Below are 57,671 nucleotides of genomic sequence, written 5' to 3' on the forward strand. Positions count from 1 at the left end.
CGGCCCGGACCGGAACAGCAGCCGCAACCCACCCCCGGCAGGCCGGCCGGAAACTCCCGGACCAGGCGCGCCCGAGTCCCCGACCGCCACGGCGGGCGGACCGGCGACGGCCTGCCACGGCCCGGACCGGAACAGCAGCCGCAACCCACCCCCGGCAGGCCGGCCGGAAACTCCCGGACCAGGCGCGCCCGAGTCCCCGACCGCCACGGCGGACGGACCGGCCGGGGGCCGTACCGGCGCGGTGCCGGACGGGCGGCGGGAGAGGACGCCGGAGAGGGCGCCCGGGAGAGCCAGTGCGGGGAGGAGCTTCACCGCCGTTGCCGCGCCCAGGGCCGCGCCGGCCGACACCGGCCGGGTGCGGGCCGCCCAGGTCAGGCCGGCCACTGTCAGGAGGGCGCCCAGGGTGTCGACGTGGGCGTCGTTGACGGCCCAGACCGCGACGCCCGGGCACCAGGCCCAGAGCGCGGCCCGTCGCCGTCCGCCCGTCGCCGTGAGCAGCAGGGCGGTGGTCGCCACCGCCAGGGTCGCCCCGGCCGCCTGGGCGACCCGGACGCCGTCGCCGAAGGGGCGTTGGAGGAGGAACCACGCCTCGGCCAGCGGCGGGTAGACGGTGTGCACGGCGGGGCGGTTGATCCGGGTGCAGGCGCCGTCGGCGGTGCGCCGTTCGTCCCACTCCGCGCAGCCGTCGCCGACCGGGAACCGCCCGGGGTCGCGCAGCCGGGTCAGGGCCGGGTCCTCGGGGGTGTGCGCGTACGGGGAGACGCCCGCGGCCTGCACCTTGCCGTCCCAGCCGTAGCGGTAGGCGTCGTCGCTGGTCCGGGGCGGGGCGAGCAGGCCGGTCGCGGCGACCAGGACGCCGCCGGCCAGCACGAGCCGGGTCACCTGTCGGGCCGGTACCCGGCGCAGCAGGAGCAGTGCCGTCGCGAACAGGGCGGCGTCGGCGGCGTACCAGCCGTACAGCGGGGTCCGGTCGCCGAGGGTGCCGCCGGTGGTGAAGGTCAGCGCGAGGCAGCCGGCCAGGGCGGTGACGGCGAGGGCGCAGGGCAGGGCGGGGCGTGCGGTCACCGCTCCACCCTCGCAGTTCGGGGCGTCCGGGGGGCGGCGGCGCGGGGTGCCGTCCGGATTCCGTAAGCATCCGCCGAGCACCCGTCCCGAGCACCCGCCCCGAACACCCGTCCGGTCGCGCGCCGTCGGGCCGGGCCGTTCGGATTCCGTAAGCACGTCGCAGCGCCGTCGGGGCGGCCGGGCGCGCTTCGATGGGCCCGTGGACTCCGACCCCTCCCCCGCCCGGCGGCGCTTCGACCCGCCGCTGCCCGTCCCGCCCGCCGTGCTGCGGCGCGGCCCGTTCCGTCCGGGGGCGTTCCGCTCCGCCGCGCACGAGCCGCGTACCGCGGTGGTGCTCGGCCGGTGGCTGGGCGCGGCGCTGCTGCTGTGCTTCGCGACCGGTCTGGTCAGCCACCTGCTCCAGGACCCGCCGGGCTGGCTGGCACCGCGGCTGCCGTCCCGCCCGGTGAACGGCTACCGGGTCACCCAGGGGCTGCACGTGGTCTCCGGGCTGGCGGCGGTCCCGCTGACCGGCGCGAAGCTGTGGACGGTGTACCCGCGGCTGTTCGCCTGGCCGCCCGCCCGGAGCGTGCTGCACCTGCTGGAGCGGCTGTCGATCGCGCTGCTGGTCGCGGCGGTGCTGCTGGAGCTGTTCACCGGGCTGCTGAACACCCTCCAGTGGTACCCGTGGCCGTTCCCGTTCCGGCAGACCCACTACTGGACGGCGTGGACGGCGGTCGGCGCGCTGCTGGTCCACCTGGCGGTCAAGGCGCCGGTGATCGCCGCGCACTGGCGCCGGGCCGCCGCCGTCCCGCTGCCCGGGCGGCGGGCGGTGCTCGCGGCGACGGCCGCCGCCGTCGGCGCGGTCACCCTCACCACCGCGGGCCAGTCCGTGCCGTGGCTGCGCGCCCTGGACCTGTTCGCCCCGCGCCGCCCGGGCGCCGGGGGCCGGGGGCTGCCGGTGAACCGCACCGCCGCGCAGGCCGGTACGGGCGCCGTGCCGGCCGACTGGCGGCTGGCCGTCGACGGCCCGGCCGGCTACCGGATCGGCCTGGCCGAACTGCGCGCCCTGCCGCAGACCACCGCCGAGCTGCCGATCTCCTGCGTGGAGGGCTGGAGCGCGAACGCCCGCTGGACGGGCGTGCGGCTGACCGACCTGCTGCGCCGGGCCGGTGTCCCGGCCGGGTCGGCGGTGCGGATCACCTCCCTGGAGGAAGAGGGGCCGTACCGGGTCACCGAGATGCCCGCCGGGTACGCCGACGACCCGCTCACCCTGCTGGCCCTGGCCCTGGACGGCCGCCCGCTGACGCCCGACCACGGCTTCCCGGCGCGGATCGTCGCGCCGAACCGGCCCGGGGTGCTGCAGACCAAGTGGGTCGCCCGGATCGAGGTGGTCTGAGGTGCGGATCTTCCGCGGTGCCCTGCTGCTCGGCGGCCTCGCCCTGCTCGGCTGCGGGCTGACCGGCCTGCTGACCGACCCGTACGTGACCGGCCCGCTCGGCGTGCTGCTGTGGGCGGCCGGGCTGCTGGTGCTGCACGACGGGCTGTGGCTGCCGCTGGTGTGCGCGGTCGGCGTGGCCGCGGCGGGCCGGCCGGTGCTGCGCGGCTGGCTGGTGGTGGCGGCGGCGGTGGGCGCGGTGGCCGTCCCGACGGTGCTGCGGGCCGGGGACGACCACGGCAACCCGACCCTGCTGCCGCTGCCCTACCTGCGGAACTGGCTGCTGTTCCTGGCGGTGGGCGCGGCCGTGGCCGCGCTCACCGCCGTGGTCCGACGGGGGGTCAGGCGGGCACGCCGGGCAGGCCGGTGACCAGCCCGTCCAGGGCGTGCGAGCACGGGCAGTGCCGGACGGCGGGCAGCGCCTCCAGGGCCCCGAACAGGACGGTGCGCAGGCGCTCGACGTTGTGGGCGAAGACCTCCAGCACTTCGGCGTGGGTGACGCCCTCGCCGCTCTCGACGCCCGCGTCCAGGTCGGTCACCAGGGCCAACGAGGTGTAGCAGAGGCCGAGTTCGCGGGCCAGGACGGCTTCCGGGTGGCCGGTCATGCCGACCACGGACCAGCCGTTGGCGGTGAACCAGCGCGACTCCGCCCGGGTGGAGAAGCGCGGGCCCTCGATCACCACCAGGGTGCCGCCGTCGACGGGCTCCCAGGCGAGGTCGCGGGCGGCGGCCAGGGCGGCGGCGCGGCCGGCCGGGCAGTAGGGGTCGGCCATCGAGACGTGGACCACCTCGGGCACCGAACCGTCCGGCAGTATCCGGCCGTCGTAGTAGGTCTGCGCCCGCCCGGAGGTGCGGTCGACGAACTGGTCCGGCACCAGCAGCGTGCCCGGCCCGTACTCGGGGCGCAGGCCGCCCACCGCGCACGGCGCCACCACCTGCCGCACCCCCAGCGCGTGCAGCGCCCACAGGTTGGCCCGGTAGTTGATCCGGTGCGGCGGCAGCCGGTGGCCCCGGCCGTGCCGGGGCAGGAAGGCGACCCGCCGGCCGGCCGCCTCGCCGACGAACAGGGCGTCGGACGGCGGCCCGTACGGCGTCTCCACCCGCACCTCGACGGCGTCCCCGAGCAAGGCGTACAGCCCCGAACCCCCGATCACCCCGAGCTCGGCGCTCGGGACGCCGTCGGCGCGGGGCGGGTTTCCCTGTGCAGAAGCAGTGGTCATGCCCCCACCCTAAGGAGGGCGGGCGGCCGACCCGCCCAGGACGGCCTTACGGCTCGCTGACGGCTCCGGCCACGGGGGCCGGAGCCGGGACCCGGGGTGTTCCCGAAGGGCGCCCACCGGGTCTACTGTTCGGTAACATCCCGCACCGCCCGGACGACCAGGAGAACCGATGACCGCCGACCGTTCCGCCCGCCTGCTGGGCGGCCTCCTGCTGGCCGCCGGAGTCGCGCACTTCGCCGCGCCGAAGCCCTTCGACTCGATCGTGCCGCGCAGCCTGCCCGGCGACCCCCGCACCTGGACCAGGGCCAGCGGTCTGGCCGAGCTGGCCGTCGGCGCGGCGGTGCTGCACCCGCGCAGCCGCCGCGGCGGCGGGCTGGCGGCGGCCGGGCTGTTCGCCGCCGTCTTCCCGGCCAACGTGAAGATGGCCTACGACTGGCGCCACCGCCCGGCCCCGCTGCGCGCCGTCGCGTTCGCCCGGCTGCCGTTGCAGGCCCCGCTGATCGCCTGGGCGCTGCGGGTCTCGCGCGGCTGACGGCCCCTCAGCCGCCGTACCACCCGGCGGGCCTGACGGTCGTGTCCGGTCCGCCGGGGCGGCGGGCGAGGATCTGGTCGACCCCCATCCGCCCCTCGGAGAAGGCCAGCGAGCTGCCCGCCGTGTAGAGCTGCCACAGCCGCACCGCGGGCCGGCCGACCAGGGCGGTGAAGCGGTCCTGGTGGCGGGTCAGGGTGTCCCGCCAGGCGTCGATGGTGCGGGCGTAGTGCGGGCGCATCGCCTCGGTGTGCAGCACCTCCAGGCCCGCCGCCTCGATCAGGTCGACGGTCTGCCCGAGCGGGCGCATGTGCATGTCGGGGGCGATGTACGCCTCGATGAACGCGCCGCCGCCGGGCGCGGCGGCCCCGCGCGACATCTGCTGGACCAGCAGCCGGCCGCCGGGGCGGAGCAGTCCGTGCAGCCGGGCGGCGAAGTCGGGGTACTGGTCCCGGCCGACGTGCTCGCCCATCTCCACGCAGCTGACGGCGTCGTAGGCGTCCGCGGCGATCTCGCGGTAGTCGCACAGCCGGACGTCGACCAGGTCGGCGACGCCCGCCTCGGCCACCAGCGACCGGGCGTGGGCGTGCTGGCGGGCGGAGAGGGTGACGGCGGTGACCCGGGCGCCGTGGTGGACGGCGGCGTGCCGGGCCAGCGCGCCCCAGCCGCAGCCGACGTCGAGCAGGCGGGTGCCGGGGCGCAGGTCGAGCTTGCGGCAGATCAGGTCGAACTTGGCCTGCTGGGCGGCCTCCAGGGACTGGTCGTCGGAGGTGTAGTAGGCGCACGAGTAGGCCATCGCCGGTCCGAGCAGCAGGGCGTAGAACTCGTTCGACAGGTCGTAGTGGTGGCTGATCACCGCCCGGTCCCGGCCCCGGCTGTGCAGGGCGCCGCGGACCCGGGCCCGGCCGCCGGGTCGGGGCGGCGGCGGTCCGACGGCGCCGAGCCGGGCGGCGGCGGACAGCAGGGCGGGCCAGCTGCCCGGGGACGGCCGGCCGAGCCGCCGTCCGGCGAGTTCCCGGCGGACGGCGGACAGGGCCTCGGCGAGGTCGCCCTCGACGTCGAGCTCACCGCTGATCCACGCGTCGGCCAGCCCCAGCTCGCCCGGCTGCCACAGCAGCCGACGCAACGCCCGGCGGTGGCGCACCACCACCTGCGGCCCGGTCGCCGGGCCGGTGGTCGAACCGTCCCAGAGCCGCAAGCCGAAAGGTGGCGGCCCCCCGAGCAGCTCCTGGAGCACCGGGGCCAGCACCTCGGCGGCCCCGGTGCGCGCGCCCGCGCGCCGTTCGGGTGCCGGGCTGTTTCGGGTGGCAGGTACGGTCATGGGTCCCCTCCGCCGGACGGGCCGCCGGGCGGCCTCGCGCTGGTGTCTGCTCCCCGGGTTCGGAGCCGACCGCCCCGCGGATCGGTCACCCGCGCCACGAATCGGCCGCCCCTGCCTCCGGCCGCGGCCCCGGCGGCGGCTCGGGCCGACCGGACGGGCGGTCCGGCGGAGCAGCTCGGCGACCGTCGTCGTCCCGGTCCCGGGAGGTGCCGGTCGAACGGGAGTCCGGTCGGGCGAGGGGTCCGTGCGCGCCGGGGGCCCGGAGCCGGAGCGACGGCGGTCTCCGCTCCTGCGGCGTCACCCCCGGTGCCGACGGCGTGCCCGACCCGCCCCGCCCGCCGGGCGGTCGGCGCTGCTCAGCGCTGCTCGGCGCTGCCCGGCGAGCCCACTGCGGGGCTCCGAGCTGCGAAAACGCCTCCGCTCCCGCTCGGCCGTCCGCGCGCCCCAGGGGCGCCGCCGCGGTCCCACCCGCGGCGGTGTCAGGCCGTCGCGTCGAGCAGGTGGCGCATCAGGGCGACGGCGCGGTCGATCGCGGGCTCCTCGCCGATCACGATGGGCGCCCACTCCAGGGCGGTGGCCAGCTGCACCATGATCTCGATCTGCTCGGGCGCCGGGGTGGCGCCGTCGGCGGCGAGGGCCCGGGTGAAGCCGGTGCGCAGCGCCCGGCTGACGGCCTTGCCGTCGGCCATCAGCACCCGCAGGGCGGCGGCGGGTTCGGCCACGGCGAAGGTCCGCAGGGGCGGGAAGTCGGCGGTGACCTGCATGAAGCGGCGGATCGCCTCGAGTCCGCGCCGGTCGCCGGTGCCGCGGCCGTCGGCGACCAGCTGGTCCCAGGTCTGCTCGGCGAGGCCGGCGAGCACCTCGCCGACCAGGCCGTCGCGGTCGCCGAACCACCGGTACAGCGTGGTGCGGCCGACGCGCAGCGCGGCGGCGAGTTCGCGCATGTCGATGCGTTCGGCGCGCAGGAACCACGCGCGGGCCAGGCGCAGCGCGGCGTCCCGGGTCGCCCTGCCCGGGCCGTCCTGAGCGCGGGGGTGTTCCGACTCTGCCATGTGGAACATTATTGACGAGTGTTCCACCGGGGGGCTAGCGTCCCGTCGCAACTCGCCGGTAACGAAGCCGTGCGCATCCAGAGGAGCCCCTCACCATGCCTTCTCTCCGTGGAAAGATCACCGCGACGGGCGCGGCCGCAGCCCTCGCCCTCGGCGTGACCGTGCTGGCCCCGCCCGCCCTCGCCGCCGCCCACGGCGGCCGGACGGACCAGGGCCGGGCCGCGGCCGACTGCTTCTGGTTCGGCCCCACCCCCAGCCTCGCGAGCCGCGAGCAGAACTACGCCTACCCCGACAGCGGTGCGACGTACTGGGCGGCGATGTTCACCCTGCCGGTCGGCGCGACGCTGACCTTCGACGGCGAGTACGCGCACGCCCGCTACCAGTCGCTGAACAGCTACGACGTCACCACCCACGTCCCCACCGACGCCCTCAACGACGTCTCCACCGCCCCCGACCCGGGCTCCCGCAACCCGTACCTGCCCGGCGCCCTCCGCGCGGGCGGGACGCACCGCTCGTACACCGCGACCGTGCTGGGCGAGCAGCGCCCCGCCGACCCGGCCGCCCGGGCCGCCAACACGCTCTACGCCGGGGTGCCGGGCCAGCGCGACATCGCCCTGCTGTACCGCGTCTACCTGCCCGACCGGGGCCGCGACGCCACCGGCGGCACCGGGCTGCCCCGGCCCTCGCTGCACCTGGCCGACGGCACCACGGTGACCGGCCGGGCCGCCTGCGACGCCGTGCGGGCCCAGCACCGCGCGACCCTGCCGCTGACCTCGCTGGCGCCGGACACCTACCGGGCGCTGCGCGACCAGCCCGGCAAGCCCGCCGGCTTCCCCGCGGACCCGTCGCCCGTCTGGCACACCTTCTACAACTCGGCCACCACCATCGCCTGCGCCTTCCAGGGGCAGTGCGGCGGCACGCCCGCCAAGAGCGGCGGCCAGTACTCCAACCGGGACAACGAGTACGTCAGCACCGAGGTCAGCCGGGCCTACGGCAGCGTCCTCGTCCTGCACGGCAAGCTGCCCAGGACCCCCGCCACCGTCGGCCGCCAGCCCTTCGTGGCGACCCGCACCGACCTGCGGTACTGGTCGCTGTGCAGCAACGAGTCGGTCGCCACCACCGCCGCCGTCGGCTGTCTGGACGACGAGGACCTGGTCACCGACCGGGACGGCGACTACACCGTCGTCCTGAGCCTGCCGCAGGACCGCCCCCGCAACGCGACCAGCGCGAACGGCGTCAACTGGCTGAGCCTGTCCCCGCGCGGCGACGGCGCCGGCCACCTCGACAACTCCATGCTCATCCTGCGCAACATGCTGCCCTCCGCCGCCTTCGGGCACGCCGTGCAGGACACCCGTGTGCCGGGCGACGAACGCGCCGTCATGGGCCCCTACCTGCCGACCGCCGCCTACACCACCACCGCGGCCTTCGAAGCCCTGGGCCGCCACCCGAGGTGACCCGTCGGGGGCGGCGATCCGCGCGGTCGCGTCAGGCCAGGGTGGTGAGGGCGTCGCCGACGTACTTGGCGCCGAGGATGCCGAGGACGGTGGTCATGACGGCGGCGTTGTGGACGGACATCCAGGCCTTCCAGCCGTCGAGGGTCCTGGCGGAGCGCTCGCCGCCCAGCAGGTAGACGGCCAGCGGCAGGGTGGTGCAGAGCGAGGCGACGACCACCATGAGGACCGCCGCGACGGTCCTGCCGCCGGTGCCCGCGCCGCTGCCCGCGATCGCGAGGGCCCCGCCGACGACCAGCACGAGGTTCTTGGGGTTGGCGACGGCGAGGGCGGCGGCCAGGCCGACGGACTTGACGGGGGTGAACCGGTCGATCGCCGCCATCCACCCCGGCGGGGCGGCGACGCGGCCCTCCCGGGGGCGGCCGGTGAACTGCTTGACGGCCAGCAGGACGAACAGCACGCCCAGCGCGAGCTTCACCCAGCCGGTCCAGGCGGCCGGGGTGCCGTCGTCGCCGGCGGCGTCGGCGCCGGAGCCGAGCAGGACCAGGAGGGCGGTGGCGGCGGCCAGCGCGAAGGTCCAGCCGGCGGCGAAGGCGATGCCGTTGGTGCGGCCCTCGGGCGTGGCGAGCATCAGGATGACGGCGATCAGCGGCAGCGGGCTGATCGCGATGCCGACGGCGGAGGGCAGCATCTGCCCGATCGCGTCCCCCACGGTCAGCTCCCCGCGGTCAGGGCGGGCAGCGTCCAGGTGCCGTCCAGGACCGCGGTCCCGGGGCCGTAGATCCGGACGATGACGGTGAACGGCCCCCGGGGGGCGGGCAGCCAGTTCGCGGCCCGGTCCGGGTCGGCGGGACGCGCGTGCTGGACGTACAGGGTCAGGCCGCCGTCCTCGTCGTGGACCAGGCCCGGGGTGCGGTCGCCGATGGAGTACCGGTCGATCGGGTTGTCCACCAGCAGGCGCTCGGGCAGCCGGTACAGGGTGGCCGACCAGAAGAACCGGGCCCCGGGCAGCCGGTCGGCGGGGAAGTGGACGGTGTAGTCGCGGTCCGCGGCGTTCGGCGGCCGGTTGCCCGCGCTGTCGGCGACCCAGCCGCCGTACCAGGCTTCGGCGGCGGGCAGGCCGTACAGGCCCTTGTCCGCGGCGACCGAGCGGGTCAGGTAGTCCTCGCCCACCTGCTCGCGGGTGCCGAAGAAGGAGCTGGAGTCGGTCGCGGAGTCCAGTACGGCGGCCAGCTGCCCGCGGCCGTCGGCGATGCCCGCCTCCATCGCGGCCCGCACCTCCGGGGAGAGGGCGGCGGGCTCGAAGGTGCCGGAGCCGTCGACGCCGAGGGCGGCCAGGCGCCCGCGCAGGTCCCGCTGGGAGGGCAGGACGGGGAAGAAGCCGAGCAGGAAGTCCAGCACGGTGAAGAACTCGATGCTCGTGCCCGCCTCCTCCCGCCAGACGGGCCAGTCGGGCTCGGGCGCGGGCGCCGGGGCGTCCTGGCCGGTGTACGCGCTCAACGGCCGCAGCCGGTACCGCTCCTGAACGGCCCGCAGGTCCTCGACGTCCGCGTCGGTGGTCCCGGCCAGGCAGGTCCGGCCCAGACAGCCCACCAGCTGGGTGTCCGCGCGCAGCACCCCCGTGATCCCGTCGGGGACCGCGCCGTCCCACCCGGGCCCGGCCAGTAGGTGGTCGCCCGCCTCCTGGCCGGTGGTGCGCGCGCCGACGAACCCGACGTAGGTGGTGTCCAGGTCGTGGAAGGGCAGCACGTAGTAGCGGTCCATCGCCGGCACCGACACCACCCACGGCTCCGCCCGCAGGTCCAGCCGGCACCACGAGTACGGGGTGTCGTTGTTCGGGGTGACCACGTCGGTGTTCTCCGGCCGCGACGGCTGCGGGTAGTGCCGGAACGTCCCGAACCCCCCGACGTAGCGGTGGTCGTCCGCGTCGACGGCCTGCCGGTACAGCGTGCGGTAGTTCTCCAGCACCGGATGCCCGTACACCCAGCCCTGCGCCGCCGTCGCCCGTACCGCGTCCAGATCCATGCCGCTCATCAGCCGTCCTCATGTCGGGTCGATACGTCTCGTGCTCCTCGCGGTGATCGTAGGGACGCGGCCACCGGCCCGCAGGGCGACACGGTGCCGGGGCATCCGGCCGCGCCCGGGGCCCGGAATGCGAGGGGTGCGGTTCGCCCGTAGCGTCTGGGCATGGGCGATGACGTGCGACTTCCCGGCAGGCTCGGTTCGGTCCGGATGACGGGAGAGCTCCCGGAACGGGCGGATCTGGGCCTGGTGTTCGACGAGCTCGACCACCAGATGGCCTGTCAGGCGTACCTGTGGGCACTGCCGTTGGTGTCCTACGCGCAGTGGCAGAAGGTGCACCGGGAGGTGTTCGGGGCGGGCCCGTTCGACCTGGTCCACTACGTCACCTACCGGGACCGGCTCGGGCTGATCACCGCGAATGCCACCACCCCCTACATCCTGAACTTCATCGACCTCGCCGCCACCGGCCCGCTGGTGATCGAGCTCCCGGCCGGGCCGACCGCCGGCGGGGTGTCCGACTTCTGGCAGCGCGAGATCGCGGTGATGGGCGAGATGGGCCCCGACCGGGGCCGAGGCGGCCGCTACCTCGTCCTCGCCCCCGGCCAGGACGCCCCGGCGGACGCCGAGGACCTGCGGTTGCTGACCTCCACCGGCACCAACATCATGTTCGGGTTCCGCACCCTGGACCCCGACCCGGTCCGCGCCAAGGAGCTCGTGGACGCGGTCCGCCTCTACCCCCACGGGCAGCGCGAGAGCACACCCGCCACCCGCGTCGTCTCTCCCGACGGCCGCCCGTGGTCGGGCGACCAGCCCGGAGGGCTGGAGTACTGGGAGCGCCTGCACGCCATCTACCAGGACGAGGTCGTCGACGAACGCGACCGCTTCTACCTCGCCATGCTCAAGCAGCTCGGCATCGAGAAGGGCAGGCCCTTCACCCCCGACGAGCGCCTGGTGCGCCTCCTCACCGAGGCGAGCGCGGCGGGCGAGCTGATGGCCCGGGTGAACACCTTCGCCAAACGCTTCGACGGCTCACGCTACTGGGACGACCGGCAGTGGGACCTGGCGCTGATGCTGGACCGCTCCGACCAGCGCGCCGAGCACCACGACCAACTCCTGGAACGGGCGGCCTGGTTCTACGAAGCCGTCAGCTTCTCCGCCGCCATGAAGAGCCGGACCCCCGGCCAGGGCCAGGGCTACCTCGCCGCCTACACCGACGACCGCGGCGAGTGGCTGGACGGCGGCCGCGCCTACACCCTGCACGTGCCCGCCGACGTCCCCGCCAGGCTGTTCTGGTCCGCCACCGTGTACGACACCGCCACCCGCTGCCTGATCGACAACCCGCAGCAGCGCGGCGACCGCGGCTCCCGCGATCCCGAACTCGCCCGCAACGCCGACGGCTCGGTCGACCTCCACTTCGGCCCCGAACCCCCGCCCAGCGGTGAGTCCAACTGGGTGCAGACCCTGCCCGGCAAGCACTGGTTCTCCTACTTCCGCTTCTACGGACCCCTCGAGTCGTACTTCGACCGCAGCTGGAAACTCGGCGACATCACCCCCGCCTGACGCACCGGCCCCTCCCGGTCCCCCCGACTGCGGCCCGCGCACCCACCGTGCGGCCGACCGCCACGGGCACCGGGACGCGGTGCGACGAGCAGACCGTGCGCCACACAGACGGGAGAGCAGTGTGGGTGACCAGCCCGGCCCCGGCCCCGACCCCGGCCCGGGGGGCGTGCCCCGCAGGGCCCACCGGTCGAGGTCGGGGAGGCCGACGCCGTCAGACGTGTCGTCAGGTCTGGTCACCGGCCTGTTCTCCATCCCCGAGGGCATGGCGTACGCGGCGATCGCCGGGTTCGACCCGGTCGCCGGGCTGTTCTCCGGCGTCGTCCCCGCCGTCGTCGGCTCGCTCGCCGCCCGCACCGTGCTGATGGTCACCACCCTGACCAGCGCCATCGCGCTCACCGCGCAGAGCGTCCTGACCGACGCCGGCCTCGACGCCGCCGACGCCGGGAACGTCGCGATGCTCGCCCTGACGACCGGGGCGGTGATGCTGGTGCTGGGCGTGCTGCGGCTCGGGGTGGTGCTGACCTTCGTCTCCAACGCGGTGATGACCGGGTTCTCCGTCGGCATCGCCCTGCAGATCGTCACCGGCGTCCTCAAGGACGCCACCGGCTACCGGCCGCACGGGCACAACAAGCTCGCCCAACTCGCCGACTGGCTCGCCCACATCGGATCCTGGCAGCTCGCCGCGACCCTGACCGCCATCGCCACCGTCGCCGTCTGGGCACTCGCCCACGCGGCGCGGCGGCTGCGCACCGTCGCGCTGCTGATCGCCATGGTGGTGGTCAGCGTCGCCGTCGCGGTGCTCGGCACCGACGTGGAACTGGTCGGCGGCATCGCCGACATCCCCTCCGCGCTGCCGCACTTCACCGCTCCCGACTGGTCGGCCCTCCCCCACCTGATCGGCGGCGCGGTCTCCATCGCGTTGGTCGCCCTGGCCCAGGCGGCGGGCATCTCGCCGAGCGTTCCCAACCCCGACGGCTCCAAGCCGGACACCGACCGGGACTTCACCGCCCAGGGCCTGGCCAACGTGGCGGGCGGGCTGTTCCAGTCCCTGCCGGTCGGCGGGTCGCTCTCCCGCACCGGCGTCGCCGTCTCGGCGGGCGCCCGCACCCGTTGGGCCGGGATCTTCTCCGGCCTCTGGCTCGCCGCGATCGTCCTCGCCCTCGCACCGCTCGCCGAGCACATCCCGATGCCGGTCATCGGCGGCCTGATCCTCGTCGTCGGCGCCGAACTCGTGGCCGGCAAGGTTTCCGACGTCCGGCTCGTCCTGAGGACCTCGCCGCTGTCCGCCGCCGCGATGATCCTCACCTTCCTGGCCACCACCCAACTGCCCCTGCAACAGGCGATCGTGCTGGGCGCGGTGCTGTCCCTGCTGATGTACTGCGCGCAGGCCGCCCGCCGGTCCCGTCTCCTCGCCCTGGAGCCCGCGGGCGACGGCCGCTGGCGAACCGCCGCCCCACCCGCCCGGCTCGCCTCCGGCCGGGTCACCGTCCTGGACTACGACGGGGTCAGCCTGTTCGCCGAACTGCCCCGGATCGAGCGGCACTGGCCCGCCCCCGCACCGGACGCCGTCCTGATCCTCGTGCTCCGCGCCGTCCCCGACGTACCGTCGTCCGCCATGATCAAGCTGCTGCGCCGCAAGGCCGACGAACTGCACCGGGCCGGCGGCCGGCTGGTCCTCGCCGGAGTCCAGCCCCCGCTGGCGAAGATCGCCGCCGACACCGGACTCGCCGAACACCTCGGCCCCGGCGGCATCGTGCCCGCCACCGGCGTCCTCTTCGGCCCGCTCGAATCCGCCCTCCGCGACGCCGACTCCTGGCTCGCCACCCGCCCGGGCACCCCGCCCCGGCCCCGCCCCGACACCGACGGGCCGGGTCCGGCACCCCCGCCGTAGCGATACCCGGGCCGGCCCGGAACGCCACACCGGCGGCGCCGACGTGCGCCTCGCCGCCCCGGGGATGCAGGCAGAGCCCGCGGTGCACCGCGTTCCGACGGCCGCTCGGCGGCATCCGGACCGGTACCGTCGCCTCCGCTCGCGGGTCGTCCGCACGGCGGCGAGCGCTCGGCCCGCGCTGTGAAGCGGCTCAGCGGGGTGGCTCAGCGGGGCGGCTCAGCCGGGCGGGTGGTGGGCGGCCGGTCGGTGAAGGACTGTTCGATCAGGTCCAGCGCCGCTTCGAGCGTGCGGGGGCGGCCGGTGGGGGCGGGCGGGTCGTGGCGGTGCCAGCCGGGGCCGGCGGCGACGACCAGGGGGCGGGTCCGGGAGCCGGGCGGGCCCCAGACGGCTCGGTCGACCTGGCGGGCGAGGAGCGGGTCCGCGGTGCGCTCGCTCTGCGACCAGAGCAGGACCGCGGAGGGGCCCAGGCGCTGGACGGCGTCGAGCAGGGCCCGGGCCGGGACGGTCGCGCCGAGCATGCGGTAGGGCAGTCCCCGGACGGCCATGCCGGCCGCCACCGCCTCCAGCGGCAGGGTGTGCTGCTCGGCGGGCATCGCCGCGAGCAGGACGGGCGGCCCGGACCGGAAGCGGGCCGGGGTGACGGCCACCGCGCGCAGCGCCGCGGAGACGTGCCAGGACAGCAGGTGCTCGACCTCGACGTACTGCTCGCCGTCGGCGGCCCACTTCCGGCCGGCCGCGCGCAGCGCGGGCATCATCACCTCGGTCCACGCCCGTTCGGGACCGAGCTCGGCGAGGGCCAGCCGCAGGATGTCGGCGACCTCGGGGCCGTCCAGCCGCACGGCCGCCCGGGCCAGGCCCCGGCACTCGGGCCGGACGGTGCCCACCGGCATCGCGCGGCTGCCGCCGGGCGGACGGGGGCCGGGCCCGGCCGGGGCCGCCGCGGACGCGGGGTCGGGCCGCGCGGGGCCGGGCTCCGGCGGCCGGGCGGCGCGGGCGGCCTCCCCCGGGGGGACGCCGCGGGAGGTGAGGCGGCACATCTCCTCCAGCAGGGCGATGTCCGCGGGGCTCCAGCGGCGGTGCCGGCCCGGCTCCCGGTGGGAGGGGCCGATCCCGTACCGGCGCTCCCAGGAGCGGACCGTGGTGGGCGACACGCCCAGCCGCCGGGCGACCGCCCCGGTCGACACCCCGGCCAGGGCGTCGTCCGCCGGGTCGTGGCCAGGGCGCGGGCCACCGGTGTCCGTCGTGACGAGGGCCCGGCCTCCTGCCGCCGTCTCGTTCACCATCGGGACGTCCCGGGCGCGCCCTTGAACGGGCCGGTGATCTCGTCGGTGATCCAGCCGCCGTAGAACCCGCCCTGCTGCGGCCGGACGGTCTCGCCGTCCACCGTGCAGCGGTCCACCCGGTCCGGGTGGAACGCCAGGTGGTCGCGGAGCGCGCGGTAGCCGGGCAGCGGCTCGGGGTAGCTCCAGGCGGCCCGGGGCGACAGCCGCCCGTCGGCCAGCGCGTTCCAGTACCGGGCGCGGCCCTTCCACTCGCACAGGGTGCCGCCGTCGGCCGGCCGGAGCAGGGCCGTCGCCACGTCGGGGCGCGGCAGGTAGAACACCGGCGGGTGGCTGGTCTCCAGCACGCGCAGGGCCCGGCGGGTGGAGGCGAGCAGCCGCCCGGCGAAGAAGACCTCGACGAGCCGGCCGTCGGGCACCAGGGCGGGCGGTCTGGGGTAGTCCCAGACCGATTCGGTCGGACGGTCCTCGTGGTGCACGGTTCTCCTCCTCACCCGTCCCCGCGGCCTCACGCCTCGTCGAAGGCCGCGCGCAGCCGCAGCAGGCCGTCCCGCATCCGGCTCTTGACGGTGCCCAGCGGGACGTCGAGGAGGGCCGCGATCCGGCTCTGCGAGTAGCCGCCGTAGTAGGCGAGCACCAGGGCCTCGCACTGGGCCCGGCCGAGGGCGGCCAGGGCCTGCCGCACCCGGGCCGCCTCCATGGACCGCTCGACCTCGTCCGCCACCGGCTCGGCGGCCGACGCGGTCGCCGTCCGGTCGGCGCGCACCACGCGTTCCTCGCGCTCGGTGCGGGCCCGCACCGACCTGACCCGGTCGACGGCGCGCCGGTGGGCGATCGTGCCCACCCAGGCCGCGGCCGAGCCGCGCTCCGGCCGGTAGGACGGCGCCGAGCGCCAGACCTCCAGCAGCGCCTCCTGCGCGACCTCCTCGGCCTGCCAGGCGTCGCGCAGCACCCGCAGGGCGATGCCGTGGACGGTGGGCGCGATCTCCTCGTACAGGTCCGCGTACGCCGCGCGGTCGCCGCGGGCGGTGCGCTCCAGCAGGTGCCGGAGCGACTCGGCGCGGCCGGGGCGGGACGTCGTGGTCGAGGTGGCTGACATGCTCCGCACGCTCCTCGCCCGCAGCGTTTCCCGCCACTTGCAGCGTTGTCGCATCGATCCGTGCAGCGTTCGCCGGTACGTTCGCCGGCGCGTTCGCCGGTGCGGCGGTCCCGGCCCGGCGCGGCGGCGGGCCCGCACGGCGGCGGGCCCGCGTGGTGGTCGGGCCGGTGTCCGGGCCCGGCCCGGTCAGAGCGCCGGGGGGTGGTGGCCGGTCCCGGCCGCGAGGGTTCCGGGGCGGGCGTCGACCGGGTCGATCGCGCGGAGCCGCGCGGCGGCGTCCGGTGCGGTCGACTCGGGGTGGCGGTGGCGCCAGTACGGGTTGTCGTACGGCAGTCGGCCGCTGACCCGCCCGTACATGCCGAAGGTCGCGATGAGCAGGCCCATCGCGAAGCTGAAGACCACGTTGGGGATGCGGAACGCCAGCACGTTGGCGCCGGAGTCGAGCAGGGCGAGGTTGACGAAGCCGCTGAGCACGAACAGGGTGCCGACCACGATGTTGACCGTCGAGGCCGTGGTGCCGCCGATCGCCGCGCCGACGATCAGCACCACGGCCGTCACGATCGACACCAGGCTGAGCAGGCCGTTGCTCGACAGCCCGGCGACGCTCTCGCCGCGGGTGCTGAAGAACGCCAGGCCGTCGGCCAGGCCCAGGCAGCCGAACACCAGCAGTACGACACCGCACAGGCCCGCGCCGAACCGGTACACCCGGGCGAGGGGGTGGTCCACGGGAAGCTCATCACGGAAGTCCATGACGACTCTCTCCTTCGACAGGGGAGGCGGGTGCCTCCGCCCTCCACCGTCGGGGCCCGGCCCGGCCGGGGGAAGTCGCACCGTTCCCGCATCGAAGTGGCCGGGGACGGGCGGGGACGGGCGGGACCGGACGGGGACGGTCGAGAGGGCAACCTGGGAGTGGGCGGCGGGGCGGCCCGGGCCCCAGCATGGACCGTCCGTTCCGTCCGGCCGACCCCGCGGGAGAACACCCATGCCTCACATCAGCATCACCAACGGCCTTCCGGGCATCAGCGGCCTGATGGCCCAACGCCCGGACACCGCAGCCCCGTTGAACCAGCTCGCCGAGACGCTGCTGCGCAGCACGGCGTCCTCCGCACTGAGCCGGGGCGAGCGCGAGCTGATCGCGGCCTACACCTCGGAGCTCAACGAGACGGAGTTCTGCGCGCAGTCGCACAGCGCCTTCGCCGCGGCGCAGCTGGACGGCGGTGCGGAGCTGGTGAAGGCGGTGCTGCACGGGCTGGACGAGGCGCCCGTCACCCCGAAGCTGCGGGCGCTGCTGCGGATCGCCGGCGCGGTCCGGGGGCCGGTCCGGGCGCTGCCGGCGGAGCTGGTGGCGGAGGCCCGGGCGGCCGGGGCCGACGACGGGCAGATCCACGACACGGTGCTGATCGCGGCGGCGTTCTGCCTGTTCAACCGGTACGTCACCTGCCTGGACACCGAGCTTCCGGCCGACCCCGGTTACTACGAGGAGGGCGCGGAGCGGATCGTCGCCCGCGGCTACGCCCCGGCGGCCGGCTGACCCCGCGGGGCTCCCCGCCCCCCGGCCCGGTCAGCGGACCGGACGGGGGGTGCGGGGTCGGCGGAGCCGGGGGCGGCGGAGCATCAGGAGGAGGGCGCCGGGCAGCAGGACGGCGTCGACGGCGAGCAGCAGCAGGTTCCAGGCGCCGTCGACGGCGTGGCTGTGGGCCGGTGCGGTGTCCTCCGCGAGGGGGGTGCCGGGGCGGGGGGCGGTGGTGGTGCCGAGGTCGAAGGCGGTGGTGCCCGAGACCTCGCGGTCGGTGTCCAGGACGAGCCGGTAGACGACGCGGTAGGTGCCCGCGGCGTCGGTGCGGACCTGGGCGACCAGGCGGCGGCCGTCCAGGCGGGGCGGGCCGTCGGTGACGGGGGTGCCGTCGGGGCCGTTGACCTGGAGGTAGACCGCCGAGGGGTGGAAGTCGTCGCCGGAGAAGGTCAGGGCGACCTCGCCGGGGGCCCGGGTGAGGGCGCTGCCGTCGGCCGGGGTGATGCCCGCCAGCCGGACCGGCTGGCGGGCGCTGATCCAGAGGAGTCCGACGAGCAGCAGGACGGCGAACGCGGTGCCGAGGAGCAGGACGCGCTGGAAGGGGCGCCGCGGTACGGGGGTGCTCACGCGAGGGCCGCGGCCTCGTGCTGGTGGGCGGCAGGCCGGCAGCTGCATGTCATCGCAGCCAGTTCGGTCCGGCTGGGCCGCAGGTGGTAGTACATGCCGATCACCATCGGGATGAAGACGATGGTGTTGTAGAAGAGGTGCAACTCGACCCGGGGGAAGGCCAGTTGGAGCACCGAGGTGGCAACCGGCTTGCCGAACAGGAAGTGCCCGGTCTGGGCCTGGAGCAGCAGGAGCAGGTGCTCGATGTGGTGCCAGAACTGGATCGCCAGCGCCACCGTCCACCAGGTGCGGCCCCGTCCGACGAAGCCGGGGCGCAGCAGGAACAGGCCGATCAGCATGACCAGGGCGTAGCCGTAGTGCATCCACTCCGAGGTCACCAGCCACGGGAACGCGTACCCGAGCAGCCCCTTGGACTTCGGGACCGGCCAGCCGAGGCCCCAGATCTGGTACGCCTGCGCGAGGTGCTCGGCCCAGTGGCCGAGCACCACCACCAGGAAGACGTTCAGTGCGGCGCGGTGCGATCCGTGGTTCAGGTGGCCGACCGGCCCCTGGGAGCCGGTTCTCGACGGTGCGGTGTGCGTCGTCATCGGTCTGGATCTCCTAGCGGAGGGAGGGATGCGGGAGCTCGGCCGGCACGCTCGGTGGCGGCGCGTGCCCCAGATTGGTGGCCGCGCGCCGGGGCGGGCTTCTTCCAACGTGCTCAGTTGCCCGCCCCGGTGGCTTGACGGTGCGTCAGCAAGTGTGCGCGGTCGGCTACTTGACTCCGATCAGGCGGGCCGCGGGGGCCGCGGAGGCGGGTTCGGGCCGGGGGTGCAGGACCTGGACGAGCTCGGCGGTGCACATCATGTAGCCGTCGGGGGTGGGCAGGTGGGCGAGGTAGTGGGTGAGGTCGGTGCCGAGGGAGAAGACCCGGACCGGGGTGCCGGCGGCCCGGGCGGCTTCGACCACCCGGCGGACGCCGTCCAGGACGGAGGGGTGCCGGGTCTGGTAGGAGTCGGCGACGAGGTGGTTGCCCCGGTCGGCGGCCAGGTAGAACTGGACCAGGTCCTTGACGCCGACGAACAGTTCGCTGGCCCCGGCGGCGCAGATCCCCCCGGTGGCGTGGACCGCGGCCGGGGTCTCGATGAACGCGGAGAGCGGGACGCTGTCCGGGAGTTCGAGGTGGGCGCGGAGCTGGGCGTACTCGTCGGCGTCGTTGAGGAACGGGACGGAGAGGTGGATCCGGTCCGCCTGGTCGCCGAGCCGGGTGCGCAGCGTGTCGAGCACCGTGCGCAGGGCGTCCCGGTAGGGGGCCGAGCCGAGCAGCCAGCGGGCGCCGTGCAGGCCCAGTTCGGGGTTGGGCTCGACGGCGACGGCGGACTGCTCGGTGACGCTGGCGGCGTGGTCGGAGCGCAGGTCGAGCAGGCGCAGGACCAGCCGCTGGCCGGGCAGGAGTTCCTCGACGAAGGCGCCGAGGCGTTCGGCGACGGCCCGCCCGTAGCCGGCGATCTCGGCGGGGCCGCCGTCGAGGGCGTCGAACGGGCTGAGCCCGGCGGCGAGGCAGAGGAACTCCTCGCGGATGAAGAACGAGTCGACCCGGGCCGCCTCGGGCCCGGAGGAGTTGACGGTCCGGATGTCCTGGAAGTCGGCGATGACCGCGCAGGCCGCGCCGAGGTCCGCCGCGGTGGGGGCGGTGGCGCCCCGCCCGGGGGCGGGGTGCGCGGCCGGGTCGGGGTCGAGCAGGATCGCCCCGCTCTCCAGGTCGAGGGTGACCTCGCCGACCAGGGCGGCGAGGTCGGCCTCGTCGACCCGGAGCACCGGGATGCCGCGGCCCCGGCACAGGGACTGCATGTGGCCGGTCTGGCCGCCGCCGCCGCAGACCACGGCCCCGGCGGTGACGATGGCCTCGTACAGGCCCGCCTCCAGGTGGGGGGCGATCAGGATGGAGCCCTCCTGCGGGCGGCCGGTGCGGTTGCAGGTGCCGCGCAGCGTCGCGCGGGTGCCGCCGGTGAGCATGAAGCCCTGGATCCGTCGTCCGTTCACTCAGTCCTCCGTGTCCTCGTCGGTGTCACCCCCGTCCGCGATCCCCAGGTGACGGCGCAGTTGGCGCGGCGTCACGGAGACGTCCGTGAGCCTCCGGACGGCGGACCGGGTGACGGCCGCCCGCAGTCGGCGGCCGCCTGGGTCGTCCGGGGTGGTGAGGAGGCCGATCAGGGCGTCCAGGCGGGTGTCGAGCCGTTCCCGACGGGCCCGGGCCCGGGTCGCCATCCTCCGCACCTCCAGGTTCACAGCCTGATCGAACGCGGGGTCGGTCGCTTCCTCGAACGTGCCGTCGGAGGTGCGGGATCCGGCCAAGTCGCGGGCGGACGGCGGGTCCGGTTCGGGGGCGGCGCCGGGCAGTTCGAGTTGCTCGACGACGTGGGCGGCGACCGCGATGGAGTGGTTCTTGATCGCGGCGAGGTTGAAGGCGAAGGCGCCGGTGCGGCCGTTGCGGACGATCTCGTCGCCCTCGCGCAGCGGCCCGACGGCGGTGAGCGGAGCGCCGGGCGCCCCGGCGGGGGTGAGCAGGACGCCGCGGTGGTCGACCTCCAGGCCGCGGCCGGTGCGCTCGTGGGGGGTGGCCAGGCCGCGGCGCAGCAGGTTGCGCCAGAGCGGCTCCTCGACCCGCCGGTAGTCGCTCTCCCGGCCGAAGTTGGAGACCACCAGGTCGGCCCGGACGGTCAGCTTCTCGTCGGCGGTGGCGACGGTGACCTCCAGCAGGCCGGATCCGGCGGGGACGATCGCCTGGACGCCGCCGACCAGCAGCCGCACCGGGCCGGGGTGCATCGCCCGCTCGATCACCTCCAGGGTGTAGGGCACCGCGCCCACCCGCAGGGCGGCGATCGCGGTCCCGAACTCGTCCAGCAGCGACCGCAGTTCGGGGGACGGGATGCGGGCGAGGGCCTCCGGCAGGTGGGGCTCCCAGGCTTTGGCGACCCGTTCGGCGACCACCTCGGGGGCGATCTCGGGATGGTCGCGGGCGACGCTCGCGCAGGCCGCCGTCCACTCGGCCCGGACCCGGCCGAGGAACTCCTCGCGGTCGCGGTAGGGCTCCAGCAGCGTGCGGGGGCAGGCCAGCCGCAGGACGCCGTGCTCGTGGGCGCCCGGGTAGGAGCGGAACATCGTCCCGGTCCGGGAGACCAACGCTATCCGCCCGGTGTGGCCGCGACGCAGCAGCAGGCCCGCCGAGTCGTAGGCGCTGAGCACCGAGCCGACGATCACCACCTCGGCGTCCGGCGGCAGCGCCTCCAGGCGGCGCACGCCGTCGGCCGAATAGGGGTGGCGGACGAAGCGCGGGTGCTCCAGCACCTCGGCGGCGAAAGGGAGTTCCTTCAGCTCCAGGCCGGTGGCGAGGACCACGTGCGCGGCGGGCAGCACGTGCGCGGTGCCGTCGCTCCCGCCGACCGCCACGTCGACCCCGGCGGCGGTGGGCACCAGGTCGAGCGCCTCGCCGTCGGCCTCGGTGAGCAGGACGCCGGGGGCGGCCTCCCGGGCGGCCTCGGCGAGCCGCTGCTCCAGGTAGTCCTGGAAGATCCGCCGGGGCGCCGGGCCCGGCTCGGTGAACTCGTGGTCGGCCCACTGCGCGGGCCAACCGCCGCGGTCGGCCTCCCGGTTGGCCCAGTGGACGAAGTCGAGCACGTCCTCCCGGAACACCGACATCCGTCCGGCCTGGATGTTGAAGACGTGGTCCCAGGGGTTGCCGTGCCGGTGGTAGGCGACCCCGGCACAGCGGTAGTCGGAACGCCGCTCCAGCAGGACCACCTCGACCGGGCGGCGGGCGAAGCGGAGCATCCTGATGGCGGTGGCCGTGCCGGCCAGACCTGCTCCCACCACGACGATCCTGGGGCGGGTTCCGGTGGGGGTCATGCGGGAGCCTCTCGGTCACGGGGCGGGAGCGACCCAAAGATGACTGATGGAACGTCAGGAATTTTGTACACCAGCGGGATTGGCCCCGTCTCCCGGTTCGCGGCACGGCGGGGGCACGGCAGCGGCCCGGGGCGGGAACGGGGGCGCGGGCAGGGACTGGGACGGGGACGGGGACGGGGACGGGCGGTTGGATGCCCCGCACGGTACCTGCGGGCGCCCGGCCGGGACTTCTCCCTGATTGCCCGGGGGACGGCACGGGCGGGAAGACGGCACGGGCCGGGGAAACGGCAGGACCCGGCGCCCGGCCCCGGCACGCTCGGAGAAGTCGGGGCGGCGACCGGGGGGTGAGACTCGGCGCTGGAGGTGGGTGCCGGTGCGGATGACGGCGGATCAGCGGCGCGAGGTGGTGGTGCGGGTGGCGGTGGAGGTGTTCGCCCGCGAGGGGTTCCACGCCGCGACCACCGCGGCGATCGCGGAGCGGGCCGGGGTGTCCCAGCCCTACCTGTTCCGACTGTTCGCCACCAAGCGCGCGGTGTTCCTGGCCGCCGCCGAGCTCGCCACTGACGAAGCCGCCCGGGCGTTCACGGCTGCGGCCCGAGACGCGGGCGTGGCCGGGGCCGGGGAGGCGGTCGGCCTCACCGCGCTGCGGGCCAGGGACGCGACCGGGAAAGCGAGCAGGGCCGGGAACCCGGTCGGGGACATGGACGGGGCTGGGGACGCTGGCGGCCTCGCCACGCTGTGGATCGGAGACACGGACGGAGCCACGGCCGGGGAGGAAGCCGGGAACGTGATCGGCCCCACCGCACCGCGGCCCGGAGACACGGACGGGGAGGCGAGCACGGCAGAGAAGGCGGGCGTGGTCGGGGAGATGGGCGGGGACGTGGGCAAGGCCGGGGCTGCGGGCGGCCTCGCCGCGCTGCCGGGCGGGGAAGACGCCGGGCAGGCGGGCGGGGCCAGAGCCGCAACCCGGGACACAGACGGGGCCCCGGACCCGGGCCGCCTCGCCGCGCTACGGGCTGCGGCGGCTGGGGGCGCGGGCGGCTTCGCCGCGTTGCGGGCCGGGGAGCGGGCCTGGCGGCGGATGCTCGGGCCGGGCGGTCCCTTCGCCCTCCAGTGGCAGTTGCACGCGGCGGCGGCCGGCGACCCGGTGGTCCGGGCGGCGGCGGCCCGGCACTGGGGGGTGCTGTGGCGGACGGTGGCCTCGGCGACCGGCCTGCCCGATCCGGTGCTGGCGGCGTTCTTCGGCCGGGTCCTGCTGCGGGGCGCGGCGACCGCGCTGCGCCCGGGGCCACCCACCGCCACCACGGCCGCAACCGCGTCACGCCTGGAGCCACCTCCCGGCACCACCGCCGCAACCGCGCCGCGCGCGGAGCCGCCCATCGACGCCACGGCGACTCCGCTCCCGGAACCGCCCCACGACACCACGGCAGCGCCACACCTGTAGCCACCTCCCGGCACCACAGCCGCAACCGCCCCGCACCCGGAGCCGCCCGCCGACACCGCCGACACCACCGCCCCGCTCCCCCGTCCGGGCCCGGTGCCCTCGGTCACCATCCCGACGGCACCCACTGCGCGTGGAACCCGTGCGGCACCCGTACCGGCAGCGGTACGGCCGCGATCGGCGGGCCGGTGAAGTCGGCGGTGTCCAGGACGAGCAGTTCGCTGCGGTCGGCGGCGGGGTCGTACACCAGGGTGAGCAGCCAGCCGTCGCCTTCGGGGGCGCGGGCGTCGCGCGGGACGAAGACGGCTTCGCCGCCCTGGCGGCCGTCGGCGAAGGGGTGTCGGTCGGTGCGGCCGGTGGTGAGGTCGTGGCGGAGCAGGGCGGGGCCGCACAGGGCGGCGCCCTGGCCGGGGGCGAGTTCGAGGGTGAAGGCGTAGCGGTAGGGCAGTCCGGTGCGGCGTTCGTCGATCCGCGGGAACTCCTGGGTCCGGCCGTCGAGCCGGTGTTCGAGGACGGCGCCCTCGCGGGGGTCGAGGGTCCAGCGCCACAGGGCGGGGGCGGATTCGCTGGGGTGCAGCCGGTCGCGGTCGAAGGCGCGTTCGTGGCGGATGACGTCGACGGTGATCCGGCCGTCGGCGTCCTCGAAGGCGTTGACGGGGTGGAAGACGAAGCAGGGCGGGACGTCCAGCCAGAGCGGGGCGGCGTCCGGCCGGTCGCGGGGGACGATGCCGATCCGGGCGTCGCGGTCGTGCTGCCAGGTGTGGGGGAAGGCCGAGCCGGCGGCGGCCTCGGCGGGGTCGTGGGCGACCGGCAGGTCGAACAGGACGGTGTGGCGGGCGGTGAGCGCGAAGGCGTGCATCCAGGGGCGGCCCTTGACCGGTACGGGCCGCGCCTCGCGGACCCGGCCCCCGGTGTCGACGGTGAGCAGCACGGCCCGGTCGCCGTCCGGATCGACGGCGACGGCGTGCAGTTCGCCGGTCACCGGGTCGGTGAGCGGGTGGGCGCAGAGGCCGCCGGGGAGGGTGCCGTCGAGGTCGGTGCGGGCGAGGGTGCGCAGTTCGGGGTCGAGCAGGAGCGGCCGGGTGCCGCCGTCGGTGACGGCCAGGGTGCGGCCGGCGTGGCGGACCAGGTTGGCGTTGACGTTGCCGTCCGGGCCGTGGCGCGGGCCGGGGACGGGCAGTTCGCCGAGTTCGCGGCTGAGGGCGCCGTCGCGCAGCCAGCGGTTGCGGTACCAGTGGGCGCGTCCGCCGCCGAGGCGCAGTCCGTGCACCATGCCGGCGCCGGCGAAGGCGTGCTGGACGGCGGGGTCGTGCTCGCCGCGGGTGTTGGGGCCGATCCGCAGGAAGGTGCCGTCCAGTTCGGGCGGCAGGGTGCCGCGGACGGTGAGGTCGGTGTGCGCGGTCTCGGCGGGCACCGGCCGGTAGCCGGGTCCGAGCAGGTGGGTGGTGCTGTGCGGGTGGCTCCTGGTGGGGTGTGCGGTGGTGCCGGGCATGGTTGCCCCCTCCGTCGATAGCACCGTTACATAACGCCGTCATTGATGAGGGTCACAGGCGACTGACATACTGTCAAGGGTGAGTCCACGGCGGGTCGACCCGAACCTCAGTGCGCAGCTGATCGAGGCCGCGGCGAAGCTGCTCAGCGAAGAAGGACCGGCCGCGCTGTCCACCCGCAAGCTGGCGGCCACCGTGGGCACCTCGACCATGGCGGTCTACACCCACTTCGGCGGCATGGACGACCTGGTGCGGACGATGGTCCGCGAGGGCTTCACGCTGCTCAACCGGCGGCTGGAGGCGGTCGAGGAGACCGACGACCCGGTCGCCGACGTGGTCGCGCTCGGCTGGGCGTACCGGGCCAACGCCCGCGAGCACCGGCACCTCTACAACGTGATGTTCGGCGGCGCCGGCCTCAGCAGCTTCTCGCTCACCGACGCCGACCGGCAGCACGGCCGCTACACCCTGGACGCCCTGGTCCGGGCGGTCAAGCGCTGCGTGGCCGCCGAGCGCTTCCGGCCCGCCGACCCGGAACTGGTCGCCCATCAGCTCTGGATCGCCCTGCACGGCCTGGTCACCCTCGACCTCGGCGGCTACCTGGTGGAACCGCTCACCGCGGACGTCTGCTTCGAGGCGCAGGTCTGCGGCATGGTCCTCGGCGCGGGCGACGACCCGGCCCGCGCCCGGGAGTCGGTCGCCCGGGCCGCCCGTCGGCCGGTCTGAGCCCGGAGCGGCACGGCCCGGCCACCCCCGCCGCGACGAGACCGCCACCCCCCACCCCGCCGCCGTCCCCGTCCGGCCGCCTGACCGTTCGGCCGGCCGGCAAGACGATCCGGACGATCCGGACGGAACCGCCCCAAGGACCGTTCAAGGTTCGGATCGTGCGGCCGGGGTCAGGGACTTCAACTCCACGATCGATCCGCGAAGGCGCAGGCCAACCACCCGCCGGCCGCGTCCCCAACCTCACAGGACAGAACACCTAGCCCGGCCCGCCGGCCCTGTGGGACCCTGGCGTGAGCGGGATGCGGCTGCGGTGGAACACCGGGACGGGGAGTCGAAGTGAGCGCACGCCTGGTCGGGTCACGATGAACATCAGCGTGGTCGTCCCGTCCTACAACACGGGTCCGGAGGTGCGGCGGCTGCTGTCGTGCCTGGCCCTCTGCGAGCTCGACGCCGGCGACTCGTTCGAAGTCGTCGTGGTGGACGACGGCTCCGACGACGGCACCGGGGAACTCCTCGCCGCACTGGCGCCGCCGTACCCCCTGGAGTACCTGTTCCTGCCGCGGACTTCGGCCTCCGGCCGGGCGGCGGCGCGCAACGCGGGGATCCGCGCGGCCTCCGGCGACGTGGTCGTCCTGGTCGACGCCGACCAGGTCGTCGAGCCCGGCTTCCTCGCCGCGCACGCCCGGTACCACCGGCTCCGCACCGATCTGGTCGTGGCCGGTCCCCGGGGCGACATGGCCGAAGGGGAGATCGACGACGAGCGCCTGGCACGGGAGTTCTCGCTCGACGCGATGCCGGAGATCGTCGGATGGGACGGCCGGGAGTTCCTGCTGGCCGAGTTCTCGGAGAACTTCGACAACCTGGAGACCTGCTGGCACTACGCGTTCACCTGCAACCTGTCGGTGCGCCGCGAGCACCTGCTCGCGGTCGGGGGCTTCGACGAGGGCTTCCTGGGCTGGGGCCTGGAGGACTCCGAGCTCGGCTACCGGCTGCGGCGCCGGGGGCTGGCGTTCGCGTTCCAGCCGGAGGCGCTGTCCTACCAGACGCGGCGCGAGGTCACGGCGGAGATGCTCGCCCAGTGGCGCACCAACCTCGACCACTTCGTCGCCAGGCACGCGGGGGCGGCCGATGTGGCGATCCAGCAGGTCATCTGCCGGGCGTTCGACCCGGCGGAGGCGGAACGCGCCCTCGGCTGGCTGGACTGCGCGGTCCGGATGGAGTACGCCGCGCGGGCGCTGGCCGGCCGCCTGCCCGAACCGACCTCGTACGCGTTGCTGGAGGTGGACGACGACAACGCCCGGGACGTCCTCGCCCGGCTGCCCGCGCTGGCCGCCGAACGCGATCTGCTGGTCCTGGACGACACGGAGCGGGCGGTGCTGGCCGGACCGGCCCAGTGCGCCGGGACGACGCGTGAGCTGGTGTACTTCCACCGGCCGTCCGCCGACACCAGGAAGAAGATCCTCGCCCGCTACCCCGTCGGGCCCGACGGGCTGACGCCCTGACTGGTCGTTTCGGAGTGGGTTCGGTCCAGGGGCCCGGCAGTCGAGGGTCGCGGACCGGATGCGGCGGCCTGACGGCCCGGCGGCGGCTGCGGGACCGGACCGGGGCGGGCGGGTGGCCGCGCCCGCACGAGGCGCTGCCCGTCGAACTGCGGGCGGCGGGACTGCTGGAGACGGGTCTGCTGGAGACGGGAATGCCGGAGACGGCCGACGCGGCGATCGACGGCTCGCGCGTCAGGGCGCTCAAGGGGCCGCACACCGGACCTTCGCCGGTCGACCGGGACCGACCGGGACCGACCGGGGCCGACCGGGGCCGACCGGGCAGCGAGCACCACCCGATCACCGGCACGGCACCCCGCTCGCCGTCACCCCGGCCGGCACCTTCGCGGATCGATCAGGCGGCCGGAGCCCCTGACTCCGGCCGCCTGATCCGCACCTTGAACAGTTCCTAGCCCCGGGGGATCAGGACGACCTTGCCGAGATTGCGCCGGGACTCGATGATCTCGTGGGCGCGGGCCGCTTCCGCGAGCGGGATCTCGGCGAACACGCGCGGGCGCAGGGTGCCGTTGCGGTGGAGTTCCCACAGCTCGTCGCGCCAGCGCGCGTACGTGTCGGGCTCGCCCCGGGCGACAGCGGCCATCTGGAAGCCGGTGGCCGAGGCGCTCCGGACCAGCAGTTCGTACGCGTCGATCGTGCCGCCGCCCGAACTGAAGGCGACCAGTCGGCCGCCTTCGGCCAGCGCGCGTACCGCGGGGCGGAGGAGTTCTCCGCCGACCCCGTCGAGGACGACGTCGACCGGATCGCCCCAGGACTCGTCCCCGTAGAGCACGACCTCGTCGGCGCCGAGGGCGCGGACGAACTCCGCCTTGTCCGCGCTGCTGACGGCGGCGACGACGCGGGAGGCCCCGCCCGCCCTGGCGTACTGCAGGGCGAGGGTGCCGACCGCGCCGGCCGCCGCGGTGACCAGGACGGCGTCGCCGGGGCGGGGGCGGCCGGCGTCGTGGGCGCCGCGTGCGACCAGGCCGCTGCGGACCAGGGCCACGGCGTCCACGGCAGTCGCCCGGTCCGGAATGTGCGAGGCCATCGCCCGGTGGAGGAGAGCCAGTTCGGCGTAACTGTGGGAGAAGCAGAGACCGGTGACGCGGTCGCCCACGGCAAAACCGGTGGCGCCTTCACCGACGGCGACGACGGTGCCCGCCACCTCGCCGCCGAGCGGGCCCGGTCCGGCGCCCTCGCGCACCCGCCGTACGGCGGGCAGCGTGACTCCGACCGCTTCGCTGCGGACGAGCAGTTCGCCCGGACCGGGCTCCGGAACGGGGGCCTCCTCGGTGAAGAGAACCTCGGGACCGCCGTTGACCTCGTAGCGGACACGGCGCATGGACACCTCCGGGCTTGACGCACGACTCACGATCATTGGGATTCCCAATGGATGGCAGCCTAGGGGCAGGTCATGGGGAAGTCCAACGATTTCGGGATAGCCTGCTCCCATGACTCGCACCGAGGGCCAGGGCGCCCTGGCTCGGATCCAGTCCCTGCCGAGCTGGCTGGCCGGCCGGGTCGCGGCGCGCGGCCGGAGCCTGGTCGCCGAGGCGATCGCCGCGGAAGGGCTGAAACCGCCCCATCACGCCGTGCTCGCGGCAGTGTCCGAGTACGGGCCCGTCGCCCAGGCGGACCTGGTGCGCCAACTGGGCTTCGACGCGAAGGACGTGGTCCTCCTGCTCAACCACCTGGAGGAGGCCGGGCTGGCCCGGCGCGCACCCGATCCGCGGGACCGCCGCAAGAACGCGGTGACGGTGACGCCGGCGGGCACCCGGACCCTGGAGCGGTGCGCACGCCTGGCGGAGCGGGCCAACGCCGAACTGCTGGCACCGCTCAGCGCGGCGGAACGCCGACAGCTGATGGAGCTCCTGACCCGGGTGCACGAGGCATAGGCCCTCTCTCCACCCGGCCCTTCGCCCGGCCGGAACCGCCGCCTGCGGGCGTCGCGGTAGAAGCAAGCCGGGCGATGGGGATACGCGCGCCCGGTGCCGTCGGGCGCCCGCCTCCGCAGCCGGTGGCGGGCACCCTTCCACGGCCCGGACCACCGAGGCGTCCGGTCCACCGAGGCGTCCGGTCCGGCGAGGCGTCCGGTCCGGCGACGACGGCTCGGTCCGCGTCCACCGGGCACCGGCCACCGGGCACCGGGCGCCGGGCACCGGTCGACGGTCGACGGCACCCCGGACCGGGCGGTCAGCCGATCCGAACGGAACGGCCTACGCGTTCCAGGGCGCCTTGGGCCACCACAGGTAGCCGAGGTTGCCGAGCAGCCGGACGTCCCAGTACACGACCGTGAACGCGCCCGCCACCAGGAACGCGGTCGCGGTCAGCGTCGCCGCCCGGCCCGGCTTGGTGGCCAGCCAGCGCTGCACGGGCGTGCCCAGCGCGAAGGAGAGCAGCAGGAACAGCAGCGCCATCACCAGGACGTTGCCGATCGACTGGAGCGCGAACGCCACCGCCCCGTACAGCGGGTCGTGCTCCTGCGCCGCGTGCCGGAACAGGTTGCGGAACAGCGGGTAGGGGCGGCCGATCAGGAAGCCGCCGACCAGCGCGCCGACCAGCACCAGCGGGGCGTTCGGGAACCGGCGGGCCACCCCCGCCAGCGGGTCGGGCAGCACCCCGGCCGCGGCCAGCCCGATCACCAGCATGGCCAGGCCGATCACGCCGAACACGATCATCGCCTGGAGGATGCGCGGCGAGAGCGTCCCGGGCGCGGACGCGGTGGAGAACTGCGGCAGGTGGGTGCCGTACAGGCCGACCAGCACCCCGTACCCGGCGGAGACCGGCAGCATCCCGGCCGCCAGCCAGCCCAGCGGGCGCAGCGCGTGCCCCAGCCGCTGACGGCGGGTCAGGCTCATCTGGCCGACCAGCGGGCCGACCGCGCCGAACACCGCCACGTTGCAGGCCGTGAACGAGCCGGCCAGGCCGGAGACGAAGGCGAACAGGACCCCGGCGGCGACGCCGCTCAGCGGGGTGGACCGGGCGTCGTGGCCCAGCAGGTGGTTGGCGGTGGTGAAGCCGATCTCGTCGTCGGCCAGTTTCGAGGACCAGGCGTAGGCGAGCAGCAGCCCGCCCAGTAGGCCCAGCAGGACGACCAGGGCGCGGCGGCGCGGGAACAGGCCGTTGACGAACAGCGAGGTGGCGCGCGGCGGCGCCTTCACCGTCCGGCCCGTGATGGTCTCGGTCACGTGGGGTCTCCTCGGCTCACGGAGGGCCGCTCCCGAAGGGTGTCGGGAACGGGTGGCGCGCGGGGCGTCACAGAGTGTCGTGGATCGGACCGGTCGGGTGACTACTTCCGGGTTGCCCGGCATCGGCACGGTGGGAGAAGCCCCGCGCCGCCGGGGTCCCGAGCATGTAACCGGAGAGCTGCGGCCATCCGGGCGCGCGGCGGGCGGGAGGCAGTGATGAGCGGAGGCTGGCGGGCGGTCCGACGACGCCTGTTGACACCGAGTCACAACGAGACGAAGTTGTCCACCAGGGGTTTCCACCTCAAGGACGACGCGGCGCGGACCAACCTGGAGACCGTCGGCGGGACCTTCCTCGACGGCTACGCGATCGCCGTCGAGGCGCGCGACCAGGACGAGGCGCACGAGCGGCTGGAACGGATACCGGTGCGCTACCGGGGCTTCGCCTACGAGGGCGCCGCGATGGGCCTGGCCATGCTGGACGGCCTGCCGCTGCCCGGCAACGACCGGGTCGCCCGGTTCCTGGCCGGCCACGGCGCGCCGCACGACTACATGGTGCACGTCGGGGTCGGCTGGGCGATGGCCCGGCTGCCCCGCTTCCGCTGGGCCTCGATCGAGCCCCCCGACCCGCTGCTGCGCTGGCTCGCCCTGGACGGGTACGGCTTCCACCAGGCGTACTTCCGCACCGCGCGGTACGTGCACCAGCACCACCGGGAGAGCGACTTCCCGTGGCCCGGCGACGGGACCCGGCGCTACGCGGGGCACGCCATCGACCAGGGCGTCGGCCGGGCCCTGTGGTTCATCGGCGGCACCGACCCGGCCGTGGTCGCCGACCTGGTCGACGGCTACCAGGCCGACCGGCACGCCGACCTGTGGGCCGGGGTCGGGCTGGCCGCCTGCTACGCGGCCGGGGCCACCGACGCCGAACTGCGCCTGCTGCTCGACCGGGCCGGCCCGCACCGGCCCCAACTCGCCCAGGGCGCGGCCTTCGCCGCCACCGCCCGGATCGAGTCCGGCCTGCTCACCGAGCACGCCGAAGCCGCCACCGCGGTGCTCTGCGGGCTCACCCCGCAGCAGGCCGCCGGGGTGTGCACCCGGGCCCGGCCGCGGCCGGCGGTCGACGGCCCGGTCCCCGCGTACGAGGTGTGGCGGCAGGAGATCGCCGACCGGATCGCCGACCTCGCCGCCGGAGCCCACCGGTGAGCGCCCCCGAGCCCGTCCCGGCCACCCCTGTTCCCCCTGTCCCTCCTGACTCGCCCGCCGCCACACCCGCCACGCCCGCCACACCCTCCCCGCCCGCCCCGCTCGCCGGTCCCGCCGTCGTCCGGCCGCGGCGGGGCGGGTCCCGGCGGCCGCCGGGGCCGTCGCGGGTCGCCACGCCGTTGCTGCTGGCCCGGATGGCGGCCGACCGGCTGGCGGTGATGACCGGGGCGGCGGCGGCCTACGGCGACGCGGTGCGCCTGCCGCTCGGCCCGAAGACGCTCTACTTCTTCAACCACCCGGACCACGTCCGCCGGGTGCTCACCGACAACAGCGCCAACTACCACAAGGGCATCGGCCTGGTGCACGCCCGACGCGCCCTCGGCGACGGGCTGCTGACCAGCGAGGGCGAGCGCTGGCGGGCCCAGCGCAAGGTGATCCAGCCGGTGTTCCAGGCCCGCCGGATCAACCGGCAGGTCGACGTGATCGCCGAGGAGGCGGCGCTGCTCGCCGAGCGCCTGCGCCGGACGGCGGGCCCGGGCCCGGTGGACGTCCGGCAGGAGATGACCTCGCTCACCCTCGGGGTGCTCGGCCGCGCCCTGCTGGACGCCGACCTGGGGGCGCACGCGTCGATCGGCGAGGCGTTCGAGGTGGTCCAGGACCAGGCCATCTTCGAGATGATGAGCCTGAGTTCGGTGCCCTCCTGGGTGCCGCTGCCGCTCCAGCTCAGGTTCCGCCGGGCCCGCGCCGAGCTGGACCGGATCGTCGCCGCGCTCGCCGACGAGCGCCGCCGCCGGCCCGCCTCCGACGGCACCCGGGACGACGTGCTGTCCCGGCTGATCGACGCCACCGCGGACGAGGGCGACCCGGCGGCCCGGCGGGCCCGGATGCGCGACGAGCTGGTCACCCTGCTGCTGGCCGGGCACGACACCACCGCCAGCACCCTCAGCTGGAGCCTGTACCTGCTCGACCGGCACCCGGAGGTCGGCGACCGGGTCCGCGCCGAGCTGGACGAGGTGCTCGGCGACCGGCTGCCGACCCTGGACGACCTGCACCGGCTGACCTACACCTCGATGGTCCTCCAGGAGGTGATGCGGCTGTACCCGGCGGTCTGGCTGCTGCCCCGCAAGGCGCTCGCCGAGGACGAGGTCGGCGGCTTCCGGGTGCCGGCCGGCGCCGACGTCGTGCTCTGCCCCTACACCCTGCACCGGCACCCGGAGTTCTGGGACGAGCCGGAGCGCTTCGACCCCGAGCGCTTCGCCCGGGGCCGCTCGGCGGGCCGCCACCGCTACGCCTACGTGCCGTTCGGCGCCGGGCCGCGGGTCTGCGTGGGCAGCAGCCTGGGCATGCTGGAGGCCACCGTGGTGCTGGCCGTCCTGCTGCGCCGCCTGCACCTGGCCGTCCCGCCCGGCCACCGGGTGCGGGCCGAACCGATGCTGACCCTGCGCGTCAAGGGCGGCCTCCCGATGACCGTCCGCCCGCGCGACTGACCCCCGCACCCCGTACGCCCGTACGCCCGTACCGCGAAGGGCCCGGACCGCTCCCGGGGTCCGGCGGTCCTCGCCACACCCACGATTCGGGGGAGTGGCGAGGACCTGGGCGGCAGGAAGATCGATCCGGACGTGAACCACGGGCACCCGGGACGCCCCGACGCGGCGCACCGGGCCGCAGCCGCGCGCAGGTTCCGTCCCGGGGAGCGCGGGCTGCCGCGCGAAGGTCCGCTGCGCGGCTCTGCCCAGGGCGGCCTGCTGCGGCAGTACTTCCCCGGGGGCACCGACCTGCCGGTCCACGGCCCCGAACGTCCGGCTGCGCTGCCGGCGGTGCGGGCCCCGGTCTTTCGGGCCGTGTCGGCGAGGGAGGAAAGGCCATCGCCGTTCGGCGGGGTGGGCAAGGGCAAGGGATGCCTTCGGGGCGCGCGGCGCCGACCTCCACGCACCTCCGCTGACCAGCGCGTACAGCACGGTGCCGACGACCAGCCGGCGCGGGAACCTCAACGGACGCCCGGCGCGGCGGCCCGGAACGGGGCGGTGGCAGCGGGACCGGCGGCAGCGAGGACGATGCCACGGATCCTGGCCGTCCCCCCGTCACCGTCCCGCCCGGTCCCCGGGGGCGCTCGGATCCGCCCCCGGCGCATCCGTACGTCCGTACGTGCGCCCTGGCGCGTGCGGGCACGGTCGTGCGATAACTCAGGGGGGGATGAAATCCTTCCGGGTGACTCGCTTCCGGCGACGGCAGAATGCGCCCGGCAAGGCCGCACGGAAGTCGATCACCGGTCTACCGTTTTGCCGTTCGCCGATTCCGGCGGTTTTCGCCGGAGTGGCTGTGGGTACCGCTTGCCGAGGTCCTTCCGGCACGTGTGCCCGGCGGTACCGGGGGGAGGGGACTGCGGGTGACGGATCTTCAGGGCGCGCCCTGGCGGGAGCTGTTCACGCCCGGCGAGCGGCTGGGCTGGACGTTCACCGACCTGAGCCGGCTGCGCCGCCCATTCCCGGACCCCGAGCCCGCCCCGCCGGACCGGTCCGGCACCGCGCCGGACATCCCGGAAGGCGTCCAACTCCCGCCGTGGAAACGGACGTTCGACATCCTGTTACAGACCGCCGGAGCCACCGTCCTGGGCACCGCCGCCGGGCTCCCGCTCAGTGCCTGGCACACCCTCCGGACCGGCGGCCCGCTGGAGCCCGCCGCCCTGTTCGGCGGCGCCACGGTGGTCGGCGTGGCCGCCGGGGCGCTCTGGTGCCTGCTGCTGGCCGCCCACCGGGCCCTGCTCCGCGCCTTCCGGGCCTGGCGCCGCCGGGTGCACCGGCAGCGGCTGCGGACCGCCCGGGACGCCTGGCAACACCGCCGTGACGCACACGAACTCGCAGAACGGGAAAGGCTTTCCACCGTCGAGGAATGGCGGCCCGCAAAAGTACCGGAGAGCTGGCGCCGGATCGACGTGGTCGGCGGGAACCTCTGGGGGTGGGAGGCGTTCCTGACCGTTTTCGGCTGCTCCACCCTGGCCGGCCGGGGACCGGCCACCGTCCTGGACCTGTCCGGTGAACTGGTGGTGCGCGAACTCGCCCGGGGCGCGGCCGAATCGGGGCTCACCGTGGACGTCCAGCTGCTCCCGGCCGAGCTGGCCGGGAGCGACCTGCTGACCGGGCTGGCGGTGCCCGCTCTGGTGGAGGTGTTCGTCGAGTCGCTGCACGGCGGCGGCGCCGAGGCCGGCCGGGCCGAACGGGCCACCGACACCCGGCTGTTGACCGCCGTCTGCGAGGTGCTGGCCGTCGGCGGACTGTCGATGGCCCGGATCGCGGCCGGTCTGCGGGTGCTGCTGGGCGAGCCCGCCGGACCGGCCGACCCGGCCGGATCCGACGCCCTGAGCGCCGCCGAACGCGCCTTCCTGGCCGACGAGTTGTTCTCCGCCGACTACCGGGCCGGGGCGGCCGACGGCCTGCGCCGGATCGAGGCGCTGGCGCACGCGCTGGGTCCGCTGGGCACCCGGCGCACACCGCGCGCCCCGGCGGCGCTGCGCTGCGTGGCGCTCTCCACCGAGTGGCACAGCGGCTCGGCCGACTTCCTGGCCGACCTGGTGGTCGCCTGGGCGGCCCGGCGGGTGGCGGGCGGCCCGGCGGAGTCGGCCACCCTGATCGTGGCCGGGGCGGACGGCCTGGCCGCCCGGCACCTGGAGCGGCTGACCGACCTGTGCGAACGGCGCGGGGTCCGGCTGGTGGTGATGTTCCGCCACCTGCGCGAGGTGTCGGCCGGGCTGCTCGGCGCCGGTCCGGTCGCCTTCATGCGGCTGGGCAACCACGAGGAGGCCGCCCGGGCCGCCGACTTCATCGGCCGCGAGCACCGGATCGAACTCTCCCAGCTGACCGAGACCCTGGGCGGCAGCGAGACCCACAGCACGACGGTCACCGACGGCGGCTCGGACGGCGGCGGACTGACCACCTCCCGGTCCCGCTCCGGCGGCCCGCCCGGCAGCGCCTCCTGGAGCCGCTCGGACACCCACGCCTGGAACGTCTCCCGCACCTGGGGCAGCACGCTGGGCCAGGCGGACGGCACCAGTTGGAGCACCACGCGGACCGGACAGCGGGTGCACGAGCACACCGTCGAGCCGGGCGTGCTGCAACGCTTGCCGGACTACGCCATGGTGCTGGCCGGCCACGGCGCGGGGCGCCGCTGGGTCGGCGCGGTGGAGGTCAACCCGGGCATCGCCCTACTCCGGGCCGCCCGCACCGCCGCACTCGCCCGCACCGGCCCGGCCGCCGCTCTGGACCCGGCCGACGACACCGTCTACCTGGACGCACCACCGTCCGTACCGCACCCCCTCGCGGCCGCCGCACGGTGCCGGCCTGACGGGCAGGCCGGACGGGACGGTACCGGATGACCACCGCCGTGCCCGCGCCGCCGCTCGCCCCGCCCACCGCCGACTGGCCCGAACGGCCGTACCGGATCGAGGAGGTGCTGCGGCCCTCCGGTCCGGCCGGACCGCCCCTCCCCTCGGTCCGGGCCGCGCTGGTCGCCGCGTACCACCGGGCACTGGCCTCCGGCGGGCGGCCGCTGCTCACCGGGTGGTACCGGCTCCGGCCGGACGGGCCGGTGCGGGTGGTGGCCGGGGCTCCGGGCGGGTTCCCGTTCCTGCCCGGAACCCGCGGCGGGACCACCGAACGGGACCGGCTCGCCGCCGAGTTGGCCGCCTTCCCGTGGTGGGTTCCGCTCACCGCCGCCGTCGACCTCCCGGCTCCGCCGCCGCCCGGCCTGCCGCAGACCAGCGCCGGGCCGACCGGCGGACCGGAGCTCTCGCTGCCCGGTTGCTGGCCCGGCCCGTTCGCCCGGCTGCTGCTGGCCCACCCGCTCGGACCGGACGAACTCGACGCCGAGGCGGCCCGGTTGGCCGCCGCCGAACGGGACGCCCGGAGCCGGGGCGGCTCACCGGAGTACCAGTTGCGGGCCGACCGGTACGCCTGGCTGCACCGCGAGGTCCGGGCGGCCCGCTCCACCGGGCTCTGGCGGGTCCGGCTGCTGGCGGGCGGCACCGACGCCGCCTCGGCGGCCACCGTGGCCGGCCTGCTGGTGGCCGGGCACGACCTCGACGCCACCCCGCACGCCCTGGCCCCGCTGCCACCGGTGCCCGGCCTGGCCACCGCCCTCGCCCTCGACCGCCCCGCACCTGCCGGAGCACCGGCCCCGCCACCGGCTCCGTCGGCCGCCGCGCCACCACCCACCCTGCCACCAAGGGCTGTTGACGGCCCCTCGGACCTCTGGGGTGACGGCGGGCACCGGGTGCCGTTCCCGGCCGGGGCCGAGCTGCTGGCCGAGCTGGTCCGGGTGCCGGAGACCGAGGTGCCCGGCGTCCGGCTGGTCGAGGCGCCCGGTTTCGACGTCACCCCGGAGCCCGCCGCCGACGGCCCCGCCCTCCCGCTCGGCCGGGTGCTGGACCGGTACGGCTCCCCCACCGCCGCGCTGCCCGTCCCGCTGGCCTCGCTCAACCGGCACGCCTTCGTCTGCGGGGCGACCGGCGCGGGCAAGTCACAGACCGTCAGGACCCTGCTGGAGGGCCTCTCCCGGCTCCCCGAACCGGTGCCCTGGCTGGTGGTCGAACCCGCCAAGTCGGAATACGCCGGGATGGCCGGCCGGCTGGCCGGACACGGCGGGGTGCTGGTGATCCGCCCCGGCGATCCGGACGCCGTGCCCGGCTGCCTCAATCCGCTGGAGCCCGCGCCCGGCTTCCCGTTGCAGACCCACGTCGACCTGGTGCGGGCCCTCTTCCTGGCCTCGTTCGACGCGGTCGAGCCGTTCCCCCAGGTCCTGGCCCAAGCCCTGACCAGGTGTTACCGGGAGGCCGGCTGGGACGTCGCGCTCGGCGAGCCGCTCGCCCCGGGCCCGGCGCCACGCCACCCGGGCCTGGGCGACCTGCGCCGGGCGGCGCTCCAGGTGGTCGAGGAGATCGGCTACGGCCGGGAGACCACCGACAACGTGCGCGGCTTCATCGACGTCCGGCTCAACTCGCTCCGGCTCGGCACCCCCGGCCGGTTCTTCGAGGGCGGCCACCCGCTCGACCTGCCCGCCCTGCTACGGCGCAACGTGGTGCTGGAGCTGGAGGACATCGGCAGCGACCAGGACAAGGCCTTCCTGATCGGCGCCGTCCTGCTCCGGATCACCGAGCACCTGCGCCGCCGCGCCACCACCGGCCCGGTCGCCCTCCGGCACGTCACCGTGATCGAGGAGGCCCACCGGCTGCTGCGCAACGCGGCGCCCGGCACCCCGGCCGCCCACGCGGTCGAACTGTTCGCCGGTCTGCTCGCCGAGGTCCGCGCCTACGGCGAGGGCATCGTGGTGGCCGAGCAGATCCCCTCGAAGATCATCCCCGATGTGCTGAAGAACTCGGCCGTGAAGATCGTCCACAGGCTGCCCGCCCAGGACGACCGGGCCGCCGTCGGCAGCACGATGAACCTGACGGAGGACCAGTCCCGCCAACTGGTCGCCCTCCCGCCCGGCCGGGCGGCGGTCTTCACCGACGGCATGGACCGGCCGGTGCTGCTCTCGCTGCCACTGCGCGAGGCCGCCGAGAGTCCGGTCGGTGCCGACCGCCTCCCGCCGGTGCAGCCGCGCGAACCGGTCTGCGGCAGCAGGTGCCGGGCCCGGCCGTGCACCCTGCGGGAGATCGGCGCCGCCGCCCGGCTGGCCGAACAGCCCCGGCTGGTCCTGTGGATCGAGGTGCTGGTGCTCGCCCACCTCACCGGCGAGCCGGCGCCCGCCCCCGAACCGGGCTGGCTCGCCGCGCTGGCCGCCCCTACCGACCCCCGCACCCTGGAGTGCGCGGTCGGCCACCGGATCACCGAGGCGCTGGCCGACCGCCCCGGCCTGGCCGTCCACTACCAGCCCGGCGAGCTGGCCGCCCACCTCGCCGAAGTGGCGCTGCGCCAACTCGCCGCCCCCGGGGCTCCCCCGCCCTGCGACGGCCGCGAGACCCACTGGCAGGCCGGCCGGTTCCGCTGGGTCGACGTGCACCGCGCGCTCACCGCACACCCGCCGGACGGCCGGCCGCACCCCGACACCGCCGCCTGGCGGGCCCGCGGCCTCGACCTGCCGGGCGCGGACACCGTCGAGCAGCTCGACGCCTTCCGCCGCCACCCCGACAACCACCTGCCCCCGCCCACCCTCGTCACCGGCCGGTCCGACCCACCCGCCGCCGACCGGGCCGCCGCCCTGCTCGACGTCTCCCCCGACCCGGTCACCCGGCTGCGCCGCGCGATCGCCTTCCTCGGCCTGCCCCGCCCCTGGCCGATCGCCCGGCTCCACCCCGAGGCCGCCGCCCGCACCACCACCGCACCCCACTCCACCAGGAGGGCCGGAGCATGAGCGTGGACACCGCACGGCCGCACACCGACGACCCGGACACCCCCGACCCCGCCCCGGCCGTCCCCGAACAGCCGGCCGCCCGCTACGAGGCCGAGCTGGACCACTCCCCCGAACCGGAACCGGAGGACGAACCACCCGCCCTCGACCTGGAGTTGACGGCCCCCGACGAGGCCCCGGAGGAGGGCTTCGACCCGGCCTTCGACCTGCGCCCGTTGGGCAGCGGATTCCGGCCGGAAGTCCGGGACCCGGACGGGGCCTTCCTCCCCAAGGAACTGGCGATCGCCGAACTGCTGGCCGAGCGGGGCGCTCGGGTCGACGCCCGCCCGGCCGACCACGGCGCCGGGGGCAAGAACCCCGACACGGTGGTCCGCAAGGGACCCGACGAGCCCGGTGTCGTCACGGAGTTCAAGACCGTCACCGGCAATCAGAACGCCCTGAAGCAGGAGATCCGGCTCGGCAGCAAGCAGGTGGCCGAAGCGGACGGCGAGGTGGTGGTGGACGTCCGCGAGAGCTCCATCACCAGGGAGGAGGCCGACCGGGCGTACCGCCGGGCCGCCGGGCAGCGATCGGACGATCCGGAGAAGCCCGCGACCCGGATAGCGAAGGCAGTGCACATCATTCTCGGAGACGACGAGATCGTCTCGTACGAAAGGCGTTCCTGAATGTCCCAGCAGGACTTGGTGTTCGTCGCCGACGACCGTCCGCTCGCCGAAGCCGCCCTGGAGATCGCCCGCGCCGTCGGCGCCTCGGTGGACCCGGAGCACTCCTCCCCGGAGCGGATCTCGCTCGTGCTCAGCAGCTCCTCCGCCGGGGCCGAGGTCGAGGTCAGGTGCCACGTCGAGCACAACGTGTTCGCCGAGAAGGACCCGTCACCGGAGGAGGTCAACGCCTACGACGGGTACCCCGTCCTGCTCGACGTCTGGCTCCGGCACCGCGACGACCGGCGCCAACAGGCCGAAGCGAAGGTCCTGTTCGAACGTCTGGTACAGGCCAGCCCCCAGGCGCCGACCCTCCTGGTGCAGGAGTTGGGCCTGCTCCTCGCCGCCCACCTCCCCGCCCGGGGGGTCCACGAGTTCCCCCCCGACACCACGGTGGATGCCGAGGACCGGGACGCCTGGGGAGACTGGGTGGTGCCCGGGAAGTGAGCCCGGGGCCCCGTCCGCCGTCCGGCGGGCGGGGCCGGTCCGCGCCGGTCAGCCGAACCGGACCACCAGCCGGACGTTCGCACCGCCGTGCACCTCGGCGAGCGACCGCATCGCCACCCCCACCGGCCCCCGCTCCCCGCCCGGCCCACCGGCCCACCGGCCTCCCGGCGCCGCAGCCCGGGTCCGGGCGCTCGGGCAGTCCCCGGCCTGCGGCCGACGGTGCGAAGTTGGCGGGGTCGCGGACGCCGAACAGGCTGCCGGAGGCGTCGTGGTCCCGCGATCGTGCCGACCGCCGGACCGCACGCACCAGCGGTTCTCCACCCTCGGAAAGTGTCGGGTCACGGATCCACTGCCCGGTGCGATCGACGGGTGGTGGTCTCTGCGGCCGGTGGGTCCGCCCGGTGTGTCCGCGGAGATCGCCGTCGTGCGTCCGCGTCCGCGGGTCTTCGCACGCCTCGTCGTTGGTGGGCACCTGCGGGCTCGTGCTTCGGGCGGTGGTGCACTCCGCCTCCGGGCAGGAGAGGACGGGCACGCCGGACGCCCGGCCGGGAGGGTCCGGCCGGGCGTCGGTGGGGAGGTGGCGCGGTGTCAGCCGGCGAGGCGGGCGAAGGCGCCGCCGTGGTAGAGCAGCGGGTCGCCGCCGGTGGAGCGGCCCGCGCCCAGGACGGTGCCGACGAAGATGGTGTGGTCACCCCCCTCGTGGGCGTCGGCGAGGCGGCACTCCAGCCACGCCTGGGCGTGGTCCAGCACGGGCGCCCCGGTGTGGCGGCCGCGGGTGTGGCCGATCCCGTCGAACTCCCGGGCGCCGCGCGGGCGTCGGCGGTCGGCGAAGTGCCGGGCCAGCCACTCCTGGTCGCGGGCGAGCACCGAGACCGCGAACGCCCCCTCGGCCAGCACGGCCGCGTGGACCGCGGCCGACTTCACCACGCACACCAGCACCTGCGCCGGTTCCAGCGAGACGGAGGTGAAGGAGTTGGCCGTCATGCCGCACGGCGTCTCGCGCCCGGCGGTCAGCACGGTCACCCCGGTGGCGAAGCGTCCCAGCACCCCGCGCAGCGCCCGGGGGTCGTGGACGTCGGCCTCGGGCGCCTCCGCGGGCAGCGGGGGCAGGTCGAGCGAGCCGGGCAGCGGTGCGGAGGCGGGCGGGTAGGAGGACATCGCGATCACCCCACGGTGGTGGTGCCGGTCAGGGAGGGTGCCGTCGCGGGGACGGCGTAGGGCTCCAGGGCGAGCCGCAGCGGCTCGGGCACCCGGGTCGGGCGGGTGTCGGTGTTGGGGCCGCGCATGCAGGCGACCCGCTGCTGCCCGCGGGCGACCAGGTACTCGGTGCCGTCGGGGCCGAGCTTGACGTAGTCGAAGGTGAAGGCGACCTGGGTCTGGGTGAGGTCGGCGAGGCGCATCCGGATGGACAGCTCGTCGAAGGCGGTGATCTCGGCGAAGAACTCGCAGTCCACCTTGAGGGTGAACAGCTTGAGGTCGGCGCGGATGTCGGCGAGCACCTCGGGGGCCTTCTCCAGCAGGAACATCTCCCGGCAACGTCCCTGCCAGCGCAGGTAGTTGACGTAGTAGACGTTGCCGACCAGGTTGGTCTCCTCGAAGCCCACCAGGTGGCGGTACTCGTAGTGGTCCGGCCCGGTCACCGGGCGCCTCCCGTCAGGACGGTGAAGGCCACCGGGTCGGCGGCGCCGTCCAGGGCCGTCACGAAGCTCACGATCCGGTGCGCGCCGCCCCGGAGGGCCACCCAGCCGGGCGGCAGGCCGGAGCCGTCCGCGAGGCTGAGCGCGGCCACCGCGTGGCCGGCCTTGCGCAGGGTCTCCACCGCGCCCCAGACCCGGGTCGCGGCGGTGCTCAGCGGCTCGCCGCGCTCGGTGGCCAGCAGGTGGGCCAGCCGTTCGGCGTCGGGGCCGAGCAGGCCCGCCCACTGTTCGGCGGTCCGTTCGGCGACCTGTTCGACGTCGCAGGCCAGCGGCCGGCCGGCGTCGGCGACGACGGTGAAGGTGACGCCCGCCGCGTGCGAGGAGGAGATCCGCCGCCCGTCGGCGAGTTCGGGCCGGCCGTCGGGGCGGTGGTGCACCTCGGTGGCCCGGCCCAGGGCCCAGCTGGCGGCCTCGGCGGTGCGCCGGCGCCGGTCGGCGACGGAGCCGTCGGCGTCCTCGCCGCCGGGCAGGACCACGCAGCGCACGGGGTGGCCGAGCGCCGCCTCGACCCGCCGTTCCAGGAAGGGGCCGAGCAGCGCGGGCAGCCACGGGCCGGAGCCGTCCTGCTTGCGGACGGCCCGCAGCAGCAGGCCCTCCCACTGCTCGACCGGGGAGCCCGCCGCGTCGCGGACGTCCAGGTCGTACAGGTAGCTGTCGCCGTCGCGGGAGCGCTCGCGGGCGTCGAGGAAGAGCAGCCGTCCGGTGCGGGCGGCGGCGGCCTCGGCCAGGTGCAGGCGTTCGACGCTGACCGGCAGCAGGGTGGCGTCGGGGACGCACGCCTGGATGGAGTGCATCAGCGCGTCGCGGGTGCCGGGGTCGGCGAGCAGCAGTTCGCCGGGGTGGTAGCCGGCGAACCAGTCGGTGCGCGGGGTGTCGTCGATCTCGGCCAGGCAGTGCGTGGCGGCGAGGTCGCGGTAGGCGAGCAGCCGCTGGAAGCGGTCGCCCTGGAACAGCACCGGCCCGTACAGCTGGGCGGGCGTCAGCGGCACCCGGGGCACCTCGTCGGTGACGGGGGCGGGCTCGTCCTCGGGCCGGGCGGCGCCGAAGCGCAGGGTGGCCCGGAAGTGGTCGGCCTGGAAGCCGGTCTCGCCGCTGCGCAGCACCGCCTGGACGGTGTCGGGGCCGGTGGCGAGGACGGCGGTGCGCAGGGTGGTGGCGCCGGTGACGGGGACGACGATGGGGCGCAGGAACTCCATGTCCTCCAGCACCGGGGTGTCCCGGCGGCCGGTCAGCGCGGTGGCGGCCTGGGTCATGGCCTCCATGCCGAGGACGGCGGGGAAGAGCAGGTCGCCGTCGAGCAGGTGGTCGGGCAGGTAGCGGTCGCCGCCGCCGGTGAGTTCGGCGTCCGCCACCAGTTCGATGCCGGGGTAGTGGACCTGCGGGCGCTCCAGGAAGCGCAGCAGCGGCAGTTCGCGCTGTTCGAGGGTGAGGGTGGGCAGGCCGCCGGCGCGGCCCATCACCACCAGGGCGGTGTCGGTGCCGGGGGTGGCGAGCAGGCGGCCGAGCAGGGCGACGCCGTCCTCGGTGGGGATCGGTTCGATGCCCTCGCGGACCAGCGCCTCCAGGACGCCGAGCCGCTCGCCCATGCCGGAGCCGGACCAGACCGACCACTCCAGGGCCAGGCAGCGGCAGTGCGGGTGGTCCTGCTGGAAGCGGAGGGTGAGGTCGGTGAGCCAGTCGTTGGCGGTGGCGTAGTCGGCCTCGCCGCGCAGGCCGGCCCGGCCGATGATGCTGCCGAAGGTGACGAACAGGCGCAGCGCGGCGGTGTCGACGGCGGCCAGGACGGCCTCCACGCCGTCGATCTTGGTGGCGAGGGTGCGCCGGAAGGAGTCCTCGTCGAGGGTGGCCAGCGACTGCGGTTCGTTGCGTCCGGCGCCGTGCAGCAGGCCGGTGACGGGGCCGAGTTCGCGGGTGATCTCGGTGACGGCGGCCTTGACCTGGTCGGCGGAGGTGACGTCGGCGCGGGCGTAGTGCACCCGCATGCCGGCGGCCGCCATCCGGGCCAGGTTGTCGGCGAGTTCGGTGTCCCGGGCGGGGTCGGAGCGGCCGATCAGGCCGATCGCGGCGCCGTTGCCACCGGCCAGGGCGAGGGCGCACTCGGCGGTGATGCCCTTGCCGCCGCCGGTGACCAGCAGGACGTCCCGCGGGCCGAGGGCCTGCCGTCCGGGGTCGGGTTCGAGCGGGACGGGGCGCAGCACGGGGACCCGGCGGATGCCGTCGGCGTCGTAGTGGACCTCGCTGAAGCCGGTGGTGGCGGCGGTGTCGGCGGCGATCCGGGCGGCGGCCCGCTCGGCGGCCGGGGCGGGCAGGTCCTCGTCCAGGGGCAGGGTGACGACGGTGACCGGGATGTCGGGGGCCTCCAGGTGGAGCGTCTTGGCGAGGCCGGCGGCGCCGCGGCGGTCGCCGACGGCGACGAACCGGGTGCCGGCCGCGCGGCGGGCCGGGTCGAGGGCGGCGCGGGCGGCGGCGAGCATCAGGCCGAGGTGGCGCTGGTCGCAGTCGCGGGGCAGGGCGAGCAGGACGCCGCCGCCGGGGGCGGTGGCGGTGAGCCGCTCGGCGAGCGGTCCGGCCAGCGGGTGCCGGTCGGTGGCGAAGACCTCCCAGTGGCCGCCGGGTCCGGCGGCGGGGGCGGGCGGCGGGGTCTCGGTGAGGTCGATCCGGAAGGGCCGCACCCAGGGGGCGACGCCGGCGGCGGCGCCGGGGCGGGTGTCCTGCGGCGACTGCTGGGCCAACTCGTCCAGCAGGTCGGCGAGTTGGCTGAGCGTGGAGGTGGCGAACGCGGTGGTGACCATGGGGGCGGAGATGCCCAGTTCCTGGGCGGCCTGGTTCATGATCTGGCCGACGGTGATGGAGCTGAGGTGCAGTTCGTCGAGCGGGTTGGCGGCCGGGTCGACCGTCTCGGCGGGCAGTTCGGCGCGCTCGGCGGCGAGCCGGATCAGCACCTCCAGGCTGGTGGCCTCCCCGGCGGCGGGCGCCGCGGCGGCGGCCGGCCGGGGCGCGGCGGCGGTGGCGGGGGTCGCTCCGGCGTGCTCCAGGACGAAGTCCTCGCCGCCCGTCTCGCAGGGGCTGGCGAAGAACCGGAACTCCTTGTCGAGCGGCAGCGGCCGGGTGAACCGGTCGGCGAACAGCCGCTCGTGGCGGACCGGCGCGCCCATCGTCCAGGCGGTGGCGACGGTGGCGAGCAGCCCGGTCAGCGAGAGCGCGTCGGCCTCGGTGGCGACCGCGGGCACGGCGGGCAGCACCTCGGCGGCCAGCGTCCGCAGGATCTGGCCGGGGCCGACCTCGATCAGCAGGTCGACCTGCCCGTCCATGGCGCGCAGCGCGTCGGTGAAGCGCACCGGCTGGACGACCTGGCGGGTGAGCAGGTCCACCACGTCGGTGTCGGCGGGCAGCGGCGCGCCGGTGACGGTGGAGACCAGGCCGGGGCCGACCGGGCCGAAGCGCTCCCCGGCGAGGTGTTCGGCGAGTCCGGCGGCGGCCGGGGCGACGGCCGGGGAGTGGAAGGCGTGCGAGACGTTGACCCGGCCGACGCCGATGCCCTGCCGGGCGGCCAGCGCGCAGACCCGGTCCACGGCGTCGACGGGTCCGGAGACCACGGTCTGGGTGGGGCTGTTGAGGCCCGCGACGACGACCGGTTCGCCGACGATCAGCGCCTCGGCGAGGGCGGGGGTGGTGGCCAGGGCGGCCATGGTGCCGCCGCCGTCGCCGGCGGCGGCCATGATCCGGCCGCGGGCGGCGGCGGCGCGCAGCACGGTGTCCTCGTCCATGGCGCCCGCCCAGTGCAGGGCGGTGAGTTCGCCGAGGCTGTGGCCGGTGGCGAGGGCGGCCTCGACGCCCAGCAGGTCCAGCACCCGCAGGCCGGCCACCGAGGCGGCGACGATCCGGGGCTGGGCGACGTCGGTGGCGACCTGGTCGCCGTCGGCGGGCAGGTCGAGGCGCGCGTACAGGTCGCGGACGGCGGTGAAGCGGCGGCGCAGCGCTCCGCCGTCGCCGCGCCGGCCGGCGCCCTGGCCGGGGAAGAGGAAGCCGATCCGGGGGGCCCGGCCGGCGCTGCCGAGGAAGACGCCCTGGGCGGGGCCGAGCAGCGAGCGGGCCCCGGAGTCGAGCAGTTGGGCCAGCGCGGTGAACCGCTGGGCGGCCTGTTCGGGCGAGTCGGCCAGCACGGCGGCGCGCAGCGGCCGGTCGGCCAGGTCGCGCTGCAGGGCGGCGGCCAGGTCGCCGAGTTCGGCGTACGACAGCTGGGCGGCGAACGCGGCCAGCCGGGTCGCCTTGGCGTGCAGTTCGGCCGGGTCGGCGCCGTCCAGCAGGAGCAGTTCGGCGTCCTGCCGGGAGGCGACCAGCCGGTGGGCGACGGCGGGCACGGCGGTGCGCCGGACGCCGTCGGCGTGTTCGACGACGACGTGCGCGTTGATGCCGCCGAAGCCCATCGAGGAGATCCCGGCCCGGATCGGCGCGTCCGCGGGCCACAGTTCGGCCCGGTCGGGGACGCGCAGCGCCGGGGCGGGGCCGGTGAGTTCGGGGTGCGGGTCGACGTGGCTGGTGGCGGGCGGGATGACCTGGTGGCGGACGGCCAGGATCGCCTTGAGCAGTCCGGCGACGCCGGCGGCGGCCTTGGTGTGCCCGAAGTTGCCCTTGACGGTGCTGAGCGCGGCGGGCGCGGCGGCGCCGGCGGCCCGGCGGGCCTCGGAGAAGGCGCGCAGCTCGGTGGCGTCGCCGACGGCGGTGCCGGTGCCGTGGCCCTCGAAGTAGCCGACCGTCTCGATGCCGAAGCCGGCCGCCCGGTAGGCGCGGGCCAGGGCGAGCCGGTGGCCGCTGGCCTCGGGCCGGGTGATGCCGCCCCGGCCGTCGGAGGAGTAGCCCCAGCCGGGGATGGTGGCGTAGCGGAACCGGCCCTGGGCGCGGGCGTCCTCGTCGCGCATCAGGACGACCATGCCGCAGCCCTCGCCGGGCCAGAAGCCGTTGGAGCCCTTGTCGTAGACCCGCATCTCGGCGGTGGCGAGCGCGCCGGTCTTGGCGAAGCCGATCACCTCGAACGGGTCGATGCTGAGGTCGACGCCGCCGGCCACGGCGACGTCCATCCGGCCGTCGAGCAGGGCGTCGCAGGCGGTGGAGACGGACAGCAGCGAGGAGGAGCAGGCGCCGTCGACGGTGAAGCCGCCGCCCTTGAAGTCGAAGTGGTTGCAGATCCGGCCGGCGATGGTGTTGGCCAGGCCGCCGGCCAGGGTGTCCTCGCCGATCGGCGGGAAGGCGCTCTTGTAGCGGCCCTCCAGGCCGTCCAGGAAGGCGCCCAGCTCGGTGTCGCCCCAGCCCTGTTCGCGCAGCGCGGCGCCGACGGTGCGGCGCACGTAGGGCCAGCGCAGGCGCATCAGGTTGGCGCGGCTGAACTCGCCGGTGAGGGTGTTGCCGATGACGACGCCGGTGTTGGCGTCGGCCAGGCCCTCGCCGAACGGGAAGCCGGCGTCCTCCAGGGCGCGGGCGGCGGTGTCCAGGGCGAGCCAGTGGGTCATGTCGGTGGCGCGGAAGGTGCTGCCCGCGACGCGGTGGCGGACCCGGTCGAACTCGAAGCCCTCGATGACGGCGGCCTTGGCGCTGTAGAAGCGGTCGGGCGCGGCGGGGTCGGGCGAGTAGTAGTCCTCGGCGCGCATCCGCACGTCGGGCAGCCGGCGGAAGGCCCGGCGGCCGGCGAGCACGTTCTGCCAGAGCTGTTCGGGGCTGTCCGCGTCGGGGTAGCGGCAGGCCATGCCGACCACCGCGATCCGTCCCCGGCCGGTCGGCTGTCCGCCGTCCCGGGCCGGTCGTCCTGCGCTGTCGCTCACGCCGCCACCGCCTCGTTGCCCATGGGCCGCTCGGGCGCGCCCGACTGGCCGGAGGGGACCTCAACCGGCCCGCCCTCCTGCTTGCGCCTGTTCCGGAAGTGCGCCACCCACCAGCCGGCGCCGCGCAGGCCGCAGACGATGGTGGTGGCGAAGAACAGCGTGTAGACGACGTTGAAGAGCATCAGCACGCCGTAGACCATGGCCACCGAGGCGCCGAACATGAACTGGTTGCGGCCCTTGGACGGGGTGGTGCCCGGGTCGGTGATCATGTAGTTGGTGTAGAGGACGAAGGCGACGCCGCTCATCGGGCCGAGCGCGGAGAAGATCGCCACGTCCCAGATCCAGTGCCGCAGCAGGGCCTGGATGACGAAGCCGCCGAGCCAGCCGACGATCAGCGGGACGCGCTTGGTGAGCATGGCGTTGATGACGGTGCCGGCGGTGGTGATGATCAGCGGGATGCCGATCCGGAAGAAGGTGTTGGCGTTCTCGGTGAACTCGTACGGCGGGGCGATGCTGATCCAGGAGCCGAACAGCACCAGCGCCATGGTGATGCCGAAGTTCGACGGGTTCATGAAGTGCCGCATCCGGCCGTACACGGGGGCCTGGAGGACGTGCTTGGCGGCGACGCCGATGAACACGGCGAGCAGGATCGGCAGCAGCCGGTCGTTGGCGTAGAGCAGCATGTTCGCGGCGAGCGCGGTGATGTGCGAGGGCAGCAGGAACTCGTACAGGCCGCGCAGTCCGTTGCCGCGGAAGCGCGGGGTGCGCTGCTGCGCCCAGGCGCTGATCAGCTCCAGCACGATCTCGACCACGTAGCCGAACGGGGCGCAGATCAGCGGCCAGAGCCAGGGCTGTTCGAAGCCCAGCAGGGTGTAGCCGAAGATGTTGAAGACGCTCATCGAGAGGGCGAAGTTGCGCAGGGCGAGGTAGCGCGGGTCGCGGTTGGGCTGCTTCTTGGCGGCGGGGGGGCGCACGGCGCGGGTGGCCACGCCGGAGATGTCGGTCGCGGTCATCGGGCCGCCACCTCCTGGATGTCGTCGGTCAGCATGAGGGTGTGGCTCCCGGGGGTGAGCTGCCGGGTCTCGGTGTGCAGGCCGCCGCCGTTGTCGCGCCAGGCGAGGTCGACGGTGACCGGGCCGCTCTGGGTGCCGAGGCCGAAGCGGACGTCGAAGCTGCGGAAGCCGCCGTGGCCGCCGCCGCCGTCCAGTTGGCCGATCTGCTTCCTGCCGTCGGGGGTGGTGACGCAGACGGTGGCGCCGTAGGCGGGGGTGCCGGTGGTGGCCAGGCCCCGGTCGGCGGTGGCGTCGGTCGCGGTGGTCGCGGCGGTGCCGGTCGCGGCGGTGCCGGTCGCGGCCGCGGCGGTCGCGGCGTCGGTGGCCGGGCGGTACAGGCGCAGGGTCAGGTCGTGGCCGAGGGCCGCGGACTGGTTGGCGTAGAAGGCCGGCGGGCCCCACTGGCGGGCGATGGCGAAGTCCAGGGCGCCGGTGCCGGTGGTGTCGGCGGTGGCGATGCCGCGGGTCGGGATCGGCACGTCGAGGCCGAGCTGCTTGCTGATGTTGGCGAACTTGCCGCTGTCGGTGCGGGCGTAGAAGGCCATCGCCTCGTCGCCGGCCAGGTCGTCGCCGGGGCCGACGTTCGGCCAGAGCTTCGGGTTGGAGAGCAGGTCGTCGTTGGTCATGGCCATCTCCTGCAGCCAGGGCCAGCGGTCGATGTTCCCCTTGACGAAGCCGTCGGCCTGCAGGATGTCCTGCTGCCCGCTGTTGCGGAAGTCGCCCATCTTGGCGTCCCAGCCCCAGCCGGTCCAGGCGACGCCGTGGTCGGCGGCCTCCTGGGTGAACGGGGCGACCCGGTCGGTGAGCTTGCGCTTCATCTCGGCCGGGTCCTTGGCCTGGTTGATCCAGAGGAAGTTGCTCTCCTCCAGGCCCCAGGCGACGGTGATGTTGCTGACCATCATGTCGAAGCTGCCGTTGCCGTCGACGTCGCCGAAGTCGACGCCCATGCCCTTGAAGGAGCCCTTGCCGAGCACGAAGGACTTCGGGGTGGTCGGGGTGCGCTCGCCGGTGGCCTCCTCGAACCGGATGCGGCCCGGGGTGGAGACGTTGTGCAGCAGGTGGGCGTGGCCGAAGTCGTTGGCGATGTAGACCTCGGGCAGGGCGTCGCCGGTCAGGTCGGCGCCGGCGATGGCCAGCGTCCAGCCGGTGGAGGCGTCGAAGGCGATGGCGTCCTTCTCCTCGACGAACCGGGCGTCCGGTTCGGCGCCGGCGGTCGAGGAGTGGAAGCGCAGCACGTGGTCGCCGCCGGCGTTCTTCGCGCTGGACAGCGAGTCGTTCATCTGGACGTTGCGGATGCCCTGCGGGTCGAGCACGTCGGAGTCGGGGAAGTAGTTGCCGATGATGATCGACGGGTGGCCGCTGCCGTCCAGGTCGCCGACGTACGCGGCGTCGGTGTTCCAGCGCGGGCCGTGGTAGCGGCCGTCCAGGCTCTCCGAGGCGACCAGTTCGCGCGGCGCGTACGACTCGGCGGCGGGTGCGGCGGCGTCGGCCCGGGCCATGAACAGGACGGGCGTGCGGCCCCAGTAGGTGACCAGGAAGTCGTTGCGGCCGTCGCCGTTGAAGTCGCCGGGGGTGCAGCCGGTGGGCGCCATGGTGTCGTCCATCGGCAGCGGCCTGCCGTCGAGCACGAACGGGGTGAACCGGTCGGCCTCGGGGGCGGTCGGGGTCCAGGTGACCACCACGGAGTCGGTGCGGGTGTCGACGATGCACATGCCGTCGGCCAGGCCGTGGCCGGTGACGTCGTTGATGGCGATGCTGGCGCCGACCGAGGAGATCCAGGCCCGGATCTTCTCGTACGCCGGATTGACCTTGCGGATGGTGTTCATCGGCCGCGACTCGTAGCCCGGCGGCATCGCGATCGGGAGTTCCTTGAACCTGTAGGCCGCTGCCGCGTCATCACCACCGGCGACCGCCACCGAGGACCGGATGACGAAGAACATCGAGGCGGCCACCAATACGGTGACCAACCCGGGTACGAGTCTGCGGAATCGTCGTCGTGGCGACATTTCAATTCCCTCCCGCGGGTGACGGAGAATCGGCTGTCCGGGGCGGCTGCAAAAGAATTCTCTACCTATCCGCCGCTATCCCGCCGCCGAACCTGACACTTGAGGATGTCCCGGGCCGTCAAAGCGTGCTTCTCTGACGTTGCCGGGGTTCGGCCCGACCGTCCGGCGCGACGGGGGCGGGGATTTCCCGGAGTACCGGAATGAGCATTCTCGGAGAAGACCCGGCAGCGGCCCGCTGCGAAACTCGGCTGAGATCGGCCTCTTCGAATCCCCGTCTGGCGAGGTTTAATCCATGGTGCACACGTATGACGTGATAGTCGTCGGGTCCGGTTCGGCCGGCGCGGCCCTCGCGGCCCGGTTGAGCGAGGACCCCGGCCGTTCGGTGCTCCTGCTGGAGGCCGGTCCGGACTTTCCCGACCGGGCCGACATCCCGCACGAGATCACCGACGGCAACGCGATGTCGATGCACGCCCACGACTGGCGCTTCCGCGCCGAGATCCTGGACGGCCGGCGGATCATCTTCCCGCGCGGGAAGATCGCCGGCGGCTCCTCCGCGGTCGGCGCGACGATCGCCCTGCGCGGCGTCCCGGAGAACTTCGAGCGGTGGGCGGCGGCCGGGAACCCGGCCTGGACGTACGAGCAGGTGCTGCCGTACTACCGGCGGCTGGAGGACGACCTGGACTTCTCCGACCGCTACCACGGCAGCGGCGGCCCGGTGCCGATCCGCCGCTTCAAGCCCGCGGAGACCACGCCGCTGCAGACCGCCTTCACCGAGGCGAGCCTGGCGGCCGGGTTCCCCGAGGTCGCCGACCACAACCACCCCGAGGCGACCGGTATCGGCCCGATCCCGTCCAACCGCCGCGACCCGCGCTTCCGGGTCTCCAGCGCGATGGCCTACCTGACGCCCGAGGTGCGGGCGCGCCCCAACCTGGCGATCCGCGGCGGCGTCCTGGTGCACGAGGTGCTGTTCGACGGCGACCGCGCGACCGGCGTGCTGGCGGCGGCCGGCGGCGGAGTGCCGGAGGAGCTGCGGGCGCGCAAGGTGGTGCTGTCCGCCGGCGCGGTCAACTCCCCGACGCTGCTGATGCGTTCGGGCATCGGACCGGCCGAGGACCTGACCCGGCTGGGCATCCGGGTGCGGCTCGACCGGCCCGGCGTCGGCGCCCACCTCCAGGACCACCCGCGCACCGGCGTCTTCCTGCGGCCCAAGGAGGGCGAGGTCTCCACCGACGTGCCGTTCCTGCAGACCATGGTGCGGACCACCTCCAAGGGCTCCGCGGACTTCAACGACCTGCAGTACTACATGGTCAACCACTTCGACCTGACGCTCTTCCCCGAGCTCCAGATGCTCGCCCAGGCGCCGATGATCTTCGGCGTGATGGTGGTGGACCAGCAGCCGGAGTCGGTGGGCCGGCTGCGGCTGGCCTCCACCGACCCGGCCGCCGGACCCGACATCCGGCTCGACTTCCTCTCCACCGACCGCGACCTGGAGAAGCTGGTCGAGGGCGTGCGCACCTGCTGGGAGCTGGCCAACCACCCCGGCATCGCCTCGCGCGGCGACGGCTACATCGTGCTGAGCGACCGGCTGGTCGAGAAGGACGCGATGGTCGAGCAGTACGTCCGCACCAGCCTGGACAGCGGCTACCACCCGGTCGGCACCGCCCGGATGGGCACCGCCGAGGACGAGGGCGCGGTGGTGGACCAGCGGCTGCGGGTGCACGGCGTCGAGGGGCTGTACGTGGCCGACGCCTCGGTCATGCCGCAGATCGTCAACTGCAACACCAACCTCACCTCGACCATGATCGGCGAGCGGCTGGCGGACTGGCTGCGCGCCGAGTGACCGACCCCGCACCGCGACGGCCGCCCCGCTCCCCCGGGGCGGCCGTCGCCGTTCCCTGGCCCGGCCCACCCAGGGCAATCTGGGAGACGAGAGCCCGGTCCCATTCCTGCCACCATGGGAAAACCGCGCCGCCGCCCGCCGGGAATGCATTTCGCGCATTCCCCCGGCATTTCGGGGAATTCCGCCGGGCGGCCGCACCGTCGAAAGGGAGGGCGATCACCCATGACCGATCCGAACGTGCTGAGCACGGTCCGCGTCCCACTGGTCGAGGAGGCGGCGGCCGAGGGCCGCACGAAGGAGCTGTACGACGCGATCAAGTCGCGGATGGGCATCCCCTTCGTCCCGGACATGTTCCGGCTGGTCTCCAGCCGCCCGGACCTGCTGGAGGTGGTGATCGCCGGCTACGGCGGGGTCTTCAACGACGGGGTGCTGCCGCGCGCGACCCGCGAGATGATCTCCGCCTGGAGCTCCCGGGTCAACGGCTGCCCCTACTGCGTGGGCACCCACAACTGGTTCCTGGCCCAGTTCGGCGGCCCGCAGGAGCTGACCGACGCGATCGAGGGCGCCGCCTCGGTCGAGGAGCTGCCGATCGACGAGCGCACCAAGGTGCTGATGCGCCTGGTCACCAAGGTCGGCACCGGCGCCTTCCGGATCACCGACGAGGACTGGGCCGCCACCGAGGCGGCCGGCTGGAGCAACGGGGAGATGCTGGAGGCGGTCTTCACCGCCGCCCTGTTCGCCTTCATCAACCGCCTGGTGGACGGCCTGGGCCTGGGCAACTCGGTGACCCGCAGCCGGATCGCCTCGCAGCCGGAGGACGCCACCGTCTCCGCCGAGCGCCTGGCGGAGGGCAGGTGAGCGGCCGCTCGCGGGCGATCCTGCTGACCGGCGCCTCCTCCAGCACCGGCATGTCCTCCGGCACCGGCCGGGCCGCCGCCCTGCGGCTGCACCGGGCCGGCCTGCCGGTCTACGCCACCGCCCGCCGTCCCGAGGCGCTGGCCGACCTGGCCGCCGAGGGCATCCGGGTGCTGCACCTGGACGTCAACGACGAGGAGTCGATGGCCGCCGCGGTGGAGAAGATCAGCGCCGAGCACGGCGCGGTCGGCACCCTGATCAACAACGCCGCGTACAGCCTCAACGGCACCATCGGGGAGACCCCGATCGACGAGGTGCGCAGCCAGTTCGAGACCAACCTGTTCGGGCTGTGCCGGCTGACCCAGCTGGTGCTGCCCGGGATGCGGGCGCAGGGCGGCGGCCGGGTGGTCATGATGTCGTCCATCTTCGGCCAGTTCGCCACCCCCGGCCGCGGCTACTACCAGGCCACCAAGCACGCCCTGGAGGCGGTCAGCGACTCGCTGCGCCTGGAGGTGGCCCGGGACGGCATCAAGGTGGTGCTGATCGAGCCGTCCCCGGTGCTCGGCGGGTTCGTGCCGACCTCGGTCGCCGACCTCGGCATGACCGGGCAGGAGCGGACCGGCCTGTACGACGAGTTCTGGCAGTACTTCGTCGACTGGCACGGCGCCTACCGGGAGACCGAGAACCCCACCGGCCGCGGCCGGATGGCGGTGCGCGCGGAGACCGTGGCGAAGGTGATCGAGAAGGCCGTCACCAGCGACCGCCCCCGCATCCGCTACCGGATCGGGATGCCGTCCCGGCTGCTGCCGCGGATGCGCTGGACCATCGGCGACGCGTTCTTCGAGCGCTTCGTCCGGGCGTTCTTCCCGATCCCCTAGGCCGCGCCCGCCCCGGACCCGGCCGGCGCCGGCCGGCGCTGGCCGGCGCTGGCCGGCGCTGGCCGGTCCTCGCCGCTCCGGCCCGCTCGGGCCCGGCCCGGGGCGGGCCGCGGGGTTCGACCGGCCCGGGCCGGGGCACAGCGCAAGGACGGAGAAGGAAGGACCCGCTCCGAATGCCACGATCGGGTGGAGCACCGACGGAAGAGACCCACGCAAGAGGTCGACGAGCCGAAGGAGGACTCGCGGATGCCTGCGGGTGACGAGGCAGCGGCACACCCCGGCGGCCCGCGGGCCGGATCGGGGATGAACCCGTGAGCGGCGGACGGCGCCTCGTCCAGGCGCCGCTCCGGGGGCTCTCCCTGCTCCAGGTCCGGCACCTGTCGACCGTCGGGTTCGGCGAGGCCGCCGGCGACACCGCCCGGGTCTACCGGGAGCTGGAACGGGACTTCGGGGTGCTGGCCCCGCCGGTGGCGCTGCACGCCCCGGTGCCGGAACTGCTCGCCGCGTCCTGGACGACGCTGCGCGAGACGATGCTGGTCGCGGGGCGCGCCCCGCGGACGGCCAAGGAGGCGGTGGCGGCGGCCGTCTCGGCGGGCAACCGCTGCCCGTTCTGCACCACCGTGCACGGCACCATGCTCGACTCGCTCTCGCTGCGCCCGCTGCCGGGCCGCCGGGACGGTGCCGGACGGCCGGAGCGGGACGGCGGGCCACCCGGGCCGGACGGCTCGCGGCCGGACCAGGGCGGTGGGCGGCCCGGGTCGGACGCCGAGCGGCCCGGGTCGGACGCCGAGCGGCTGACCGCGTGGATCAGCACCGGGGGCGCGCCGCCGTTCCCGCCCGAACTGCTCCCGGAACTGGCCGGGACGGCGCTCTGCCTGCAGTACCTCAACCGCGTGGTCAACGTCTTCCTGGGCCCGCACCCGCTGCCGCCGAACGCCCCCGTGCGGGCGCTCGGGCCGGTGATGCGGGTGCTGGTCGGCCTGATGCGCGGGTCCGCCCGGGCGGACGCCGCACCGGGCGCCTCGCTCTCGCTGCTGCCGCCGGCCCCGCTGCCGCCGGACCTGGCCTGGGCCGCGGCCGACCCGCGGATCGCCGACGCGCTGGCCCGCAGCGCGGCGGCCGTCGACCGGGTCGGCACCGCCCTGCTGCCCGCCCGGGTCCGGGCGGTGGTGGCCGAGGCGCTGGCCCGCTGGGACGGCGCCGACCCCGGCCTCGGCCGGGCCTGGCTGGACGCGCCGCTGGCGGAACTCCCGCCGGGCGAACGCCCGGTGGGCGAACTCGCGCTGCTCACCGCGCTGGCCTCCTACCGGGTCGACGACCGGGTGGTCGCCGCCGCCCGGCAGGCCGGCGCGGGCGACCGGGAGATCCTCGCCGCCTGCGCCTGGGCGAGCGAACGGGCGGCCCGGCGCCGGGTCGGACAGCTGCTGTCCGACGGCTGAACCGGCCGCCCGACCACCGATCCGCACCGACCGTCCGTCCGTCCGTCGAACCGAGCGCAGCACCGAGCACCGAACCGACCGCCGAACGGATTTCCCGGCACCCGGGAATTCCGGCGGTCGGGCCGCGGAACCCGCCCGACCCGGCGGTTTCTCCACGCGCCGGGAGGCGCGGTTCCACCGATGTCCGCACCCCCAGGTCCGCCTCCGGAGAACGGCACCGAACCGGCCGGAGGAGAGCTTTCGGATTCCTTCGGATTCTTTCGGATTCCCCCGGAACTCCCCGGATTCCCCGGAGTTTCCCGGGCCGCCCTCGAACCCGTCGACGAACTTGGAGAGACGCTGTGCAGATCGCTGTTGAACGCGCGATAGCGACCATGTGGGACAGATACGAGGAGCCGCTCTCGCTGGACGAGATCGCGAACACCGCGATCCTCAGCAAGTTCTACTTCTCCCGGGTGTTCCGCAACCTCACCGGCACCTCGCCGGGACGGTTCCTCTCCGCCGTCCGCCTGCACCAGGCGAAGACCATGCTGCTGGAGACCGATTTCAGCGTCACCGAGATCTCCTACCGCGTCGGGTACAACAGCCTGGGCACCTTCACCAGCCGCTTCACCCGCAGCGTCAGCCTCTCCCCCGCCCGCTACCGGGCGCTGGCCCGGGCCGGGCTGACCGAGGGCGCCGGCACCGCGCACCCGGGCGGCGAGCGCCGCAGCTGTACGGTGCAGGGCAGCATCCGCTCGCCGGAGACCGGCTGCGCGGTGCGGATCTACATCGGCGCATTCCGCGAGCCCATCGTGCAGGGCCGACCGGTGGCCTGCGAGATCCTGGACGGGCCCGGCCCGTTCACGCTGCGGGTGCCGGAGGGCGTCTGGTTCCTCCGGGCGGCGGTGGTCGCCGCGAGCGACTTCCCGGCGCCGCCGTGGGAGCGGCGTCCGCTGCTGGTCGCCTCGGGCCCCGAGCTGACCGTGCGGCACGGTCACGAGAACGCCCCGGTCCGGCTGGCCGCCCGTCCGCTCACCGCGCTGGACCTGCCGATCCTGCTGGCCCTGCCGGGGCTGGACTCCCCGCAGCGCCCCGGGCCGGACGGCGTCGCGCTGCGGGTGCCCTCCTTGACCGGGAGGTGAGGGCTGACCGGGAGGTGAGGGCCGACCGGGACGCGAGGGGCCGCCGCGCGGCGAGAGGGGCGGGACCGCCGGACAGCGGTCCCGCCCCTCCGTCGTGCGCGTCCCCCTCCGACGCGCACCCTCCCCCGCGCCGCGCCCTCCGCCGCGCCGCGGGTGGTCCCGTCCCGCTCAGCGTCCGACGAGCGGCTCCACCTCGGCCGCGGGCGGCGCGAACGGGCCCCAGGCGAACGCCTGCGCCCACTTCCCGGCCGGCTCGCCGGACCACTCCAGGTCCTCGATCTGCGGCCGGGTGCGGCGGCCGGTCAGCGAGCGGAACACGTCCACCGCCGACCCGCGCACGGTCGCGGCGGGGTCGCCCTCGCCCACCACCCAGGCCCGCCCGGGGGTCTCGATCCGCAGCGCCGGCAGCCCGCCGCCGTGCACCGCCAGGCCGAAGCCCATGGTGGACAGGTCCAGCGCGCCGTCGAAGGCGGGGTGGGCGGTCGGCTCGGCGGGCACGTCCAGGCCCAGCCGCAGGTCCAGCTCGTGCGAGAACACGTCGAGCAGCAGGATGCGTCGGCGCAGCTCCGGGGTGCGTTCCAGGGCCGCGGGCAGTGCGCCGTCCAACTCCTCCCAGCGGTCCAGCAGTTCGGCCGCCGGAGCGCCGGTCAGCGGGGCCAGGTCGATCTGGCTGTCCTCCAGCGCGACGAAGGACTCGCAGATGTGCACCAGGTGCCCGATCAGGTCCCGCACGCTCCAGTCCGGACAGGCGGGCACCCCGACGGCAGCCGGGTCAGGCAGCCCGGACGCCAGGGCGGCGATCGCCGCCCGGCTGCGCCGGTAGGCCGCGAGCTGCTCGGCGGGGTCGTGCGGGGTCGGAGCGGGCGGGGTCGAGGCGTGCGGGGTCGGGGCGGGCGGGGTCTGGGCGGGCACGGACGCGTCCTGCTGGGTCGGTTCCGCTGTCACGGTCGTCTCCTCGGGGTGGGG

45 protein-coding genes and 1 pseudogene are annotated in these 57,671 nt (G+C 75.3%); 22 read left to right on the forward strand and 24 right to left on the reverse strand.

Annotated elements, in window-relative coordinates:
- The coding region (locus ACIQVD_RS22300) for a glycosyltransferase 87 family protein (RefSeq protein ID WP_402291301.1) at positions 1-1,065 on the reverse strand (1,065 nt) is incomplete at its 3' end.
- Positions 1,066-1,309: 244 nt separating this feature from the next.
- Here ACIQVD_RS22300 and ACIQVD_RS22305 point away from each other — a divergent pair.
- Both ACIQVD_RS22305 and ACIQVD_RS22310 read left to right on the forward strand, forming a co-directional pair.
- Positions 1,310-2,443 (forward strand): molybdopterin-dependent oxidoreductase, encoded by a 1,134-nt coding sequence (locus ACIQVD_RS22305; protein WP_400681547.1) that lies wholly within the window; start codon positions 1,310-1,312, stop codon positions 2,441-2,443.
- A gap of 1 nt (position 2,444) precedes the next feature.
- The gene (locus tag ACIQVD_RS22310) at positions 2,445-2,852 is read left to right on the forward strand and encodes a hypothetical protein (RefSeq protein ID WP_402291303.1); all 408 of its coding nucleotides are present in this window, start codon (positions 2,445-2,447) and stop codon (positions 2,850-2,852) included.
- On the opposite strand, the gene ACIQVD_RS22315 is transcribed toward ACIQVD_RS22310, so the two are convergent.
- Positions 2,824-3,702 carry an S-methyl-5'-thioadenosine phosphorylase gene (locus tag ACIQVD_RS22315; RefSeq protein ID WP_400680638.1) on the reverse strand — a complete coding sequence of 293 codons (879 nt, stop codon included), beginning with the start codon at positions 3,700-3,702 and terminating at the stop codon, positions 2,824-2,826. The two genes, ACIQVD_RS22310 and ACIQVD_RS22315, sit on opposite strands and share 29 nt — an antisense overlap.
- A 169-nt stretch (positions 3,703-3,871) precedes the next feature.
- Between ACIQVD_RS22315 and ACIQVD_RS22320 the strand changes: the two genes are divergently transcribed.
- The gene (locus ACIQVD_RS22320; protein ID WP_400680636.1) at positions 3,872-4,234 is read left to right on the forward strand and encodes a MauE/DoxX family redox-associated membrane protein; all 363 of its coding nucleotides are present in this window, start codon (positions 3,872-3,874) and stop codon (positions 4,232-4,234) included.
- 7 nt (positions 4,235-4,241) lie between these two features.
- Here ACIQVD_RS22320 and ACIQVD_RS22325 read toward each other — a convergent pair whose 3' ends face one another.
- A complete protein-coding gene (locus tag ACIQVD_RS22325; protein WP_400680635.1) occupies positions 4,242-5,552 on the reverse strand; it encodes a class I SAM-dependent methyltransferase in 1,311 nt (436 codons plus the stop codon).
- Positions 5,553-6,031: 479 nt separating this feature from the next.
- The gene (locus tag ACIQVD_RS22330; RefSeq protein WP_400680633.1) at positions 6,032-6,604 is read right to left on the reverse strand and encodes a QsdR family transcriptional regulator; all 573 of its coding nucleotides are present in this window, start codon (positions 6,602-6,604) and stop codon (positions 6,032-6,034) included.
- A gap of 95 nt (positions 6,605-6,699) precedes the next feature.
- Between ACIQVD_RS22330 and ACIQVD_RS22335 the strand changes: the two genes are divergently transcribed.
- A complete protein-coding gene (locus ACIQVD_RS22335) occupies positions 6,700-8,058 on the forward strand; it encodes a hypothetical protein (RefSeq protein WP_402291306.1) in 1,359 nt (452 codons plus the stop codon).
- A 31-nt stretch (positions 8,059-8,089) separates the two neighbouring features.
- Here the strand turns inward: ACIQVD_RS22335 and ACIQVD_RS22340 are convergent, their stop codons facing one another.
- Positions 8,090-8,767, reverse strand: coding sequence for a GAP family protein (locus tag ACIQVD_RS22340; RefSeq protein WP_402291308.1), 678 nt, complete (start codon positions 8,765-8,767; stop codon positions 8,090-8,092).
- 2 nt (positions 8,768-8,769) lie between these two features.
- A complete protein-coding gene (locus ACIQVD_RS22345; RefSeq protein WP_402291310.1) occupies positions 8,770-10,089 on the reverse strand; it encodes a DUF1254 domain-containing protein in 1,320 nt (439 codons plus the stop codon).
- A 198-nt stretch (positions 10,090-10,287) separates the two neighbouring features.
- Between ACIQVD_RS22345 and ACIQVD_RS22350 the strand changes: the two genes are divergently transcribed.
- Positions 10,288-11,637, forward strand: a complete 1,350-nt coding sequence (locus ACIQVD_RS22350; protein WP_402291312.1) for a DUF1254 domain-containing protein — start codon at positions 10,288-10,290, stop codon at positions 11,635-11,637.
- Between the two features lie 217 nt (positions 11,638-11,854).
- Positions 11,855-13,528: a SulP family inorganic anion transporter gene (locus ACIQVD_RS22355; RefSeq protein ID WP_402291314.1), complete on the forward strand. Its 1,674-nt coding sequence runs from the start codon at positions 11,855-11,857 to the stop codon at positions 13,526-13,528.
- A gap of 203 nt (positions 13,529-13,731) precedes the next feature.
- On the opposite strand, the gene ACIQVD_RS22360 is transcribed toward ACIQVD_RS22355, so the two are convergent.
- The 4 genes from ACIQVD_RS22360 to ACIQVD_RS22375 form a co-directional block, all read right to left on the reverse strand.
- Positions 13,732-14,811, reverse strand: coding sequence for a MerR family transcriptional regulator (locus ACIQVD_RS22360; protein WP_402291316.1), 1,080 nt, complete (start codon positions 14,809-14,811; stop codon positions 13,732-13,734).
- Complete coding sequence (locus ACIQVD_RS22365; protein WP_400680619.1) at positions 14,805-15,287, reverse strand: DUF427 domain-containing protein; 483 nt, start codon at positions 15,285-15,287, stop codon at positions 14,805-14,807. Before ACIQVD_RS22365 ends, ACIQVD_RS22360 begins: the two co-directional genes overlap by 7 nt.
- Before the next feature lie 29 nt (positions 15,288-15,316).
- Entirely contained in the window at positions 15,317-15,907 is a 591-nt protein-coding gene (locus tag ACIQVD_RS22370) for a sigma-70 family RNA polymerase sigma factor (protein WP_402291318.1), read from the reverse strand.
- A 186-nt stretch (positions 15,908-16,093) separates the two neighbouring features.
- Positions 16,094-16,657 carry a DUF4383 domain-containing protein gene (locus ACIQVD_RS22375; protein WP_402291320.1) on the reverse strand — a complete coding sequence of 188 codons (564 nt, stop codon included), beginning with the start codon at positions 16,655-16,657 and terminating at the stop codon, positions 16,094-16,096.
- Between the two features lie 232 nt (positions 16,658-16,889).
- Here ACIQVD_RS22375 and ACIQVD_RS22380 point away from each other — a divergent pair, with 232 nt between their 5' ends.
- Positions 16,890-17,438, forward strand: coding sequence for a carboxymuconolactone decarboxylase family protein (locus ACIQVD_RS22380; RefSeq protein WP_402291322.1), 549 nt, complete (start codon positions 16,890-16,892; stop codon positions 17,436-17,438).
- Positions 17,439-17,468: 30 nt separating this feature from the next.
- Here the strand turns inward: ACIQVD_RS22380 and ACIQVD_RS22385 are convergent, their stop codons facing one another.
- From ACIQVD_RS22385 to ACIQVD_RS22400, 4 genes are all read right to left on the reverse strand, one after another.
- Positions 17,469-18,047, reverse strand: coding sequence for a copper resistance protein CopC (locus ACIQVD_RS22385; RefSeq protein ID WP_402291324.1), 579 nt, complete (start codon positions 18,045-18,047; stop codon positions 17,469-17,471).
- A complete protein-coding gene (locus ACIQVD_RS22390) occupies positions 18,044-18,634 on the reverse strand; it encodes a hypothetical protein (RefSeq protein WP_400680611.1) in 591 nt (196 codons plus the stop codon). Before ACIQVD_RS22390 ends, ACIQVD_RS22385 begins: the two co-directional genes overlap by 4 nt.
- A gap of 166 nt (positions 18,635-18,800) precedes the next feature.
- Positions 18,801-20,069 carry a putative PEP-binding protein gene (locus tag ACIQVD_RS22395; protein ID WP_402291326.1) on the reverse strand — a complete coding sequence of 423 codons (1,269 nt, stop codon included), beginning with the start codon at positions 20,067-20,069 and terminating at the stop codon, positions 18,801-18,803.
- The gene (locus ACIQVD_RS22400) at positions 20,070-21,932 is read right to left on the reverse strand and encodes an FAD/NAD(P)-binding protein (protein ID WP_400680607.1); all 1,863 of its coding nucleotides are present in this window, start codon (positions 21,930-21,932) and stop codon (positions 20,070-20,072) included.
- 379 nt (positions 21,933-22,311) lie between these two features.
- Here ACIQVD_RS22400 and ACIQVD_RS22405 point away from each other — a divergent pair, with 379 nt between their 5' ends.
- On the forward strand, positions 22,312-23,376 hold the full coding sequence (locus ACIQVD_RS22405) for a helix-turn-helix domain-containing protein (protein ID WP_402291329.1): 1,065 nt from the start codon (positions 22,312-22,314) through the stop codon (positions 23,374-23,376).
- Between the two features lie 103 nt (positions 23,377-23,479).
- Here the strand turns inward: ACIQVD_RS22405 and ACIQVD_RS22410 are convergent, their stop codons facing one another.
- Positions 23,480-24,865: a carotenoid oxygenase family protein gene (locus tag ACIQVD_RS22410; RefSeq protein WP_402291331.1), complete on the reverse strand. Its 1,386-nt coding sequence runs from the start codon at positions 24,863-24,865 to the stop codon at positions 23,480-23,482.
- 79 nt (positions 24,866-24,944) lie between these two features.
- Between ACIQVD_RS22410 and ACIQVD_RS22415 the strand changes: the two genes are divergently transcribed.
- Both ACIQVD_RS22415 and ACIQVD_RS22420 read left to right on the forward strand, forming a co-directional pair.
- Positions 24,945-25,586, forward strand: coding sequence for a TetR/AcrR family transcriptional regulator (locus ACIQVD_RS22415; RefSeq protein ID WP_400680599.1), 642 nt, complete (start codon positions 24,945-24,947; stop codon positions 25,584-25,586).
- A gap of 362 nt (positions 25,587-25,948) precedes the next feature.
- On the forward strand, positions 25,949-27,088 hold the full coding sequence (locus ACIQVD_RS22420) for a glycosyltransferase family 2 protein (RefSeq protein WP_402291333.1): 1,140 nt from the start codon (positions 25,949-25,951) through the stop codon (positions 27,086-27,088).
- A 445-nt stretch (positions 27,089-27,533) separates the two neighbouring features.
- Here ACIQVD_RS22420 and ACIQVD_RS22425 read toward each other — a convergent pair whose 3' ends face one another.
- Complete coding sequence (locus ACIQVD_RS22425; RefSeq protein ID WP_400680594.1) at positions 27,534-28,463, reverse strand: zinc-binding alcohol dehydrogenase family protein; 930 nt, start codon at positions 28,461-28,463, stop codon at positions 27,534-27,536.
- A gap of 109 nt (positions 28,464-28,572) precedes the next feature.
- Between ACIQVD_RS22425 and ACIQVD_RS22430 the strand changes: the two genes are divergently transcribed.
- Positions 28,573-29,016 (forward strand): MarR family winged helix-turn-helix transcriptional regulator, encoded by a 444-nt coding sequence (locus tag ACIQVD_RS22430; protein ID WP_402291335.1) that lies wholly within the window; start codon positions 28,573-28,575, stop codon positions 29,014-29,016.
- Positions 29,017-29,337: 321 nt separating this feature from the next.
- On the opposite strand, the gene ACIQVD_RS22435 is transcribed toward ACIQVD_RS22430, so the two are convergent.
- Positions 29,338-30,309: a hypothetical protein gene (locus ACIQVD_RS22435; protein WP_400680590.1), complete on the reverse strand. Its 972-nt coding sequence runs from the start codon at positions 30,307-30,309 to the stop codon at positions 29,338-29,340.
- A gap of 216 nt (positions 30,310-30,525) precedes the next feature.
- On the opposite strand from ACIQVD_RS22435, the gene ACIQVD_RS22440 reads away from it, so the two are divergent.
- Together ACIQVD_RS22440 and ACIQVD_RS22445 are read left to right on the forward strand one after the other, a co-directional pair.
- Positions 30,526-31,509 (forward strand): DUF1702 family protein, encoded by a 984-nt coding sequence (locus ACIQVD_RS22440; protein WP_402291337.1) that lies wholly within the window; start codon positions 30,526-30,528, stop codon positions 31,507-31,509.
- 179 nt (positions 31,510-31,688) lie between these two features.
- Positions 31,689-32,996 (forward strand): cytochrome P450, encoded by a 1,308-nt coding sequence (locus ACIQVD_RS22445; RefSeq protein WP_400680588.1) that lies wholly within the window; start codon positions 31,689-31,691, stop codon positions 32,994-32,996.
- A 423-nt stretch (positions 32,997-33,419) separates the two neighbouring features.
- On the opposite strand, the pseudogene ACIQVD_RS22450 reads toward ACIQVD_RS22445, so the two are convergent.
- Positions 33,420-33,515 (reverse strand): annotated as a pseudogene (locus ACIQVD_RS22450) (IS5/IS1182 family transposase); the annotation flags it as partial.
- A 380-nt stretch (positions 33,516-33,895) separates the two neighbouring features.
- Here ACIQVD_RS22450 and ACIQVD_RS22455 point away from each other — a divergent pair.
- Genes ACIQVD_RS22455 through ACIQVD_RS22470 form a run of 4 tightly spaced genes read left to right on the forward strand, consistent with a single transcriptional unit; the run spans position 33,896 to position 39,998 of the window.
- Complete coding sequence (locus ACIQVD_RS22455; RefSeq protein ID WP_402291339.1) at positions 33,896-35,878, forward strand: hypothetical protein; 1,983 nt, start codon at positions 33,896-33,898, stop codon at positions 35,876-35,878.
- Positions 35,875-38,853 carry an ATP-binding protein gene (locus tag ACIQVD_RS22460; protein WP_402291341.1) on the forward strand — a complete coding sequence of 993 codons (2,979 nt, stop codon included), beginning with the start codon at positions 35,875-35,877 and terminating at the stop codon, positions 38,851-38,853. Before ACIQVD_RS22455 ends, ACIQVD_RS22460 begins: the two co-directional genes overlap by 4 nt.
- Entirely contained in the window at positions 38,850-39,515 is a 666-nt protein-coding gene (locus ACIQVD_RS22465) for a hypothetical protein (RefSeq protein WP_402291343.1), read from the forward strand. Before ACIQVD_RS22460 ends, ACIQVD_RS22465 begins: the two co-directional genes overlap by 4 nt.
- Complete coding sequence (locus ACIQVD_RS22470) at positions 39,516-39,998, forward strand: hypothetical protein (protein ID WP_400680580.1); 483 nt, start codon at positions 39,516-39,518, stop codon at positions 39,996-39,998.
- Positions 39,999-40,586: 588 nt separating this feature from the next.
- Here ACIQVD_RS22470 and ACIQVD_RS22475 read toward each other — a convergent pair.
- From ACIQVD_RS22475 to ACIQVD_RS22495, 5 genes are all read right to left on the reverse strand, one after another.
- Positions 40,587-41,156 (reverse strand): flavin reductase family protein, encoded by a 570-nt coding sequence (locus ACIQVD_RS22475; protein WP_400681544.1) that lies wholly within the window; start codon positions 41,154-41,156, stop codon positions 40,587-40,589.
- A gap of 5 nt (positions 41,157-41,161) precedes the next feature.
- Positions 41,162-41,638, reverse strand: coding sequence for a thioesterase family protein (locus ACIQVD_RS22480; protein WP_111552274.1), 477 nt, complete (start codon positions 41,636-41,638; stop codon positions 41,162-41,164).
- Positions 41,635-47,436: a type I polyketide synthase gene (locus tag ACIQVD_RS22485; RefSeq protein ID WP_402291521.1), complete on the reverse strand. Its 5,802-nt coding sequence runs from the start codon at positions 47,434-47,436 to the stop codon at positions 41,635-41,637. The genes ACIQVD_RS22480 and ACIQVD_RS22485 overlap by 4 nt, the downstream gene beginning before the upstream one ends.
- Positions 47,437-47,507: 71 nt before the next feature.
- Positions 47,508-48,524, reverse strand: a complete 1,017-nt coding sequence (locus ACIQVD_RS22490) for an enediyne biosynthesis protein (protein WP_402291345.1) — start codon at positions 48,522-48,524, stop codon at positions 47,508-47,510.
- Entirely contained in the window at positions 48,521-50,530 is a 2,010-nt protein-coding gene (locus ACIQVD_RS22495) for an ASPIC/UnbV domain-containing protein (protein ID WP_402291347.1), read from the reverse strand. The genes ACIQVD_RS22490 and ACIQVD_RS22495 overlap by 4 nt, the downstream gene beginning before the upstream one ends.
- Positions 50,531-50,861: 331 nt before the next feature.
- Between ACIQVD_RS22495 and ACIQVD_RS22500 the strand changes: the two genes are divergently transcribed.
- The 5 genes from ACIQVD_RS22500 to ACIQVD_RS22520 all read left to right on the forward strand — a co-directional run bounded on the left by ACIQVD_RS22500 (position 50,862) and on the right by ACIQVD_RS22520 (position 56,705).
- Positions 50,862-52,409 (forward strand): GMC family oxidoreductase, encoded by a 1,548-nt coding sequence (locus tag ACIQVD_RS22500; protein ID WP_402291349.1) that lies wholly within the window; start codon positions 50,862-50,864, stop codon positions 52,407-52,409.
- Positions 52,410-52,631: 222 nt separating this feature from the next.
- A complete protein-coding gene (locus ACIQVD_RS22505; protein WP_400680569.1) occupies positions 52,632-53,267 on the forward strand; it encodes a carboxymuconolactone decarboxylase family protein in 636 nt (211 codons plus the stop codon).
- Positions 53,264-54,142 carry an SDR family NAD(P)-dependent oxidoreductase gene (locus ACIQVD_RS22510; protein WP_199846898.1) on the forward strand — a complete coding sequence of 293 codons (879 nt, stop codon included), beginning with the start codon at positions 53,264-53,266 and terminating at the stop codon, positions 54,140-54,142. The genes ACIQVD_RS22505 and ACIQVD_RS22510 overlap by 4 nt, the downstream gene beginning before the upstream one ends.
- Before the next feature lie 311 nt (positions 54,143-54,453).
- Positions 54,454-55,581 (forward strand): carboxymuconolactone decarboxylase, encoded by a 1,128-nt coding sequence (locus ACIQVD_RS22515; protein WP_402291352.1) that lies wholly within the window; start codon positions 54,454-54,456, stop codon positions 55,579-55,581.
- Positions 55,582-55,955: 374 nt separating this feature from the next.
- Positions 55,956-56,705 (forward strand): helix-turn-helix transcriptional regulator, encoded by a 750-nt coding sequence (locus tag ACIQVD_RS22520; RefSeq protein WP_402291354.1) that lies wholly within the window; start codon positions 55,956-55,958, stop codon positions 56,703-56,705.
- A gap of 168 nt (positions 56,706-56,873) precedes the next feature.
- On the opposite strand, the gene ACIQVD_RS22525 is transcribed toward ACIQVD_RS22520, so the two are convergent.
- Positions 56,874-57,650, reverse strand: coding sequence for a maleylpyruvate isomerase family mycothiol-dependent enzyme (locus ACIQVD_RS22525; protein WP_402291356.1), 777 nt, complete (start codon positions 57,648-57,650; stop codon positions 56,874-56,876).
- Positions 57,651-57,671 lie beyond the last annotated feature (21 nt).

The organism is Kitasatospora sp. NPDC090308, assembly GCF_044769485.1.
In the GTDB taxonomy this organism is placed as follows: Bacteria; Actinomycetota; Actinomycetes; order Streptomycetales; family Streptomycetaceae; genus Kitasatospora; species Kitasatospora fiedleri.

Bases quoted from the DNA above. Each gene is read 5' to 3' on its own strand.
- ACIQVD_RS22350 (WP_402291312.1), top strand. From the start codon at position 10,288: ATGACGGGAGAGCTCCCGGAACGGGCGGATCTGGGCCTGGTGTTCGAC.
- ACIQVD_RS22325 (WP_400680635.1), bottom strand. From the start codon at position 5,552: ATGACCGTACCTGCCACCCGAAACAGCCCGGCACCCGAACGGCGCGCG.
- ACIQVD_RS22470 (WP_400680580.1), top strand. From the start codon at position 39,516: ATGTCCCAGCAGGACTTGGTGTTCGTCGCCGACGACCGTCCGCTCGCC.
- ACIQVD_RS22370 (WP_402291318.1), bottom strand. From the start codon at position 15,907: ATGTCAGCCACCTCGACCACGACGTCCCGCCCCGGCCGCGCCGAGTCG.
- ACIQVD_RS22505 (WP_400680569.1), top strand. From the start codon at position 52,632: ATGACCGATCCGAACGTGCTGAGCACGGTCCGCGTCCCACTGGTCGAG.
- ACIQVD_RS22380 (WP_402291322.1), top strand. From the start codon at position 16,890: ATGCCTCACATCAGCATCACCAACGGCCTTCCGGGCATCAGCGGCCTG.
- ACIQVD_RS22320 (WP_400680636.1), top strand. From the start codon at position 3,872: ATGACCGCCGACCGTTCCGCCCGCCTGCTGGGCGGCCTCCTGCTGGCC.
- ACIQVD_RS22405 (WP_402291329.1), top strand. From the start codon at position 22,312: ATGACGGCGGATCAGCGGCGCGAGGTGGTGGTGCGGGTGGCGGTGGAG.
- ACIQVD_RS22375 (WP_402291320.1), bottom strand. From the start codon at position 16,657: ATGGACTTCCGTGATGAGCTTCCCGTGGACCACCCCCTCGCCCGGGTG.
- ACIQVD_RS22425 (WP_400680594.1), bottom strand. From the start codon at position 28,463: ATGCGCCGTGTCCGCTACGAGGTCAACGGCGGTCCCGAGGTTCTCTTC.
- ACIQVD_RS22430 (WP_402291335.1), top strand. From the start codon at position 28,573: ATGACTCGCACCGAGGGCCAGGGCGCCCTGGCTCGGATCCAGTCCCTG.
- ACIQVD_RS22500 (WP_402291349.1), top strand. From the start codon at position 50,862: ATGGTGCACACGTATGACGTGATAGTCGTCGGGTCCGGTTCGGCCGGC.
- ACIQVD_RS22460 (WP_402291341.1), top strand. From the start codon at position 35,875: ATGACCACCGCCGTGCCCGCGCCGCCGCTCGCCCCGCCCACCGCCGAC.
- ACIQVD_RS22360 (WP_402291316.1), bottom strand. From the start codon at position 14,811: ATGGTGAACGAGACGGCGGCAGGAGGCCGGGCCCTCGTCACGACGGAC.
- ACIQVD_RS22420 (WP_402291333.1), top strand. From the start codon at position 25,949: ATGAACATCAGCGTGGTCGTCCCGTCCTACAACACGGGTCCGGAGGTG.
- ACIQVD_RS22390 (WP_400680611.1), bottom strand. From the start codon at position 18,634: ATGACGACGCACACCGCACCGTCGAGAACCGGCTCCCAGGGGCCGGTC.
- ACIQVD_RS22335 (WP_402291306.1), top strand. From the start codon at position 6,700: ATGCCTTCTCTCCGTGGAAAGATCACCGCGACGGGCGCGGCCGCAGCC.
- ACIQVD_RS22315 (WP_400680638.1), bottom strand. From the start codon at position 3,702: ATGACCACTGCTTCTGCACAGGGAAACCCGCCCCGCGCCGACGGCGTC.
- ACIQVD_RS22345 (WP_402291310.1), bottom strand. From the start codon at position 10,089: ATGAGCGGCATGGATCTGGACGCGGTACGGGCGACGGCGGCGCAGGGC.
- ACIQVD_RS22475 (WP_400681544.1), bottom strand. From the start codon at position 41,156: ATGTCCTCCTACCCGCCCGCCTCCGCACCGCTGCCCGGCTCGCTCGAC.
- ACIQVD_RS22465 (WP_402291343.1), top strand. From the start codon at position 38,850: ATGAGCGTGGACACCGCACGGCCGCACACCGACGACCCGGACACCCCC.
- ACIQVD_RS22520 (WP_402291354.1), top strand. From the start codon at position 55,956: ATGTGGGACAGATACGAGGAGCCGCTCTCGCTGGACGAGATCGCGAAC.
- ACIQVD_RS22410 (WP_402291331.1), bottom strand. From the start codon at position 24,865: ATGCCCGGCACCACCGCACACCCCACCAGGAGCCACCCGCACAGCACC.
- ACIQVD_RS22490 (WP_402291345.1), bottom strand. From the start codon at position 48,524: ATGACCGCGACCGACATCTCCGGCGTGGCCACCCGCGCCGTGCGCCCC.
- ACIQVD_RS22400 (WP_400680607.1), bottom strand. From the start codon at position 21,932: ATGACCCCCACCGGAACCCGCCCCAGGATCGTCGTGGTGGGAGCAGGT.
- ACIQVD_RS22330 (WP_400680633.1), bottom strand. From the start codon at position 6,604: ATGGCAGAGTCGGAACACCCCCGCGCTCAGGACGGCCCGGGCAGGGCG.
- ACIQVD_RS22485 (WP_402291521.1), bottom strand. From the start codon at position 47,436: ATGGCCTGCCGCTACCCCGACGCGGACAGCCCCGAACAGCTCTGGCAG.
- ACIQVD_RS22440 (WP_402291337.1), top strand. From the start codon at position 30,526: ATGAGCGGAGGCTGGCGGGCGGTCCGACGACGCCTGTTGACACCGAGT.